Origin of the sequence: Pelotomaculum terephthalicicum JT, assembly GCF_022410535.1 — a bacterium.
In the GTDB taxonomy this organism is placed as follows: domain Bacteria; phylum Bacillota; class Desulfotomaculia; order Desulfotomaculales; family Pelotomaculaceae; genus Pelotomaculum_D; species Pelotomaculum_D terephthalicicum.
In genome coordinates, this window is sequence record NZ_JAKNBL010000006.1 from 57,672 (window position 1) to 115,342 (window position 57,671).

Annotated in this window: 64 protein-coding genes, 1 tRNA gene and 2 pseudogenes (2 of these 67 cut by a window edge); 14 read left to right on the forward strand and 53 right to left on the reverse strand. The window is 45.5% G+C overall.

Annotated features, from left to right (window positions below):
* The 4 genes in view from L9W92_RS06170 to surE are tightly spaced (at most 58 nt apart) and all read left to right on the forward strand, a layout consistent with a single transcriptional unit that may run on beyond the window.
* A protein-coding gene (locus L9W92_RS06170) for a 7-carboxy-7-deazaguanine synthase QueE (RefSeq protein ID WP_240082865.1) crosses the window boundary here: on the forward strand, positions 1-172 show its 3' end. 566 nt of this gene lie to the left of the window's left edge; 172 of the gene's 738 nt are visible here — the last part of the coding sequence; its start codon lies beyond the left edge, outside the window; the stop codon is at positions 170-172.
* Between the two features lie 31 nt (positions 173-203).
* Positions 204-764, forward strand: a complete 561-nt coding sequence (gene folE / locus L9W92_RS06175) for a GTP cyclohydrolase I FolE (protein ID WP_240082866.1) — start codon at positions 204-206, stop codon at positions 762-764.
* A 58-nt stretch (positions 765-822) separates the two neighbouring features.
* Positions 823-1,011, forward strand: a complete 189-nt coding sequence (locus L9W92_RS06180) for a YpmA family protein (protein ID WP_240082867.1) — start codon at positions 823-825, stop codon at positions 1,009-1,011.
* A 14-nt stretch (positions 1,012-1,025) separates the two neighbouring features.
* Positions 1,026-1,787: a 5'/3'-nucleotidase SurE gene (gene surE, locus L9W92_RS06185; RefSeq protein WP_240082868.1), complete on the forward strand. Its 762-nt coding sequence runs from the start codon at positions 1,026-1,028 to the stop codon at positions 1,785-1,787.
* Here surE and spoVB read toward each other — a convergent pair.
* Positions 1,784-3,349, reverse strand: a complete 1,566-nt coding sequence (gene spoVB, locus L9W92_RS06190; protein ID WP_240082869.1) for a stage V sporulation protein B — start codon at positions 3,347-3,349, stop codon at positions 1,784-1,786. The genes surE and spoVB overlap by 4 nt on opposite strands.
* A 329-nt stretch (positions 3,350-3,678) precedes the next feature.
* Here spoVB and L9W92_RS06195 point away from each other — a divergent pair, with 329 nt between their 5' ends.
* The 3 genes from L9W92_RS06195 to L9W92_RS06205 all read left to right on the forward strand — a co-directional run bounded on the left by L9W92_RS06195 (position 3,679) and on the right by L9W92_RS06205 (position 7,398).
* Positions 3,679-5,694 (forward strand): elongation factor G, encoded by a 2,016-nt coding sequence (locus L9W92_RS06195; RefSeq protein ID WP_240082870.1) that lies wholly within the window; start codon positions 3,679-3,681, stop codon positions 5,692-5,694.
* A 108-nt stretch (positions 5,695-5,802) separates the two neighbouring features.
* Positions 5,803-6,255, forward strand: a complete 453-nt coding sequence (locus tag L9W92_RS06200) for a DedA family protein (protein ID WP_240082871.1) — start codon at positions 5,803-5,805, stop codon at positions 6,253-6,255.
* Positions 6,256-7,077: 822 nt separating this feature from the next.
* On the forward strand, positions 7,078-7,398 hold the full coding sequence (locus L9W92_RS06205) for a hypothetical protein (protein ID WP_240082872.1): 321 nt from the start codon (positions 7,078-7,080) through the stop codon (positions 7,396-7,398).
* Here the strand turns inward: L9W92_RS06205 and L9W92_RS06210 are convergent.
* From L9W92_RS06210 to L9W92_RS06255, 10 genes are all read right to left on the reverse strand, one after another.
* Positions 7,377-7,453, reverse strand: a tRNA-Pro gene (locus tag L9W92_RS06210). The two genes, L9W92_RS06205 and L9W92_RS06210, sit on opposite strands and share 22 nt — an antisense overlap.
* Before the next feature lie 157 nt (positions 7,454-7,610).
* A complete protein-coding gene (locus L9W92_RS06215; RefSeq protein WP_240082873.1) occupies positions 7,611-8,012 on the reverse strand; it encodes an iron-sulfur cluster assembly scaffold protein in 402 nt (133 codons plus the stop codon).
* Between the two features lie 47 nt (positions 8,013-8,059).
* The gene (locus L9W92_RS06220; RefSeq protein WP_240082874.1) at positions 8,060-8,293 is read right to left on the reverse strand and encodes a hypothetical protein; all 234 of its coding nucleotides are present in this window, start codon (positions 8,291-8,293) and stop codon (positions 8,060-8,062) included.
* Positions 8,294-8,589: 296 nt separating this feature from the next.
* Positions 8,590-8,796, reverse strand: coding sequence for a 4Fe-4S dicluster domain-containing protein (locus tag L9W92_RS06225; RefSeq protein WP_240082875.1), 207 nt, complete (start codon positions 8,794-8,796; stop codon positions 8,590-8,592).
* A gap of 150 nt (positions 8,797-8,946) precedes the next feature.
* Complete coding sequence (locus L9W92_RS06230; protein WP_312038070.1) at positions 8,947-9,408, reverse strand: C-GCAxxG-C-C family protein; 462 nt, start codon at positions 9,406-9,408, stop codon at positions 8,947-8,949.
* Between the two features lie 425 nt (positions 9,409-9,833).
* Positions 9,834-10,061: a permease gene (locus tag L9W92_RS06235; RefSeq protein WP_240082877.1), complete on the reverse strand. Its 228-nt coding sequence runs from the start codon at positions 10,059-10,061 to the stop codon at positions 9,834-9,836.
* Positions 10,051-10,239: a hypothetical protein gene (locus L9W92_RS06240; RefSeq protein WP_240082878.1), complete on the reverse strand. Its 189-nt coding sequence runs from the start codon at positions 10,237-10,239 to the stop codon at positions 10,051-10,053. Before L9W92_RS06240 ends, L9W92_RS06235 begins: the two co-directional genes overlap by 11 nt.
* Positions 10,240-10,426: 187 nt before the next feature.
* Positions 10,427-10,705, reverse strand: a complete 279-nt coding sequence (locus L9W92_RS06245; RefSeq protein ID WP_240082879.1) for a lipoyl synthase — start codon at positions 10,703-10,705, stop codon at positions 10,427-10,429.
* A gap of 109 nt (positions 10,706-10,814) precedes the next feature.
* Positions 10,815-11,879: an ACR3 family arsenite efflux transporter gene (gene arsB, locus L9W92_RS06250; RefSeq protein WP_240082880.1), complete on the reverse strand. Its 1,065-nt coding sequence runs from the start codon at positions 11,877-11,879 to the stop codon at positions 10,815-10,817.
* 5 nt (positions 11,880-11,884) lie between these two features.
* Complete coding sequence (locus L9W92_RS06255) at positions 11,885-12,283, reverse strand: ArsR/SmtB family transcription factor (protein ID WP_240082881.1); 399 nt, start codon at positions 12,281-12,283, stop codon at positions 11,885-11,887.
* A 119-nt stretch (positions 12,284-12,402) separates the two neighbouring features.
* Here L9W92_RS06255 and arsC point away from each other — a divergent pair, with 119 nt between their 5' ends.
* The gene (gene arsC, locus L9W92_RS06260) at positions 12,403-12,834 is read left to right on the forward strand and encodes an arsenate reductase (thioredoxin) (protein WP_240082882.1); all 432 of its coding nucleotides are present in this window, start codon (positions 12,403-12,405) and stop codon (positions 12,832-12,834) included.
* A gap of 134 nt (positions 12,835-12,968) precedes the next feature.
* Here arsC and L9W92_RS06265 read toward each other — a convergent pair whose 3' ends face one another.
* The 28 genes and pseudogenes from L9W92_RS06265 to L9W92_RS06405 all read right to left on the reverse strand — a co-directional run bounded on the left by L9W92_RS06265 (position 12,969) and on the right by L9W92_RS06405 (position 36,915).
* Positions 12,969-13,484, reverse strand: coding sequence for a methylated-DNA--[protein]-cysteine S-methyltransferase (locus L9W92_RS06265; protein ID WP_240082883.1), 516 nt, complete (start codon positions 13,482-13,484; stop codon positions 12,969-12,971).
* Positions 13,485-13,611: 127 nt separating this feature from the next.
* Positions 13,612-15,261, reverse strand: a complete 1,650-nt coding sequence (groL, locus tag L9W92_RS06270; protein ID WP_240082884.1) for a chaperonin GroEL — start codon at positions 15,259-15,261, stop codon at positions 13,612-13,614.
* A 22-nt stretch (positions 15,262-15,283) separates the two neighbouring features.
* Entirely contained in the window at positions 15,284-15,571 is a 288-nt protein-coding gene (gene groES / locus L9W92_RS06275; protein ID WP_240082885.1) for a co-chaperone GroES, read from the reverse strand.
* A gap of 279 nt (positions 15,572-15,850) precedes the next feature.
* A complete protein-coding gene (locus L9W92_RS06280; protein ID WP_240082952.1) occupies positions 15,851-16,354 on the reverse strand; it encodes a MogA/MoaB family molybdenum cofactor biosynthesis protein in 504 nt (167 codons plus the stop codon).
* A gap of 21 nt (positions 16,355-16,375) precedes the next feature.
* Entirely contained in the window at positions 16,376-16,861 is a 486-nt protein-coding gene (gene moaC, locus L9W92_RS06285) for a cyclic pyranopterin monophosphate synthase MoaC (RefSeq protein WP_240082886.1), read from the reverse strand.
* 46 nt (positions 16,862-16,907) lie between these two features.
* A pseudogene (locus tag L9W92_RS06290) lies at positions 16,908-17,516 on the reverse strand (substrate-binding domain-containing protein); the annotation flags it as partial.
* Between the two features lie 255 nt (positions 17,517-17,771).
* Positions 17,772-18,158 (reverse strand): molybdopterin-binding protein, encoded by a 387-nt coding sequence (locus tag L9W92_RS19500; RefSeq protein WP_240082888.1) that lies wholly within the window; start codon positions 18,156-18,158, stop codon positions 17,772-17,774.
* A 20-nt stretch (positions 18,159-18,178) separates the two neighbouring features.
* Positions 18,179-18,352, reverse strand: a complete 174-nt coding sequence (locus L9W92_RS06305; RefSeq protein WP_240082889.1) for a hypothetical protein — start codon at positions 18,350-18,352, stop codon at positions 18,179-18,181.
* A gap of 330 nt (positions 18,353-18,682) precedes the next feature.
* A pseudogene (locus L9W92_RS06310) lies at positions 18,683-19,108 on the reverse strand (MOSC domain-containing protein); the annotation flags it as partial.
* Positions 19,109-19,138: 30 nt separating this feature from the next.
* Positions 19,139-20,116: a GTP 3',8-cyclase MoaA gene (gene moaA / locus L9W92_RS06315; RefSeq protein ID WP_240082890.1), complete on the reverse strand. Its 978-nt coding sequence runs from the start codon at positions 20,114-20,116 to the stop codon at positions 19,139-19,141.
* A 44-nt stretch (positions 20,117-20,160) separates the two neighbouring features.
* Positions 20,161-20,370: a hypothetical protein gene (locus L9W92_RS06320; RefSeq protein ID WP_240082892.1), complete on the reverse strand. Its 210-nt coding sequence runs from the start codon at positions 20,368-20,370 to the stop codon at positions 20,161-20,163.
* A gap of 1 nt (position 20,371) precedes the next feature.
* Complete coding sequence (locus L9W92_RS06325) at positions 20,372-20,563, reverse strand: hypothetical protein (protein WP_240082893.1); 192 nt, start codon at positions 20,561-20,563, stop codon at positions 20,372-20,374.
* 109 nt (positions 20,564-20,672) lie between these two features.
* Positions 20,673-21,446: a nickel pincer cofactor biosynthesis protein LarB gene (gene larB, locus L9W92_RS06330; RefSeq protein ID WP_240082953.1), complete on the reverse strand. Its 774-nt coding sequence runs from the start codon at positions 21,444-21,446 to the stop codon at positions 20,673-20,675.
* A gap of 42 nt (positions 21,447-21,488) precedes the next feature.
* Complete coding sequence (locus L9W92_RS18630; protein WP_240082894.1) at positions 21,489-22,346, reverse strand: polysaccharide deacetylase family protein; 858 nt, start codon at positions 22,344-22,346, stop codon at positions 21,489-21,491.
* Positions 22,347-22,566: 220 nt separating this feature from the next.
* Complete coding sequence (locus tag L9W92_RS06340) at positions 22,567-23,151, reverse strand: 5-formyltetrahydrofolate cyclo-ligase (RefSeq protein ID WP_240082895.1); 585 nt, start codon at positions 23,149-23,151, stop codon at positions 22,567-22,569.
* Positions 23,152-23,186: 35 nt separating this feature from the next.
* Positions 23,187-24,539, reverse strand: coding sequence for a DUF512 domain-containing protein (locus L9W92_RS06345; RefSeq protein ID WP_312038068.1), 1,353 nt, complete (start codon positions 24,537-24,539; stop codon positions 23,187-23,189).
* A 148-nt stretch (positions 24,540-24,687) separates the two neighbouring features.
* Positions 24,688-25,737 carry a tRNA (adenosine(37)-N6)-threonylcarbamoyltransferase complex transferase subunit TsaD gene (gene tsaD, locus L9W92_RS06350; RefSeq protein ID WP_240082897.1) on the reverse strand — a complete coding sequence of 350 codons (1,050 nt, stop codon included), beginning with the start codon at positions 25,735-25,737 and terminating at the stop codon, positions 24,688-24,690.
* Between the two features lie 188 nt (positions 25,738-25,925).
* Positions 25,926-26,687 carry a lipase family protein gene (locus tag L9W92_RS06355; protein ID WP_240082898.1) on the reverse strand — a complete coding sequence of 254 codons (762 nt, stop codon included), beginning with the start codon at positions 26,685-26,687 and terminating at the stop codon, positions 25,926-25,928.
* A gap of 97 nt (positions 26,688-26,784) precedes the next feature.
* Complete coding sequence (locus L9W92_RS06360; RefSeq protein WP_240082899.1) at positions 26,785-26,955, reverse strand: hypothetical protein; 171 nt, start codon at positions 26,953-26,955, stop codon at positions 26,785-26,787.
* A 192-nt stretch (positions 26,956-27,147) separates the two neighbouring features.
* Positions 27,148-27,771, reverse strand: coding sequence for a rhomboid family intramembrane serine protease (locus L9W92_RS06365; protein WP_240082900.1), 624 nt, complete (start codon positions 27,769-27,771; stop codon positions 27,148-27,150).
* Between the two features lie 275 nt (positions 27,772-28,046).
* Positions 28,047-28,184 carry a hypothetical protein gene (locus L9W92_RS06370; RefSeq protein WP_240082901.1) on the reverse strand — a complete coding sequence of 46 codons (138 nt, stop codon included), beginning with the start codon at positions 28,182-28,184 and terminating at the stop codon, positions 28,047-28,049.
* Between the two features lie 5 nt (positions 28,185-28,189).
* A complete protein-coding gene (locus tag L9W92_RS06375; RefSeq protein WP_240082902.1) occupies positions 28,190-29,548 on the reverse strand; it encodes a diguanylate cyclase in 1,359 nt (452 codons plus the stop codon).
* Positions 29,549-29,596: 48 nt separating this feature from the next.
* Positions 29,597-31,882: a hybrid sensor histidine kinase/response regulator gene (locus tag L9W92_RS06380; RefSeq protein ID WP_240082903.1), complete on the reverse strand. Its 2,286-nt coding sequence runs from the start codon at positions 31,880-31,882 to the stop codon at positions 29,597-29,599.
* Positions 31,883-31,900: 18 nt separating this feature from the next.
* A complete protein-coding gene (locus tag L9W92_RS06385) occupies positions 31,901-33,541 on the reverse strand; it encodes a methyl-accepting chemotaxis protein (protein WP_240082905.1) in 1,641 nt (546 codons plus the stop codon).
* Between the two features lie 40 nt (positions 33,542-33,581).
* Positions 33,582-34,178: a chemotaxis protein CheW gene (locus tag L9W92_RS06390; protein ID WP_240082906.1), complete on the reverse strand. Its 597-nt coding sequence runs from the start codon at positions 34,176-34,178 to the stop codon at positions 33,582-33,584.
* A gap of 55 nt (positions 34,179-34,233) precedes the next feature.
* Complete coding sequence (locus tag L9W92_RS06395) at positions 34,234-35,703, reverse strand: CheR family methyltransferase (protein WP_240082907.1); 1,470 nt, start codon at positions 35,701-35,703, stop codon at positions 34,234-34,236.
* The gene (locus tag L9W92_RS06400; RefSeq protein WP_240082909.1) at positions 35,700-36,158 is read right to left on the reverse strand and encodes a chemotaxis protein CheW; all 459 of its coding nucleotides are present in this window, start codon (positions 36,156-36,158) and stop codon (positions 35,700-35,702) included. Before L9W92_RS06400 ends, L9W92_RS06395 begins: the two co-directional genes overlap by 4 nt.
* Before the next feature lie 4 nt (positions 36,159-36,162).
* Positions 36,163-36,915, reverse strand: a complete 753-nt coding sequence (locus L9W92_RS06405; protein ID WP_240082910.1) for an SIR2 family NAD-dependent protein deacylase — start codon at positions 36,913-36,915, stop codon at positions 36,163-36,165.
* Between the two features lie 226 nt (positions 36,916-37,141).
* On the opposite strand from L9W92_RS06405, the gene L9W92_RS06410 reads away from it, so the two are divergent.
* Positions 37,142-37,993 carry a polysaccharide deacetylase family protein gene (locus L9W92_RS06410; RefSeq protein ID WP_240082911.1) on the forward strand — a complete coding sequence of 284 codons (852 nt, stop codon included), beginning with the start codon at positions 37,142-37,144 and terminating at the stop codon, positions 37,991-37,993.
* A 53-nt stretch (positions 37,994-38,046) separates the two neighbouring features.
* Here the strand turns inward: L9W92_RS06410 and L9W92_RS06415 are convergent, their stop codons facing one another.
* Positions 38,047-38,985 (reverse strand): restriction endonuclease, encoded by a 939-nt coding sequence (locus L9W92_RS06415; protein WP_240082912.1) that lies wholly within the window; start codon positions 38,983-38,985, stop codon positions 38,047-38,049.
* A gap of 148 nt (positions 38,986-39,133) precedes the next feature.
* On the opposite strand from L9W92_RS06415, the gene thrC reads away from it, so the two are divergent.
* Positions 39,134-40,633: a threonine synthase gene (gene thrC / locus L9W92_RS06420; protein ID WP_240082913.1), complete on the forward strand. Its 1,500-nt coding sequence runs from the start codon at positions 39,134-39,136 to the stop codon at positions 40,631-40,633.
* A 112-nt stretch (positions 40,634-40,745) separates the two neighbouring features.
* Here the strand turns inward: thrC and L9W92_RS06425 are convergent, their stop codons facing one another.
* From L9W92_RS06425 to L9W92_RS06465, 9 genes are all read right to left on the reverse strand, one after another.
* The gene (locus tag L9W92_RS06425) at positions 40,746-41,072 is read right to left on the reverse strand and encodes a hypothetical protein (RefSeq protein WP_240082914.1); all 327 of its coding nucleotides are present in this window, start codon (positions 41,070-41,072) and stop codon (positions 40,746-40,748) included.
* A 405-nt stretch (positions 41,073-41,477) separates the two neighbouring features.
* Positions 41,478-42,542 carry a C40 family peptidase gene (locus L9W92_RS06430; RefSeq protein WP_240082915.1) on the reverse strand — a complete coding sequence of 355 codons (1,065 nt, stop codon included), beginning with the start codon at positions 42,540-42,542 and terminating at the stop codon, positions 41,478-41,480.
* Positions 42,543-42,811: 269 nt separating this feature from the next.
* A complete protein-coding gene (locus tag L9W92_RS06435; protein WP_240082916.1) occupies positions 42,812-44,035 on the reverse strand; it encodes an aspartate kinase in 1,224 nt (407 codons plus the stop codon).
* A 70-nt stretch (positions 44,036-44,105) separates the two neighbouring features.
* Positions 44,106-45,008 carry a homoserine kinase gene (gene thrB / locus L9W92_RS06440; RefSeq protein ID WP_240082917.1) on the reverse strand — a complete coding sequence of 301 codons (903 nt, stop codon included), beginning with the start codon at positions 45,006-45,008 and terminating at the stop codon, positions 44,106-44,108.
* Positions 45,009-45,016: 8 nt separating this feature from the next.
* Positions 45,017-46,309 carry a homoserine dehydrogenase gene (locus L9W92_RS06445; RefSeq protein WP_240082918.1) on the reverse strand — a complete coding sequence of 431 codons (1,293 nt, stop codon included), beginning with the start codon at positions 46,307-46,309 and terminating at the stop codon, positions 45,017-45,019.
* Positions 46,310-46,592: 283 nt separating this feature from the next.
* Positions 46,593-46,769 (reverse strand): hypothetical protein, encoded by a 177-nt coding sequence (locus L9W92_RS06450; RefSeq protein WP_240082919.1) that lies wholly within the window; start codon positions 46,767-46,769, stop codon positions 46,593-46,595.
* The gene (locus L9W92_RS06455; protein ID WP_240082920.1) at positions 46,766-48,049 is read right to left on the reverse strand and encodes a Ger(x)C family spore germination protein; all 1,284 of its coding nucleotides are present in this window, start codon (positions 48,047-48,049) and stop codon (positions 46,766-46,768) included. Before L9W92_RS06455 ends, L9W92_RS06450 begins: the two co-directional genes overlap by 4 nt.
* Entirely contained in the window at positions 48,036-49,145 is a 1,110-nt protein-coding gene (locus tag L9W92_RS06460) for a GerAB/ArcD/ProY family transporter (protein ID WP_240082921.1), read from the reverse strand. Before L9W92_RS06460 ends, L9W92_RS06455 begins: the two co-directional genes overlap by 14 nt.
* Positions 49,129-50,955, reverse strand: a complete 1,827-nt coding sequence (locus L9W92_RS06465; RefSeq protein ID WP_240082922.1) for a spore germination protein — start codon at positions 50,953-50,955, stop codon at positions 49,129-49,131. The genes L9W92_RS06460 and L9W92_RS06465 overlap by 17 nt, the downstream gene beginning before the upstream one ends.
* A gap of 204 nt (positions 50,956-51,159) precedes the next feature.
* Here L9W92_RS06465 and L9W92_RS06470 point away from each other — a divergent pair, with 204 nt between their 5' ends.
* Together L9W92_RS06470 and L9W92_RS06475 are read left to right on the forward strand one after the other, a co-directional pair.
* Positions 51,160-51,372, forward strand: coding sequence for a hypothetical protein (locus tag L9W92_RS06470; RefSeq protein ID WP_240082923.1), 213 nt, complete (start codon positions 51,160-51,162; stop codon positions 51,370-51,372).
* Positions 51,373-51,389: 17 nt separating this feature from the next.
* The gene (locus L9W92_RS06475; RefSeq protein WP_240082924.1) at positions 51,390-51,614 is read left to right on the forward strand and encodes a ferritin family protein; all 225 of its coding nucleotides are present in this window, start codon (positions 51,390-51,392) and stop codon (positions 51,612-51,614) included.
* 60 nt (positions 51,615-51,674) lie between these two features.
* Here the strand turns inward: L9W92_RS06475 and L9W92_RS06480 are convergent, their stop codons facing one another.
* Complete coding sequence (locus L9W92_RS06480; protein WP_240082925.1) at positions 51,675-52,058, reverse strand: hypothetical protein; 384 nt, start codon at positions 52,056-52,058, stop codon at positions 51,675-51,677.
* A gap of 177 nt (positions 52,059-52,235) precedes the next feature.
* Positions 52,236-52,685 carry a hypothetical protein gene (locus tag L9W92_RS06485; RefSeq protein ID WP_240082926.1) on the reverse strand — a complete coding sequence of 150 codons (450 nt, stop codon included), beginning with the start codon at positions 52,683-52,685 and terminating at the stop codon, positions 52,236-52,238.
* A gap of 100 nt (positions 52,686-52,785) precedes the next feature.
* Here L9W92_RS06485 and L9W92_RS06490 point away from each other — a divergent pair, with 100 nt between their 5' ends.
* Positions 52,786-53,859: an NAD(P)/FAD-dependent oxidoreductase gene (locus L9W92_RS06490; protein ID WP_240082927.1), complete on the forward strand. Its 1,074-nt coding sequence runs from the start codon at positions 52,786-52,788 to the stop codon at positions 53,857-53,859.
* A 26-nt stretch (positions 53,860-53,885) separates the two neighbouring features.
* On the opposite strand, the gene spoIVA is transcribed toward L9W92_RS06490, so the two are convergent.
* Positions 53,886-55,364 (reverse strand): stage IV sporulation protein A, encoded by a 1,479-nt coding sequence (gene spoIVA / locus L9W92_RS06495; protein WP_240082928.1) that lies wholly within the window; start codon positions 55,362-55,364, stop codon positions 53,886-53,888.
* Positions 55,365-55,819: 455 nt separating this feature from the next.
* Here spoIVA and L9W92_RS06500 point away from each other — a divergent pair, with 455 nt between their 5' ends.
* The gene (locus tag L9W92_RS06500; protein ID WP_240082929.1) at positions 55,820-57,211 is read left to right on the forward strand and encodes an ArsB/NhaD family transporter; all 1,392 of its coding nucleotides are present in this window, start codon (positions 55,820-55,822) and stop codon (positions 57,209-57,211) included.
* Positions 57,212-57,288: 77 nt separating this feature from the next.
* Here L9W92_RS06500 and L9W92_RS06505 read toward each other — a convergent pair whose 3' ends face one another.
* Positions 57,289-57,671, reverse strand: partial view of an NAD(P)H-dependent glycerol-3-phosphate dehydrogenase gene (locus L9W92_RS06505; RefSeq protein ID WP_240082930.1) — the 3' end only. Its footprint extends 673 nt past the window's final position; only the last 383 of its 1,056 coding nucleotides appear in the window; its start codon lies off the right edge, out of view — the gene reads right to left on this strand; the stop codon is at positions 57,289-57,291.

The following is a 57,671-nucleotide window of genomic DNA, read 5'->3' on the forward strand; positions in this document are numbered from 1 at the left end:
CAGCGATTTTGGCACAGGTTTGACCATGATAATCCAGCCGGTCAGCCCGGCAGCTTGCGGAATAAAAAGTGTTTCACCCGGCCAGGCGCTGTATTTGCAGCAGCTTGCGCTTAAAAAACTGGCAAATGTGCTTATTATTCCTCAGACTCACAAGATAATGGGCCAGCTTTAGCTTGACTACAGGTGGCATTAGGAGGGAAATTGTGTACGATCGGCAAAAAATAGAAGCAGCGGTAAGGATGATTATTGAAGCTATCGGAGAAGATCCGGAAAGGGAAGGTTTAAGGGAAACGCCGGCAAGGGTCGCCCGTATGTATGAGGAAATATTTAGCGGACTCTGGGAGGAACCGGATGCCCATTTAGAGAAAAAATTCTCAGGAGATCATGAGGAGATGGTTATCGTAAAGGATATACCACTTTATTCGATGTGCGAGCACCACTTGCTGCCGTTTTACGGTAAAGCGCACGTAGCATATATTCCACGCAAGGGAAATGTGACCGGTTTATCAAAACTGGCCAGGCTGGTGGAAGGTTTCGCCAGGCGGCCCCAGCTCCAGGAAAGGCTCACTTCCCAAATTGCCGATTCGATCATGAAAAGGTTGAACGCCCAAGGCGCGCTTGTAGTTATCGAGGCTGAACATATGTGCATGACCTTTCGCGGTGTAAAAAAACCCGGATCAAAGACAGTCACTTCGGCGGTCAGGGGCATCTTTCAAAAGAGTGAAGCGACCAGGGCGGAAGCGTTTTCTTTAGTTAAAGATTGAAGCACGTCACAGAAATACTTTTATAATCTTTTAAGAAGTTGATATCAGGAGGAGTAAATTGGATAATAATGAAACCACCAACACTGGGAAACTGGAGCTAATCGCCGCCAAATCATTTAAAGCCAATGACGAAATGTACAAGATCATTGATTTTCTGAACAAGACATTAAAAGGCAAGAGTATTATTTTGGGCCTGACCAAGGATGTCGCCAAGGATTCCATGAAAATATCAATTTATGAGACTTGAAGACGGAGACATTTATGAGAATATTAATTAGTAATGATGACGGTATCAATGCGGAGGGAATTATACAACTCAGAAAGTCTCTGGAGGATCAAGCGGAAGTCTTCGTAGTCGCCCCGGACCGGGAGAGAAGCGCCACCGGTCATAAAATTACCATGCATAGGCCGCTAAGGGTGAAAGAACAGTCATATCCGGGTACAAATTCAAAAGGTTGGGCGGTTGACGGCACTCCTTCAGACTGTGTCAAACTCGGTTTGGAAGCGTTGCTGCCGGTCCCTCCGGACTTGGTTGTCGCGGGCATTAACCTGGGTCCGAATCTTGGTACTGATGTCTTATATTCCGGCACGGTTTCCGCTGCAATCGAGGGGATCATCAATGATGTTCCCGCTATCGCTATATCGCTGGCCAGCTATGAGTTTCAGGACTTCACGTATTCAGGCAAGTTTATAAAAAAACTTGTGACAAAGTGTGGTAAAGAACTGCACGGAGGCATCCTTTTAAATATCAACATACCACCCGGGGTGCCACGCGGTATAAGAATAACCAAGTTGGGAAACAGGCGCTATACGAATGTTTTTTATAAGAGAACCGACCCGAGGGGGGGAACTTACTTCTGGATGGCAGGGGAGCCCTTTGACGTTGACGGGAACGACCCTGACACTGACGTATGGGCGGTAAATGAAGGTTTTATATCGATTACGCCGGTTCATTACGACCTGACCAATTACACGGTATTGGATGATGTGAAAAATTTAGTTAAGGAATTCAACACGTTCTAATTTCGGTTTTTTAAATTTATTATCGATTTTAGCCTTCTCAAATCGTTGGTACTAATACCTTCATTTAATATCAATATCAGGATATAAATAACCAGGCCGCTAATTACAGCTCCAAAAGTTACCAATAATAAAGATTCTGTGTAGACATGCAGGTAACTTTGGGAGAGCAAAATCACGAAGCCCATTCCCACCCCTGCCAGCAACGGTTTAAAGAGTAATTTGCACAATTCTATTTTTAGGCCGGTAAACCTGCGCACGTCAATCAGATTAAGCAAAGACATAATTATGAAATAAATAACAAAAGCCGCAGATGTGCCTTGCACGCCTAATTGTGGCATTCCTGTAAGGTAGTATATGCCGGCAATTTTAAAAAAAGAGGCGATTACCAGGTTTCTAAACGGCCGGGAAGCTTTGCCGAGCCCTTGTAGAATACCGGTGGTAGTTTGCACGAGGTACAGGAAAGGTCCCCCCAGAGCAATTACGCTAAGACTTGCTCCCGCTTTTGGATAGCCGAAAATCAATCCGCACAATTCTTCTGAAAGCATCATATAGACAACGGTGCTAGGTATCCCGGCTATTAAGGTAATTCTAACGGCGTCTGCGCAGCGAGTTTTGACAAGTTTTATATTATTTACCGCCAGCGCGCCTGATATTGCCGGGAGCAGGGCGGTGGCAAGTGAAATAGTAATAATCGCCGGGGCAAACAGCAAGCTTTGGGATATGCCCACAAATTGACCATAATCAGCAGTAGCTTCAGATAATTCCATGCCGTTTGCTAAAAGACGCTGGGGAATTAAAACAGCATCTATCCATAAAAGAGTGGTAGACACAATACGAGTCAATGAAACTGGAAAAGCCAGATTAATAACCCTGACAGCAATTGAACGAAGCGATTCAAAATGCTCTGCCTTCAGGCCGGATGGTACATAAGGACGATTTCGCGCATAAATCAGCAGAATGGATACAAATCCGGCTAATTCTCCTGTCACTACCCCTAGTGAAGCCCCGGCCGCCGCATATTCAATACCTTTCGGCAGCAGTATGCAGGCAAATATCAGACCGGAAACGCACCTGATCAATTGTTCCAGAGATTGGGTTAAAGCTGTCGGCTTCATTTGCTGAAGTCCCTGAAAAAAACCACGGAAGGCAGAGCAAAGAGATACTATTATAATACCGGGAATGAGAAATAAAAAGCTGTAATATACTTTGGGATTGACAAAAACATATTTTAGCAGCAAGGGTGCTCCGAGGCAACACGATACGGTGACAATAGCGCTGCTTGCCATAAGGGTTAACAAGCAAAATCTAAAAATGCGGTATGCCCCGGTTAAATTGCCGCGGGCCACCTCTTCCGAAACCAATTTGGCTATAGCTACCGGAATACCTGCCGTGGCCATTACCACTACCAAAACATATGCAGGATAAATCATGTTAAACAGGCCAATACCCTCAGGCTGGACCAGGCGAATCATAAAAACTTCGTATATGAAGCCCATTATTCTGTTGAATAGACCGCTTAACAATAGGACCAACGCCCCGTTGATTAATGATTGGCCAGCCATATTTTACCTGCCCTTAAGGTAATTTATAGTAATATAATGTTAATATCTATGCATCCTTCTTTTTCCTATGAGGTAAAATTTATAGCACACATCTTTTCACCTAAAAAAAGTCCAGGTTATTTTATAAATAACAAGGAATTTGCCCACCTGCTGTAGAATAACACTTAATATTTGTGCCATTTATTTGTACCATTGGCCTGGGGTACCGTAATAATTGCTCCTGAGGGGGGGTTCTTTTTGTTTTCATCCAGAAAATCCCTGCTTGGGCTCTAAGTGGTATAGAAATAATGCTTTAAGGAAACCATTATTTACAAAAGGGGGAACACGATTTGAAGAATTATCAAACCAGTCAGATACGCAACGTGGGTGTGGTTGCGCATGGCGGAGCCGGGAAAACATCTCTCGTTGAAGCCATGCTTTATAATACTGGGATTCTTTCCCGGTTGGGCAGGGTAGAAGACGGCACCACGACTGCCGACTATCATCCGGAAGAAGTTGCCAAACAAATAACCATACATACCAGCCTTGTTCCTTGCGAGTGGAACGGCGTGAAAATTAACTTGCTGGACACACCCGGTTTTTCTGATTTTATCGGTGAAGTAAAGGGAGCGTTGAGAGTTGCCGACTGCGCCATGTTTGTCATATCCGCCGTGGACGGCGTGGAAGTGCAGCATGAAGTAATTTGGGATATTGCCGAAAAATATAACCTGCCGAAAATAATTTTTGTAAATAAAATGGACCGGGAAAATGCCAGTTTTAACAAAGTCATAGATGAGCTAAAAACTAAATTCAAGGGTAATTTTGCGCCGCTCCAGATCCCCAACGGTTCATTTGATACCTTTACCGGTGTGGTTGACATCATTGACAATAAAGCATATACCGGTGACGGCAAGGGCAAAGAAGCGCCGGTACCGGGAGAGCTTGCCGGTGAAATCGGCCAGTTTCATGAATTGCTTGTTGAAGCTGCGGCTGAGGGAGACGACGACCTGACCATGAAATATTTGGAGGGAGAGGAACTCTCTCTGGATGAAATAAAGGATGGTTTAAAGAAAAGTATCGCGCAGGCAAAGGTTGTTCCGGTAATGGCCGGTTCAGCAACAAAGAACATCGGCGTGGTTCAGTTGATGGATGTCATTGTAGACTACCTGCCGGCTCCCAAGGAAGACAACGGTCCTATGTCGGCCCTGATATTTAAGACAATAGCGGACCCCTACGTCGGCAAGATGAATTTCCTTCGCGTTTTCAGCGGTATTTTTAAGAGTGACACGGTTGTATATAACAGCAAGAAAGAAAAGACTGAAAAAATCGGCAATGTTCTTTATGTCAGAGGTAAGAATACAACCCAAACCGATGTGGTTCCCACCGGTGATTTGGCTGTTGTTGTGAAATTGCAGGATACCGCTACAGGCGACACTTTATGTGATAAGGACAAACCGGTTGTCCTGGAAGGGATTGATTTCCCGGTACCAACACTGTCTGTGGCAATCGCTCCCAAGAGTAAAAACGATGAAGACAAACTAGGTGACGCGCTTAACAAACTGCTGGAAGAAGACCCGACTATGAAGGTTGAGAAAAATACCGAAACAAAACAGACTCTTATTACAGGTATGGGCGAGTTGCACATAAATATTATGATTGAACGGCTGAAACGCAAGTTTGGCGTTGATGTAGTTACGAATGATGCCAAAGTACCATATCGTGAGACCATCAGGGCAAAAGTTGAAGTGGAAGGAAAACATAAAAAACAATCAGGTGGCCGCGGCCAGTACGGTCACGTGTGGATACGATTTGAGCCAAATCCTGAGGAGGATTTTGTTTTTGAAGAGGATGTTTTCGGTGGTTCTGTTCCCAGAAACTATTTCCCCGCCGTTGAAAAAGGTCTCCGGGAAGCAATGACGGAAGGAGTGCTGGCCGGTTATCCAACAACAGGAGTGAAGGCCACCCTTTATGATGGTTCTTACCATACGGTTGATTCTTCGGAACTGGCTTTTAAAATCGCCGCTTCACTTGCGTTTAAAAAAGGAGCCATGCAGGCTAAACCTGTTCTCCTGGAGCCGATGATGGATGTTGAAGTTTTAGTGCCCGACAACTTTATGGGTGACATAATCAGTGATTTCAATACAAAACGCGGCCGGGTATTGGGCACCGAACCCCAGGAGAAACAAACCTTGATAAAAGCACATGTTCCGCTATCTGAGATGTACCGTTACGCCATTGATCTTAAGTCAATGACCCAGGGACGCGGTTCTTTTACGATGGAATTTACCGGCTACGAAGAAGTGCCGGGACGCTTGGCGGAAGATATTATTAAAAAGGCTAAAGCAGCTCAAGAAGCTGACAAGTAATAAAGCATTATATTTGCCTGTGTTTACTACTACCGCAGGGGTGAAGATAAAGGAGAGCGCAAGCTCTCCTTCTTTATAAACAGAAAACAGTTGATACATGAGGAGGGAATGGTTCTGGACTTGAAGGAATTGGCCGCGCAGTTTATATCAAGCCATGGTTATACCGGATTATACCTGTATTTCGTATTGGACACCCTGGGGGTGCTGCTTCCTTCCAAGTCAATCCTCACCTTAATAGGTTTTTTCGTGGAAAGGGGCATATTAAGCTTTGTGCCAGTAGTGATTACGGCTGTTCTGGGAAGCCTGACCGGCGTGTCCGTGAGCTATTTTATCGGGAGGAAAATAGGAAACCCCTTTTTTGAAAAGTATGGCCGCTTTATTAGTGTAACGCCGGAGAAGCTTTTAAAGGCAGAGGCATGGGCGGGAAGATACGGGGCGCCGGCCATCGTCCTGGCCTATTTTGTGCCAGGGTTAAGGCACATAACGCCTTACCTGTCTGGAATCACCAGGTTGCCTTATTGGAAGGTAATGTTTTTTTCAGCTGCCGGAGCATTACTGTAGGTGACTGTTTTTATTAACCTGGGGCTTTTTCTCGGTGATATCTGGGATAGGAACGCCGGCAATTAACGTGATTGAACATGCCAACGGCCTTTGTCAACAGCACCTTGTATCATGCCGTGGCTGGCCTCCAGCCATGATCAATTCTGAGTAACCTGCTGCAGAGCCCGCCCGATAGGAAGGAAGAAGAGTTCCTCCTGCCTAACTTTCGGGTTAGTGTTTGAACTCAGGAGGGATGCCAACCTACCCCTTGGGTTTACCATTATTTCTTGTGGTTGTAAGTTTCAGGTAAAAGTGAAGTCCCGAATGACCGTTTGGATGTGGGTTCAGTAGGACAGGGAACAAATGTTTGACTACAGTAATTCTCTTTAAACAATGCTAATGCGTAACCTAACAAAAAAGATAAAATTAACCAGTTTTGAAGGGGTGAGTTTACATAATATCTATTATCGGAACATGAATTTATATTAAAAAGTAGTGATGCTCAATAACAAGATGCAGCAATTTTTATTCAAACTCGGTTTTTTGCGAGAGTTAAGACCTATGTCTTCCGTCAATGTTCCTCTTTAGCGGCCAATTTGTCCCATATGGACACACTGGGACACACCAAAAATTTTTATATCATATATTCCAAGCCTCCGCCCTGGATTTATTATACAAATTACCAATCTTATTATATAAGGATTGCATATAATTAGGTTAAAGGGTTATTATGGAACATAAGTTAGACACCTTTACTGTGAGGAACAAAAACGGGGTATAGAAAACGCCAAACAGATATATGCGGTTATAGGTGACGACTCTGAAATTGCCACCAACAGCGGCGTGCAATTTTTTATAACGATCAATAACAGCATTGCCGCCAATCCCCAACTCAAAGAACTGATAGAACAGGGCGACCTGAAAGCGGAGCAATATACGGGTAAAAAAATTGAATTTCTGATTTATCAGATAAACAATTTTAAAACCGATAACTATACATTCTACTGTTTTGCTTTTGACGATGATAAAATGATTGCTTATACGCCCAAACCGCATAAGCAAAAGACTTCAATGCAAAAAAAGAAAGTTGATGTTTGGACATTCCAAAAGAAGTGTTCCAAAACATCAACCGTCGTTCATTATGGTCGGGATGACACGACTTGAACGTGCGACCTCACGGTCCCGAACCGTGCGCTCTACCAAACTGAGCTACATCCCGTCAACAAACTATATTATGCAATAAGTTATAGGCAAAGTCAAGTTTGATTTAAGTCAGGATGATAAACGGCTTACAGTAGGCCAACCTCATTGTTAATCCGCTTTGCAGCCAAAGAAATGATGCGGATGAGAAATTGCTTCAGGGCATTTGAGCAAATCTATTCAGTTTGTGCTTTATAGTGAAGGATTTCCCCGTTGAGTAATTCCAACAGGAACTTGGCTTTTTCCCGCATTAATTCGTCCTCGCATCCCAGAAATTGAGAAAACGCATCCTCCTTTATAAGGGAGGCCTCGTCCAAAGTCTTCCCTTTCACCAATGTACAAAGAATCTCTATGGCTACTTTGGTTGCTGGATCACCGATACATTGATACTTGATATCAGAAATGAGGTTGTTGACCACCTGGATGTAGAGATTCATAAAATCGTCCGTGCTTGCACCACAGGCTGCGCTGACTTCTCCTAAAGCTCGCAGGAATATGGATGGATTTTCGAGTTTACCGGTATACTCGGATCCCGTTTTTAATAATCCCTGGTAATACGCTATAATATTTTCGTGCATTTCGTTCTCCTCCTTTGTTCGCTTGACTTGTTCGCTTGACTTAAATCTCAGATATAGCCGCGCTCTTTGAATATCTCATCCAGTGTTTCCAGGAATATCCGACATTCATCCATGGTATTGTAGAAGTAGCAGGAAACCCGATACACCATTCTATGCTCACTGTGCGATATGGGGCGGGTCCATTCCGGTCCGAACTTCTCGTTAAAATAGGAATGCACACAGAAAACACTGTCCCTGATCATGACGTCATTCTTTTCGCTAAGCTCAACGGCTATCCCCACCGCATTCGGCCGTTTGACCTCCCCGTATCCCCATAACGGTTCATCAGTTCCTCGGTCAGAAAACGGTTCAAGCTGGCCTCATGGTCCTTTATCCTGCCCAAATTGGGTACTGTAAAATCAACCTTGATATGCCCTGCTTTCTGCAACTTCAGCCAGGGAAGCAAATTCGAATTGTGTTCCTTGTCGGTCAGTAAAACAACATCCCTGGGCTAAAAAGGGAAACCAAGCGCCACCGTGTTATATTTATGGTATAGAAGGCTCTCTGATGATGGGCGATGACATTGTGATTCAGATGTCTACTCGGTTAATATTATTGAGTTAGTTGGGCAACTTTCTTCACAGGCGCCGCAATCAAGACAGGCATCGGGGTAGACAACTGTGGAAATTTCTTTGATTTCAAATACCCTGGGTTCTGCCGGGCACAATTCATAGCATGTTGCGCAAGCAACGCACGTCTCACCATTTACAACTGGATAAATGCTGTAACCCCAAACATGCGGCATATTAATGCCCTCCCTTTTTCTACTCTTATAAATTTGAACCTTTATTACTGTTAGCCTCGGCACAAAAACAACTTTACTTTGTCCTCCTATCGGCGGCAGGTCGACTACACGCTTGTGGCTGAAATGCTACGTAAAAAACTTTCCAAGATCTCAGTCTTCCTTAAATAACTCTTCAAATAACTCTTCCAAGATTTCAACAGAATTCCGTACGAATTTAGGGCACACGGAGGTAAAGAGGTTCTTATCTATAGCATACTTTATCCCTTCAGAAGTACTAATGTCACATTTTATTAAATCCTTGCAAATTGTAGATCCGTTCAGTATTTCAAATTGCTTAATAAATTCCCGCGCAACAGCATAAGACTTTTTCATAGCTTTATAATTTTTTGCGTCTGTATCCGCATATTTTAGCCCTATTACCATGAAAGCGCCATTAACAGCACCGCATGTGCCGCCTGTATGGCCTACTCCACCCCCAAAAGCGCCGGCTACCTTTATAGCTTTTTCTTCCTCCATACCTAGTTGTGGAGCAAATGAAGCAAGGACAGCCTGAGAACATTGAAATCCATTACTAAAAAGTGATAACGCTGTTTTTAATCTACTCGTAATAATAAACCCTCCTTAAAACATCTCGGCTAATTAATATAACGGCTGTCCCCTACAGTTTTTTCTTAGATAATTGCTTTCTTATTGTGATTATTTTTTCTCATCATCAGGAACAATTTTAAAATCACAACAGTCTTCTTTATTTTTTTCTTCTTTGTCCACCTGGACAATTTTCATGTCACATCATGACGTCTTCAGCTTTTTAAAGAAGCCAAATAACCCTTTCTTCTCATCTTTTTCTTTACTCATTTTCAAAACTCCCCCGGCATTACCTGCCTTATTATTAAGATCTGGCTATATAGTTTTTATATTCATTGTGCAGAGCTATCTTATATTCCCTTTCAGCGCTTTCTGGGATATAATTTCTTCTTATAGATCTTGGGTGCATCAGGATCACAACAGCCCATATTTTCAGCTTACCCCCTTTCGTCTTATAATATCGGCTGGAGAATTTGAAATATGAATCCGGACAGTATGGCTACGGCAAAAATAGTTACTGTAAAAATGGCTACCAGCTTAGGTTTAAATATGGATGCGAGTAATGTTAATTCAGGAATACTGGCCCCGGCACCACCGATTATCAATGCCATTATCGCTCCCAAACTCATGCCTTTCGCCAGCAACACCGTACCAATGGGAATCATGGTTTTAAAAACCACCGTGGAAGCGGGGCTCGCCGTTAATCACAGTCAAAGGAAGCTTTACTCTATCCAGGATTTTTATAATATCCGGATAATTCTCTATCTCTTTACTTTGCACATCCACGTAAGCATATTGGATGGCTTCGACAAAATTTTGCACAAGAAATTCTTTTAAATCCTCAGCTTCTTCTTGCATTGGCTTTGCAGGGCCGCAACATGCGGCCTCCGGGGATGGGCCTCAGCAACTACCGGAAGGCATAGGTGCATTAGTTCCGAATATGGCTATACTGACTTCTTTCACTTTAAATCGACCTCCAACTTTAAAATAGTCCGCAGTAGCGGAAAGTAATTTTTATATAATTTGCTGTTATTATAGCTTTGTTTTACCATCGTTCCGGCACGGGCTCTTTGCGCGGCTTCAGCCAGCAGGCCAAGAAACCCCGGCGGGAAGAAGCCCCGTGGCGATACTGGGGTAAAGGGTAAAGCCGGGGTATGGTCTCTATATTGTGTGGGGTTACGGAAGTAACCACGATATGCTTTAACCCCGAGACATTGACCGCTTCTTTTAACCGAACCGGCTCTTCCTGGTCTGCCTCACCCGCCTTGCTGTGGCTGACCGCACAGAAGGCGCAGTTCCTCGTACACACGTTGCCGAGGATCATAAAGATGGCGGTGCCTCGTGAGTAGCAACTGCCCCGGTTAGGACACCTGGCTCCCTGGCAGACGGTCGGGGTACTTCATCCATAAGATGGCAGGACTCCAGTCCAGTCGTTACTTTGCCTCCTGCAGTTCATTTGCAAAATATTTGCGTTTGAACCCAAGGGCAATGTTAACCAAACCGATCATTACAGGCACTTCAATGAGGGGACCGATAACCGCGGCAAAAGCCTGACCCGAATCAATGCCAAATACCGCTACAGCCACCGCGATGGCCAGCTCAAAGTTATTGCTGGCAGCCGTGAAAGCAAGTGTTGTGGCCTGGCTGTAATTAATTCCGGACGATTTACTGAGGAAGAAGGACAGGAAGAACATGATTACAAAGTAGACTAGCAGCGGTATGGCGATTCTAGCTACATCCATCGGTAAGGTGATGATATAGTTTCCCTTCAAAGAGAACATCACGATAATAGTAAATAAGAGGGCGATTAGCGCAAGTGGGCTGATTTTGGGGATAAATTTTTTCTCATACCATTCTTTGCCCTTGACCGGCATCAGGGTAAGTCTGGTGATCACTCCGCCAAGGAAGGGAATACCGAGGTAAATCATTACGCTTTTAGCCACTTCCGCCATGGAAATATGGATGGCCATTGACCTGATCCCCAGCCACTGGGGCAAGAGGGTAACAAAAAAGTAGGCGTAAACTGAAAAGAAAAGCACCTGAAAAATTGAGTTTAAGGCCACTAGTGCTGCCGCGTACTCTGAATCCCCTTTGGCCAAAGAGTTCCAAACAATGACCATGGCAATGCACCTAGCCAGACCGATAATAATTATACCTACCATATATTCAGGATAGTTTTGCAAAAAGATGATTGCCAAAAAGAACATCAACACCGGCCCGATAATCCAGTTCTGTAGCAAAGAGAGTCCCAGCACCCTGACGTTTTTAAAAACTCCACCGATTTCCTCGTACTTAACCTTGGCCAGAGGCGGGTACATCATCACAATTAGGCCGACGGCAATGGGAATCGAAGTGGTGCCAACCTGGAATTCTCTTAGCAGGTTCGCCACTTCCGGCATAACATAGCCCAATCCCACACCGAAAAACATGGCCAGAAATATCCATACCGTTAAATAGCGGTCGAGCAAGGAGAGTTTTGCCGCAGCTTTTTCCGACATACTGTTTACCGCCGCTTTCTCTTTATAATGATTTTTTCTTTATCAATCATTTTTTCGCAACATTCCGGGTCGAAACCCATTTCTGTGCAGAGATTAGGATTTTGTCTGAGCGGCGATGGTTTCGGCGGGGAACAGGAAAAACAAGCCAGATCGTCAAGAAAACCGTCCATCTGCTTGTAAAATTCCCTGATACCTTCTTTATTCAAAGTATAAAAGACAATTTTACCCTCCTTCTCACTATTAATCAGCCCCGCTTGTTTTAAGATTTTTAAATGGTGCGCAATGGCCGGTTGCGACAAGCCGATGGCCTGGATAATCTCACATGCCCCCATTTCCTGGCAGGTCAACAATTTTAATATATTTAGCCTGTGCGAGTCTCCTAACGCCTTGAAAATGTTGATCATCGTATACCACCTAAACTTACATATTTAAATAATTAAATGTTTATGTTATATTGTAAATATTACTGGATTTTTAGTCAAGTAAGCTTCCTAAAATATATTGAAAGGCGGTTGACCTAAACATGGAAACTAAGCCGTTAATTTATTTTCTTTGCACGGGCAATTCCTGCCGCAGTCAAATAGCGGAAGGTTTTGCGAAATATTATGGTGGTGAAAAATTTAAGGTTTTTAGCGCTGGAATAGAAAGCCACAGTGTTAACCCGACAGCCATACAGGTGATGGCGGAAGTTGGCATAGATATATCTAACCAGACTTCGGATTTAATCGATGAAAATATTTTAACAAAAAGTGACTATGTAATTACTCTGTGCGGTGATGCCAATGATAAGTGCCCGGTAACTCCCCCCGGTGTAAACAGGGAACACTGGAATTTACCCGACCCGGCAAAATCGTCCGGTAACGAAAAAGAAATTATAGAAACTTTTCGAATGGTTCGTGATGCTATAAAAGAAGAAGTAATGGATTTACTGAAGAGGAGCTCACCCACAGAGTAAAGTACCACCGCCCCATATCTAGTAATTATTTATGGGGGGAGTTAATGAGTTAGTTTACAGTTAACCAAAACTTCTCTGTTAGGGCTTTAAGAAAGTAGAATTTTTCGTGAAATGGCTAGAAGATCCTCGTTTAATCAAACCGCAGGTATCGATTCTAATTCTAATAATAATTTTTTCGCGTCAAGTCCACCACTGAAACCGCCCAAGGAACCATCGGAGGCAAGTACCCGGTGGCACGGGATCACTAGCGGTGTGCGGTTTGAACGCATAACCCCTCCCACAGCCCTTGCCGCTTTTGAAAAACCGGCTTCAATGGCAACTTGTTTATAAGAACTGACTTTACCATATGGTATTTGTTGTACTACTGCTAAAACTTGTCGTTGAAAAGAAGTGTAACCGGTCCAGTCTATTGAAGCGGTGAAGTTGACCAATTCTCCTCGAAAATATTTTTCAATTTCTTGGACAAGTTTTTTTTCAACATCTTGCGGCTGTTCAGGTAAAAGCATTGAAGAGTCAACCCGTAACTGAACAGCTAATTTCGCTATTGCTTCTTCATAACTTTTTTGAGGCAATACTAAACCTCTCAATCCTGCCTCGGACCATCCGGCAGCCAGCCAGCCATGTTGGGTGCAAATAGTAACGACCCTCATAAATTCACACTCCCAGTTAAAAAAACTAAATAACAATACCTGCATAAAATTAAGGAAAGGAAGGGTAAATTGCACCCTTCCTTAATTATAACTGATAATTAACAAATCTCATATTAATTAAATCATCTTACATCATGCCGCCCATGCCACCCATGCCACCCATGCCGCCCATAGCCGCCGCGGCCGCCATGGCGTTATCCTTATCAACTTTTTCAGCTACCAGTGTCTCGGTTGTTAAAATCATGGCCGCGATGCTCGCTGCGTTTTGGAGAGCTGACCGGGTCACTTTGGCGGGGTCTACTATACCAGAGTCAATCATATTAACAAACTCGCCAACAAGGGCGTTAAATCCCACACCTGCTTCTGAGTTCTTCACTTTTTCAACAATTACCGAACCTTCGAGACCGGCGTTGTTGGCAATCTGACGCAGAGGCTCTTCCAAAGATCTGCGGACAATATCTATGCCTGTCTTCTCGTCAAGGTTATCGGATGTAAGGTTTTCCATACCCTTTACAGCGTTGACAAAGACTACGCCGCCGCCGGGCACGATTCCTTCCTCGACTGCCGCTCTGGTAGCGTTCAGCGCGTCGTCGATACGGAGCTTTTTCTCTTTCATTTCAGTTTCCGTGGCAGCGCCCACCTGGATTACCGCTACACCGCCGGCTAGTTTAGCCAAGCGCTCCTGTAGCTTTTCTCTGTCGAAATCAGATGTGGTTTCTTCTATCTGGTTTTTAATTTGGGCAACCCGCTTGGTAATATCGTCAGTATTGCCCGCTCCGCCAACGATAATTGTTTCTTCTTTCTTGACGCGGACTTTGCTGGCCCGGCCAAGTTGTTCAATCGTAACGCTATCGAGCTTCAAGCCAAGATCTTCTGTAATCACGCCACCACCGGTGAGGATAGCGATATCCTCCAACATTGCCTTGCGCCTGTCGCCAAACCCCGGGGCTTTTACCGCAACACACTGGAATGTGCCGCGCAGTTTGTTCAGAACCAGGGTAGCCAGCGCTTCGCCTTCCACGTCTTCAGCAATAACCAGAAGCGGCTTGCCTGTCTGTACGATTTTTTCCAGAACCGGCAGGAGATCCCCAATGGCCGAGATCTTTTTATCGGTGATCAGTATGTAGGGATCACTTAAATTAGCTTCCATCTTGTCTGTATCAGTAACCATATACGCGGAAGTATAACCCCTGTCAAAGTTCATGCCTTCAACAACTTCCAGGTTGGTTGTAGTCCCTTTTGATTCTTCAACGGTAATAACGCCGTCTTTACCCACTTTTTCCATCGCGTCGGCGATCAAGCTGCCGATAACTTCATCATTGGCTGAGATGGTGGCAACCTGGGTGATTGCCGACTTGCTCTCAATAGGCTTAGCCTGTTCTTTAATTACTTCTATCGCTTTTTCAACAGCTTTTTCAATACCGCGCTTAATAATCATCGGGTTGGCGCCCGCCGCCACATTCTTTAAGCCTTCTCTTACGATGGCTTGAGCCAGCACGCAAGCGGTTGTAGTGCCGTCACCGGCGACATCGTTAGTCTTGGTGGCAACTTCCTTGACTAATTGGGCGCCCATATTTTCAAATGGGTCGGCCAGTTCTATTTCTCTGGCAATGGTAACTCCGTCGTTGGTAATCATCGGAGAACCAAATTTTTTCTCCAGTACGACGTTGCGTCCTTTGGGACCTAAAGTAACCTTGACGGCTTCCGCCAGTGCGTTAACACCTTTTTCCAGAGCACGCCTGGCATCTTCCCGGAAAATTATCTCTTTGCCTGCCATTTTTCGAACCTCCTTTTAATATCTACTTCTCGATAACACCGAGGATATCGGCTTCACGCATAATCAAGTATTCCACATCATCGATCTTAACTTCGTTTCCGGCATATTTGGAGAAAAGGATTTTGTCTCCCGGTTTTAAATCGATCGATACACGCTGACCGGTTTCAAGCAATCTTCCATTACCGACTGCTACGACCTCGCCCTCCTGTGGCTTTTCTTTCGCGGTATCCGGCAACACTATACCACTTTTTGTTTTTTCTTCACTCGGCATGGGCCTAACTACAACCCGGTCACCTAAAGGTCTGATCACATAAACCCCTCCTTACTGGTTAGTCTGTTTATTGTTAGCACTCATTGTTGGCGAGTGCTAATACCAACGTAAATATAATATTAAATAAGAAAATCAAAAGCAAACAACATCATCGCATAATTTCAATGAAAATATACAAAATAAAGAAATTAGCTTGATAAGCCTTTGATTTTCTCCCTCTGTTTCAAGATTACCTCAGTTTCTGGTATTATTTTTATCTGCCTAGAAATATTTTCCCACTGATAATATTTTTTATACATAAATTTTAAAAAATACCTTTTAATTCCCATTATTGCCGCTATTGCCGCAATCACCGGCCTTGCCGGATAGTATTTCAAGCCCATGCGGCAACACGGGCAGGATTACTCCCAGGCACTCCCGGACAGCCTTGACGCTGCCTGGAAGATTGATAATCAAGGTGCTCCGGCGCACTCCCGCTACAGCCCTGGATAGCATAGCCCGGTTGGTCTTTTTTAAGCTTTCCATTCTCATGGCTTCGGCCAGTCCGGGGACTGCCCGCTCAATTACCGCCAGGGTGGCTTCCGGCGTGTTATCGCGAGGGCTTAAACCTGTACCGCCGGTAGTCAAGATCAAGTCAACTTTTTCAATATCGGACAGGTTAATCATTAATTCTTGAATTAAGTCAAGCTCATCAGGAACCATGTGACAGCTTACCACTTCACCCAGGGATTCAATCATTTCGCAAATTGCCGGACCACTCTCGTCCTTGCGCTCTCCGCGTGAGCCCTTGTCGCTTACCGTAATAACAGCAATTTTATACAGATTCATTCACCTCTTCATAATTCAGCTTTCGTGCTCCCGCTCAAAAATACCGCTTTTGCCGCCGCTCTTATGAATCAACCTGATTGCGCGAATCGTCATTTCACGGTCGACTGCTTTGCACATGTCGTATATCGTTAAAGCAGCAATTGAAACAGCTGTAAGCGCTTCCATTTCCACACCGGTTTGCCCGGTGATTCGCACACTGGCTTCTATTTCTACTTTATTATGTTCCTGGTCGGGGCGGAATTGAACATCAATTCCGGTTATGTTCAAGGGGTGGCATAGAGGAATCAGGCTTGAGGTTTGCTTTGCAGCCATAATCCCAGCCAATCTGGCCACGCCAAAAACTTCTCCCTTGGCCACCTTGCCGGAGATGATCATTGCCAGCGTCTCCGGACGCATTACTATCTCACCACGGGCTACCGCCAGCCTGCGGGTTATTTCTTTGCCACCGACTTCGACCATCCTCGCTTGTCCCTGTTCATCCAGGTGAGTAAGATTATTCAATAATACGCCCTCCATCTATAATAAACTGTACTATATTTCCAAGTTATTAGCTTTGCCACATTACTTTGCCGCAGTCACGAAGGTCATATAAAGACACCACTTCCAGCAGCCTTTGTATATACGGTGTATCAAAATATTCTGCAGGTATACATAAATCATAACGCTCTTGGGCAATGCCAATATACTTCAGTCCAAGAGCCTGCGCTGCGGCGCGAATACCCAAACCCACGTCGGCCGCTCCTGCTTTCACGGCCGCTGCCACGGCCATATGGGTATATTCCTCATGGTCGTACCCGTGGATAATATCTGTATCAACTCCAAGTTCCGCGAGGCGGTAGTCAAGCAAGATCCTGGTGCCGGACCCGCGCTGGCGGTTGACAAAGGTGAGCCCGGGCCTGGCCAGATCTTCAAGCGAGCGAATATTTTTCGGGTTCCCTTCGCCTAGAATCAGCCCTTGCTCACGGTATACCAGGTTCACCAGCAAAACTTTACGGTCAGGCAGCTTTTAAACATGTAATATTATAAGAGCCAGTCTTCTCGTCCAGTAAATGCATGCCGGCGCAGTGCGCTTCACCGCGCTTAATAGCTGACAAGCCCCCAAGCTCCCGACATGGGCGGAGGAAAGTGATGAGGAAGGGTATTTTAAACGCAGGTAATAAATACCGAGCACGGGTTCGGCGCAAAGCCTGCCTTCCCGTAAAAAAAGCCTTACGCGGATAAAATCCTCACGTCCGGCCGCGGAACGGAGATTACGTACAATCTCCGCTTGCAAGGGGTACTCTATTAATGTATCTTTTTTTGATACTAAATATTCACCGGAACGAATCAGCGGCGCTACCAGGAGATCAAAAACCAAAAACCACCATAGCCAAAGCATGATGACCGGGCAGACCGAAAACCGGTCTGTCACCTACCATGGCTCCCAGGGCCGGCTTTCCCGGCTTGATGGAAATCCCGTGGAAGAGTACGCCCGGTTTACCCATCGAATCAATTGCTTCCATGGCAACATCGCGCGCCCACGGAACTTCCCCCGGAAAAGCAGCACGATATCATTTTCCGCAATTACACGTTCTAAAACGTTTCTTAATTCTTTATAATAGTCTCCTACAATACCATAGCAGTGTGGTTCTCCGCCGCATGCCGCCACTGCTCCGAACAAGGTATAAGAGTTTATGTCACGCACTTGTCCCGGCGCGGGAAATTTAGACGGCGCAACCAGTTCGTCACCTGTGGATATGATTCCGACACTGCGGGGAGGGATTACAGCTACATGCGTAACGCCGATAGATGACAGCATACTCCACCATCACCACCGCATCAGCGCCGGATGGCAGCATTCCGTCCGTAGATATTGCGCCAAGCCTGCCCGGCGCTCAATCTACCTTGCGGCATGCCACTTCCCATCAACACCTCGCCGCTGATATCCACGTATGCAGGCAGACTCTCCGAAGCTCCGTATGTATCCTTAGCCCGTACTGCAAAACCATCCATGGTTGATTTGAGCCGACAGGTAGCGGGTTAATGCCGCCTTTGCTTCTTCCACAGTCAAAGCTTTAAATAATTCAGCCACATCTCACCTTGTTAAAGGTTGCTCCTTCCTTAAAAACATCCCAGTTCACAAACTCTGATTTTTATTTTTAGCTTGTCGGCGGCATCACCGATAAGCTTGGGAGATACTTTTAGTTCCTCTGCCAATTTCCTTGCCTCAGTGCATGTTAAAACCTTTTCTCTAGAAGCTTTTTCAACAGCTTCTAGAATCTCTGAACTCACTTCCAATAATGACACATCCTTTACTACTTTTTTATAACATTTTTTTTCATAAACATTAATCGGGTCACCCACTTTAATTTCTCCGCCAAGCAGGATGCGCACAAAAATACCCTCTCTGGGCATAACACAATCTCCGGCCTGGTAGTATATTGCGCAATGATCATGGCATTCCTTGCCGATTTGCGTTACCTCACCTATCGCTTCGCCGCCTATTTTAAGGCGGGTGCCCAGGGGGAGACTAACCAGGTCAATACCTTCGGTGGTCAGATTTTCCGCAAAGTCGCCGGGCCCCACTTCCAGCCCCAGCGCCCGCATTTTATCGATGCTTTCGACAGCAAGCAGGCTGACCTGGCGATGCCAGTCGCCTGCGTGCGCATCGCCACACAAACCGTGTTCTTGAATTAACTGCCCCCGGCCGATATTCTTCTTGCGCATTCCTTTATCAGGGCTTGTACATATTGCCTTTATTATTCCCATAATATCGCCGTAACCCTCCTCTAATATTTGTTATCCGCCGATTTGAGACATTACCCGCTTGTCCTGCCAACCGTCAAGCATGTGGTGCCGATCCGCTTTTAAACTAACCGCTTTTCTAATCAGACCGGCTATCTCTTTGATACCCGCCCCGTCGCGCAGCGGGGTTCTCAAATCTATCTCGCATCTATCATATAGGCATGGTCTCAAACTTCCAGTTGAAGTCAGTCGCAGGCGGTTGCAATTACTGCAAAAATGATCGCTCATTGATGTGATAAAGCCAACCGTACCTTGGGCGCCTTCAAGGCGGTAGTACTTGGCCGGCCCGCTGCCTTCGGGTATTTTGGCCGGAATAAGCTGCCCAAGCTTGGCGCCGATCCGAGACATTATTTCTTCCGCGGGCACGAAACGGCCCGTAACCCAAGAGTTAGAGGAGCCTATGGGCATAATTTCAATGAAACGTACATGCAATGGTTTTTCCATGGTTAATCTGGCTATGTCTACCACCTCGTCATCGTTGAAACCACGAATGACGACTGTATTCAACTTAACTGGATGAAAACCGGCATCCAGAGCGGAAATGATCCCTTCCCAAACTCTGGACAACTTACCATAACGGGTAAATTCGTGGTATCTGTCACTATCAAGGGTATCAAGACTGATATTTACTCGCCGCAATCCGGCTTCTTTCAAAACCTCAGCATATTTTGGCAGGATCAAACCATTGGTAGTCAGAGCTATATCGTCTATTCCGGGGATGTTGGAAATGCGCCCGACCAGTCTCTCCACCCCCCTGCGCACCAAAGGTTCTCCCCCTGTCAAGCGCACCTTTTTTACACCTATATAAGCAGCCGCTCTAATAACGACCTCGATTTCTTCAAAGCTCAGGATCTCTTTATGAGGAACAAATTTTACACCTTCCGGCGGCATACAGTAGACACAGCGCAAATTGCACCGGTCAGTCACAGAAACACGCAAATAATTAATCTCCCGCTGGTACTTGTCCCGCATACTACTACTCACCTTCTCGTCTTTATGCCAATATTGTTATTTAGTCAACTGTAATAAATTGCAGGTATTACCTTCCTCGCTGCTGCGCCGCTGAATCCGGTAATTATCGGTGCCGCGATGATGACCTGGGCCGTAATCATTGCCGTGGGAGTATAAAGCAGTCCTAGCAAGCCCAGAGGACCATAGCGGCTTAAAGTCAGGCATACCCACAGGCCTACGACAACCGGAGGCAATCCCATCCCTAAGTTGATCATGCTAATCGCCAAGCGTCGTCCCGGAAAGGAAACGAGGGCTATTTAAAGTACCCAAAGGAACGCCTATCACTGTTCCGATAATTGTGGCCGTGCCGGATACATGAAGGATTCGCAGTATTACCTCCAGGACATCACGAGCCCCGCTCATTAACAAATGGATTGCTTCCACCAAGCCCTGCCAATACACACTCAATAAAATCACCTATTAGTATAAAAAGAACTAATTCAGCAGGATATTATTTATTATACCAAACTTCCTCTTAGACAGGCAATTTGAATAAATTTCTGTTTGGGTTATCTTATTAAGCTTTTTCTTTTGTTGCCCTTTCAATCATCCTCGTAATCGTATTGGCCATTGCGCCGGCGCCAAAACCATTATCAATGTTAACAACACTAACACCTGACGCGCAACTGTTCAACATCCCTAATAAAGCCGAAAGTCCGTTAAAACTGGCGCCGTAGCCCGTACTGGTCGGTACGGCGATTACCGGCTGGTCTGCCAGCCCGCCGATCACGCTGGGGAGTGCCCCTTCCATACCGGCTGCGACAATAATTACATGCGCCCAACGTATTAATTCCAGCTTATCCAACAAGCGGTGGAGTCCTGCCACCCCGATGTCATATGCTTTCCTGACATGACTCCCCATCACCTCGGCGGTTACGGCAGCTTCCTCCGCCACAGGCAAATCAGCAGTACCCGCGCTCAAAACCAAAACGTTGCCTGTTTTATTTGGATTCTCACCATGACTAACCACTATCGTCCTGGCTAACTCGTTGTATACAGCCGCAGGATATATTTCCCGCACAGATAAATATACTTCCCTTGAAGCCCTGGTTCCCAGGATGTTTTTATTTCCAGCGCCAAGCCTGGAAAATATCTGGACAATATGCTCAATTGTCTTTCCCTGACAGAAAATCACTTCCGGAAAACCCTTGCGCAGGGTTCGATGGTGGTCAATTACCGCGAAGCCGAGATCTTCAAAAGGCAAGTCTTTCATTTTGGTTAATGCGGCATCCACACCAACGGTGCCGTTTTTTACGTCTTCCAGGAGCTGGCGCAATGTATTCCGTTCGATTACCATCATCCCCGCTTAATTAGCGAATGTTAAACAATATTTTTAATTATTGCCCTGCGCGAAGTATTTTTCCAAAATAGCTATAGTTTCTTTGGCGCAGCGACCGGCGCCGATTCGACGAATGCATGAAGGATCCTCGCCCGGTCCGTTCAGACCTTGATTATTTGTAAAAAGGTAGGTATAGCCGGCCTCATTGAGCAATTTAACCAGGTCTTCGTTATAGGCGCCGTAAGGAAAGGCGAAATCCTTCGGCTCGCTCACGCCGGCCAGTTTTAAGGCCATGGTGTTTAGATTAATATCCTGCCAAACCCTGGCCCGGTATTCCGCTTCAGATTCCAAACGAAAATCTCTTTCCATCAAGCTGCGGGTTGTTAAATAAGCGCCTTCTTGATTATGTGCCCCCCGAATCAAACGGTGTCCGTCATAGCTGTGGCCGCCAATCTGCCACAGGCCTGAGCTTAACAACTCCTTCGCTTCTTCTACACTCAGGTGTTCGCGGCTTTTCTCCGGTCTCGGGTACCGGTCGAACCACTTTGTGACGGCAAACGACACAGCGGGGTAGTTGTAACGCTTTGTCAGCGGGAAAATCATACTGTAGACATCGCTGTACCCGTCATCGAATGTAAGTAAAACCGCCCGTTGGGGCACTTCAGCCTGTCCGTCGATAAATGCATGAAATTGTTCCAAGCTGATCGGATGGTAATCACTATCCTGCAGCGCCTGAAATGTTTCCTCCAGATCTTTCAGAGGCATCGTGTTCGGATTAGACGGTTCTTCACCAACCGCGTGAAAAAATAATACCGCCACCCGCTGGTCTGCAGGCACGGACTGCTTTGCCTGCGCGCTGGCTTCGTGTGAAACGTCTGAGCCCGGCCAAGCGAAATAGCATATAACCGTCACTAAGCAAAAAATAAATAATCTGGCTGCTGTAAAGATTGTCTGATTTTTTAATAATTTAATTGTTATCATTAAGTATACCCCTATCTCATGTATAATACCAGGCTCATAGACCTGGTATACTCGTTCATAACCTTAAATAATTCATATTTCGCCAAATAATTAAATAACCCTTTTCAAATTGTCATTTTTTTTAGGCCAACCATTAATTGGTGCGATAAGCTCATTTCTCCCGCGGCAAAATTTTGATTAGCCTTTTTTCTGTAACCAGGTAGTGCATCGCTATATCATGAACGGCAGGATATACATATCGCCGCACTTGGATCTCGAAGGCCAGGGCGATAAAAACCGAGCGGGAACTAAGTTTGGCTAAAAAGCGGTCATAATAACCGCCGCCGTAGCCTAAACGGTTGCCCCGGAGATCAAAAGCGACTCCAGGCACAAATACTAAATCAATATCGCCCGGTTCAACCGGCCGCAGGCAATGCGGTTTAGGCTCCAGAATACCCCAGTTGCCGGGCTGGAGGTCGCCGGGGTAGTCCACAATTAAAGAAGGTATCAACACGCTGTCTTTTTTTTCGGTAGCAGGAACAACAACCCGCTTACCGTCATCCATAGACCGCGACACTAGGGTTCCTGTGCGCACTTCGTTGCGAAAATCCAAGTACATCATTACAGTTTTTGCCTGACAGTACTCTTTCATCGCCATTACTTTATTTATAATAAGCTTGCTGTTCTCTGTCACTTCAGCAGAGCTTAAAGCCATCCTCTCCTGGAGCACTGCTTTCCTTAACGCGCTTTTGGACACTCCCCCACCCCGTCATGTTTTCTTTGCTAAAAGACTTATAATATATCGATGACCGTGCCGTACTTTTCTCCTAAATCCATATATGAAAGATCTGTAAGGTCCCTGCCCTGGTGGTCGAATGCCAATCCCGGCAAAAGAACCAGCTCCGGCTGCCATCCCGGATGCTCATTGAAGAAATCCGCCAGGGCGATTTGAAAATCTTTTATAGTTAGCAGACCGGCTGCTTTAATTGAGCCTCCAAAAAACATGTTGCGCACTACTACTACCCGGATTTCCGCGGCTCCTTGATAAAATTGCTTCAGCGCCATATTAATCACCGGTCCGGCAAGTTCAGAAGTGAGGACAAGCGCCTTCGACACCCGCCGGCGTCGGATCACCCGGTTGATATCCTTTATTAGATCCGGGTCTATATCATAATCCATCACCAGACCGGAACGTTCACGCGAATTTTTATCTAACCGGACATATTTCTGTTCATCTCCTCTTTTTATTTTTAGCACCGGTGAAGCTGTTTTATAAATTTCATTAAATGCCTGCACGCGGGTTAAAGGTCTAACTTTGTTTACAGAAACAATTAAATCGCCCGGTCTAATATCTGCCCGCCCGGCGGGTGTACCGTCGATTACTCCGGCGATACGCGGCTCCAGATCTTGGATTGCCGGGGGTTCGCAGATTAAGGGAGTGGATAATTCTTTCCTCAGCCGTGTTACCAATAAACGCAATTCAGGCAAAACAGAAGGCCCAAACTGTAAAGCAGCAGGCGCCAGCCTGGAATAACCGGGCAGCAATATTCTAATGGTTTGAGCGCCGCATTCGGATAGATATTTTATTGTTTTGCAGACATCCTGCCACCCGACCAAATGAGGCATGGCCACAACACTGCCATGAAAAGGAACTTTGTGTTCTTGCAACAAAATCGGGCATTTTATTGAGCTGAGAGCATTTTTATCACCCATTAATAACGCACGGCCTGCTTCAGTGGCGCTGTTCAAAGAAAGGTTGATCACAACTTTGCCCAGTGTTTTCAACATCTTTACCATACTCTCATCCAGCAGACTGCCGTTGGTAGTGATCTGTATTGTCGTACCGGTAAACCTGTCACGGACCAGTTGCAGAATATCTTCTATGCCTGGATGGGTAAATGGTTCTCCTTCAATAATCCTGGTAACCGATTCGCCGATTACCACCGGATAGGCCCGATCCATAAATGATAGTGTTCTTGCGACCTCCGCCGCGCTGCGGGGCGCGATCCGGTAGACTCTCACACATGATGGGTTTTGGCTGTGTGAGCAAAATATACAGCGCATATTGCACATTGATGTTAGAGGTAAAATATTGCCGTTTACAGCTCCATGCAATATATAATTTTCAACTTGGTTTTCATTCATATCTCAAACTGATTTCCCACAGGGCAACCCCTTTATTTATAAGTTATTAACAGACTTATGCACATTATCCACAGCATTATTAATTAACATAACTATTTTCCTGGCAAAATATATAACAAAAATACATAATAGCAAAATTATTAATCTATTACATGATTTTACCTCTGAAATTACCTTCGTACCTTTCCTCGCCAAGTTTTAAATCAGGAACTGCGTTTAAAGTCAAAGGGGCGAAAGCACTTCTTAGATATTTATAATAGGCCGCCGCGGCAATCATTGCCGCGTTGTCGGTACACAGCACCGGCGGCGGACAGATTACCCGGCGGTTTATTTTAGCGGCCTTACCGGTCAAATCCGTCCGCAGCAGGGTATTCGCGGCCACTCCTCCGGCCAGAAGAACAGTGGACACTCCTGCTTTTTGGGCTGCATCCAATGTTTTATCAATTAATACATCTGTCACCGCCTTTTGAAAACCGGCAGCCAGATCCGCTCTATTCACCTCTTCACCGTTTTGCTCCTCCCGGTGTATATAGTTAATTACCGCTGACTTCAAACCGCTAAAGCTGAAATCAAAACTACCTTCTTCCAAATAGGCTTTGGGGAAAGCAATCGCGTCGGGCTTACCTCCCCTGGCCAGGCGGTCAATTAAAGGTCCCCCCGGATAACCGAGTCCCAAAGCTCGCGCTACCTTGTCGAATGCCTCACCCGCCGCGTCATCCCGTGTCCTTCCTGCAACTTGATAATAACCATGTTTCTTAATCATTACCAAGTCGGTATGACCTCCTGAAACAACCAAGCAGATCAGGGGAAAAGCAATATTGGGCTCGGACAGAAAGTTTGCATAAATATGTCCTTCGATATGATTAATGCCAATCAAAGGCAGATCCAGCCCGTAAGCGATGGCTTTTGCGGCCGACACTCCTACAAGAAGCGCGCCAACCAGACCTGGTCCATATGTTACCGCAACTGCATCCAGTTCCTTGAAGCCAAGTCCGGCCACTGACAACGCTTCAGAGATCACGTGGTTAATCAGTTCCAGGTGTTTACGGGAAGCCTCTTCAGGTACCACTCCGCCAAACTTACCGTGCACATCCACCTGAGATGAAATTATATTCGACAGTATCTTTGTACCGTCAACTACCACCGCCGCCGATGTATCATCGCAAGATGTTTCTAAAGCAAGGATCACAACACTCAAAAGAACACCCTCTTTACGACATAACTTACTTGCTGGAACGGCTAAGCTTTTATTAACCTTAACTGCTTGCCGGAAAATCATGCATTTTTTTAATAATTATATCATAAAAAAAGCGGAGCATTTTTCCAGACAATAAAGAAAACCGCCTGTTTTTACTAGGCGGCGTATCTCATCCGTGTCGCATATAATTAGCTCCATCCCTTTACTACTTCAGACGCAATCGCCTGCAAGCCTTCCTCCCTGTGGAAATACTCCTGGTGGCCTTTTATCGGATTAAAGGGATTTATTATAAAATCAATATTTCTGTCAAGACCCGGAAGTATTTTCGGCACCATTTGCGGCCAAGCTATATCCATAACTCCGGCGATATTGGTAAAGCGTCCAACTGCCGGTCTTGATTCTAGATCAACGTGTCTTGCCACTCCCTGTTTAAACCAGAAAAGCGGGCTGCCAAGCAGCAGCAGATGGCTTACCTGCCGCGCGGTAGCCGGATTCTCCACGAGGGCGCAAAAACTGACAATCGAACCCAAGCTGTAGCCGACTAAGTGCACAGGCTCATTACTTTGGTCAATTGCCTCGTATAGACGTTTATTAACTTCCTGATAAGTTTTATCCCAGTACAAATAAGCGAAAATATCTCCGAAATTGTCTACGATTGAGTCTGAAAGCTTACGGATTGCGCCTGTCTCTTTGGCGTAAGGCGAGCGAAGTGAACCTAGTTCTTCTTCCGCTCGCTTTTTTAAACCCATTATTTGAATTTGCAGCACGCCTTCGGTTTGCCCCTTACCATATTTGGGGCCGGGAACAAGATCATAGTAATAAACTCCGCCAAACTGCTCATCCTTTAATGCCAGGCTCTGTTTCGCCAGTTCATTCTGAAGAGGAACCGCCCAATCCTTCCAATAATCTCTATCGCTGCTGAAGCCCATGCCGTGTACAAATAATATCATCCCAATATCCTTACCCCCGTATATAAATTTAATACATTATATTCCGGGGATTACCATACAGCTACGTTCAACAGGCGATAAATACGTTTACCCAATATCAATCAAATAAAGTTATTGTATCTCTGTTGCTCGCCACAAATTCCACTTTCGTACAGCCGCACTGTCTGCATATGACAGTAAGCACATCACACAAGTCAATTTGTGACACGTAGACATCGAAGCCTCCCTGGTCGTCATCATTTCCGCAATCACATTGGAACCGGATCATGAATAATCACCGTCCCTTAATATGCAGCTTATATAAAACCATTGATTTTAATCAATATATTTCTAGACGCTGATCAGCAATTCCTTTTAACAATAAATAGCACGTAATAAACAAGCAGGAAACCCTCCAAAAATCAGAGTAGTTTTCTTGCTTGTTTATTGCTGAAGCATAACACCGCTGGGTTATTTGTTCCTAATAATTAACATAATCCCTATCTTTACTCCGGGAAAAAAGCTTTACAAGCAGTATTCCGGCAATAAACCCGCCGATATGCGCCCAGAAAGCGACACCCTGGGCGGTCTGATCCGTTAAGCCGGCAACGCCGCTGAGGATTTGCAGGACGAACCAAAGTCCCAGAAATATTACCGCCGGGATAGGTATGATTTGAATAAATATAAACAGAAAGACTAAGGTAAGCACTTTAGCCCGCGGATATAGAATCAAATAAGCCCCAAGAATTCCCGCGATCGCCCCGCTGGCGCCAATCAATGGCGAATTCGAAAACGGGTAGTAAAAAATGTGGGCTATGGTGGCAATATAACCTGTCAAAAGGTAAAACACCAGGTAACGGAAATGTCCCATGCGATCTTCAACATTATCCCCGAAAATCCATAAATAGAGCATGTTGCTCAATACATGAAACCAACCTCCATGTAAAAACATGGCCGTAGTAAGCCTCACCAATTGATCTGCGGTCATACCTACAGATGAAAGCTGGATCGGGATTACCGCATGAGAAAAAATAAACTCGTCCAAATACCTTCCCAAATATACTTCATACCCGAATACTGCCAGATTAATAATAATCAATAGCATATTTACTATCGGGAAACCCCGGGAGGGTATATTATCTTTTAAAGGAATCGTGGCCAGTTTCCTCCTTATATTCAGGTACTAGGAATTCAGCAGTCGTAAATACAGAATATTTCCAGATGATAAATCTTTTCTCATTCTGTCTCCTGACTCCTTTTATTTATTGTATGACTATTTACCAATTTTCGTTTTAGCAATTTTTTTTTATTTTTTCCGTATTAAACGCAGATTAAAGTAGGTGAATATTGGTTAATAATTTTTTTAAGAGAAAAGCAGGATTAGGAAATGTGCTTATCTTCGATAAGGTGGACTTTGTCCGGGCTGAAACGAATCCATACATCACTGCCGATGGTTAGTTTGCCATGCAAGGCCTGGTCATGGCTTATGGCAGCGGTTAATGGCATCCCGCAATCCACTACTGCTAATGCCTCTTATCACGTTTCTGCTCATACATCGATTTATCAGCCTCGACTAACATTTGCTCAATAGTGTAGTTTGATTCCGGATCATAATGCGTTATCCCAACACTGATTGACAGCTTGTAGTAATTTTTATGAGCGTTGCGGACATCCAGCTTCTCACGCAGACGTGCTATCAGCGCTTCAGCGCTGGACACAGGTACTTCGAGCATAAGAATAGCAAACTCATCTCCACCTATGCGACCAATGATGTCAGAATCCCGGAAAGTGTTTTTTAAAATATTGGCGGTCTCGATTAACGCGCGGTCACCTTCGTGATGGCCTAAATTATCATTGATCCACTTCAGGTTATCCAAATCTCCATATAGCAGCAATACTTCCCTTTTTGTGCGGCTGGCTAATGCCAACTGCTGTTGGGCAAGGGTTAAAAATCCACGCCTGTTGCATAGGCCGGTAAGTTCATCGGTAAGGGACATACTGATCAATTTTTCTCTTAACTGCACATTATCAGTAACATCCCGCAGTGTTGCAATGAGGGCGCTGTTGCCTTCCCAATTCGTATCAGCCACACGCACCTCAGCGATAAGCTCAACTCCATCCTTGCGGGTGATGTTAACCTCTTTTGTTTCACCAGCCATAACAGGAAAATCAAACAATTCACCCAGCAGTTCTTCCTTATTGCGGCCCAGAAGAATTTCCGCAGCCGGATTGAGATAACGAATCACTCCTTCAGTATCCACGACAACCATGGCGTCGGCATTCCTCTCGAGGAGCGCGCGGTAATCAGCTTCCAGAATCTTTATGGTTTCAAGCGCCTTTGTCAATTCTTTGTTTGATTGCTCAAGTTCAATGTTTTTTTGAACGGCATTTTCAAATGTGGAAAGAAGCAAGTCCAAAATCTGGATACGTTCTGAGTTAAGATAATGCTTTTGGCCAGCGAAAAAAACCTCGATGCCCATTTCCGCCGCAATCCCGTTTTTTCTCAGTTCCATGTTTGCCAGGATGTGGCGGATGCGGGAGAGAAGAAATTGCTCGTTGTAAGGCTTAATAATAAAGTTGCTTGTGCCGCACTTTAGCCCGTTGATAACATCAACAGGTTCCGACAATGATGTCAAAAGTATAACTGGAATGTCCTTAAATCTTTCATCAGACTTGATCTGCCGGCAGAGTTCATAACCATCCATTTCCGGCATGACCACATCACTGATCACTATTGTCGGTTTTCTTTTCTTAATATTTTCAATAGCTTCTAAACCATTATACGATACTGTTACATGATAGTCGTACTGTTCAAGGGTATATCTCAGTTGCTCTGCCTGGGTCAGACTGTCTTCCACAATCAGAATATCGATGTCGTTCATACCATTCCCTCCCAGATGACAAAACAAAAAGGATAGTATCTCAACTAGTTAGATAAGTTTATCAATGACCTCTAATAAATTGCCATGGTCGAAACTACTTTTCACAATATAAGCGTCAGCTCCCGCATCTATGCCGCGCTCCCGGTCTTCCCGGGAATCAAGACCAGTCACCAATACAACAGGCAGCCGCGCATATTTCTTATCCGCACGCATCCTGGATGTGAGCTCAAACCCATTCATCCTCGGCATTTCAACATCTGACACAACCAAATCAAAATCCTCAGTTTTCAGCGCAGTTAACGCCTCAATACCATCAACGGCGGTTTTGACACTGTACCCGGATGCCTCCAAAATATTTTTTAATAACATTCTTGAAGTAATTGAATCTTCCACAACTAAAACTAATTTTTTATTTGCGCTCAATGTTTCGGCTGCCGAGACAGTTCCAGCGGAGGTATTAATCTTTAGCGTTGATTTCAGTAAATCTGGAATATTTAGAATAGGAACTACCCTTCCGGAGCCAAGGACAGTGGCGCCGCTGACATTCCTCACCCGGGGAAGCTGCTTGCCGAGACTTTTGACCAGCACCTCCTGCTCACACACAATTTCGTCAACAGCGAAGGCAATCCGCTTTTCAGCAGTGCCAAGAAGCAGCACCAGGATATATCCTGAACTCTTATCTTTATTATCTTGCCGGGCAAGCTCCAATACATCAGCAAGCCTGACGAAGGAAACGGCGCAACCCTTCAGGGATACGAGCTCCTTGTCTTCGGCTGTTTTTATCTCCTCTTGTCTGATTCTCGTAACTCTTTCCACGTTAGTTGAAGGTATTACAAACAACTGCTCAGCCGCTCTAACGAGAATCCCCCTGAAAGTAGCCAGGGTCACCGGAATAATGATGCGGAAAGATGACCCGGTTTGAGGCCCGGTTTCCACTGAGATTATTCCGCCAAGCTTTTCCACCTTCTCTCGTACAATGGCAAGTCCGAGTCCTCTGCCTGAGATATCGGTAATTATCGGACTTGTAGATACTTCCGACTGAAATATCAGCTCCAGCGCTTCTTGCTTGCTGAGTTTATTATAATCCTTTTCAGACAATATCCCCTTCTTTACAGCAGATTCTTTAACTTTATCCAAATTAATTCCAGTTCCGTCATCAGAAACAAGGATCTCAACCTTGTGGCCGGTTATCTGTGAAATAGTCACGGTAACTTTCCCGCACCGCGGTTTTTTGTTTTTTTCCCGCTCTGCCGGTGTCTCTATTCCGTGATCAACACAATTCCGCAATAAATGGATAAAGGGATCCTTCATATCTTCGAGGATGCGTTTGTCGATTTCTTTCTCACTTCCCTGCAAAATCAACTCCACTTCCTTGTTTTGAACCCTGGACAGGTCGCGAATCATTTTGGGGAAAGTTGCCAGAAGTGAGGAAAAGGGAAGCATCAGTGCTTTTCTTATATTTTTTTGGAAATTATCCACGTTTCCGCCAATCGAACGGCGATCGTTTTCCGTTAATTTTATCAGCGTATTTACTTTGCTTTCCATTAATTTAACACAATTATGATTCCAATCAAGAAACTCCAAAAGTTTGGCAAACTGCAAGTTGTCTTTACCAGTTCGTATAGCTTGATGATTTTTCGCACATTCCTTATCCCAGCGGCCAAGCATATCCTGAAGATCCTGCAAGTCGGTGACATACCGGTCCAGTGCCAGTTTTATGGACAACATTTCCTCGGCTTGCCGCAAAAGGGAGTCCAACTTTTCCGTGGAAATCCTCACCGTTTCTGATACGGCCGGCCTTTCTCCAATATCTGGAGCATCTTGACCGGCGGTGCCGATCCCGGTGTCGTGACCCGGCGGATCCGCCGGGAAGCTTATTTGCAATTGTGGTATTGGTTCCTCAGTTGTTGTGCCGCTTGTCTGCTTGCCGGTCTCCAGGTCGGCTAACTGTTGAATGAGTTTTGTTATTGGGACTTGTCCTCCTGCGGCAGTGTAAAGCAGCTTGTTTATCGTGTCGACTGCATTATGGAGCTTGTCAAAAAGTTCAGGCGACGGGTTAATCTCCTTGCGCTTCAAAATAGCCAGAACACTCTCCAGTGACTGGCAAATCGTTTCAATATCCGTCATGTTGACAGCCCGCGCCGCGCCTTTTAAGCTGTGCGCCTCCCGGAAAACAGCTTCAACAAACGCCGTTTGCTTTTCAATAGACGTTGTTTTCTCTAATTCAAGCAATCCGGCGGACATTGCTTTAAGACGCTCTTCTGCTTCAATTTTAAACAGTGACCGAAGTCTTTTAAGCAAGTCGGTTTCTTTTTTATTTTCTTGCATGGGCATGTTGGCTCCCCCGATTCTTTATACCTGGTACTGCTCAACCAACTCCTTCAACCTCCGTCCCAGTTCGTCCAATTTGAGCGCTGCTGTTTCCAGCTGTCTCGCGCTGTCAACGTTCTGATTGCTTGCTTGCTCGATATTATTCATCGCCAAAGCCACCTGATCAATTCCGGTTAACTGCTGCTGGGCGGTTACCGCAATTTGTGTTACCGCATGCGTTGCTTCAGAAATTGTATTTGCCATAGTCTTGATCGACTCGCTCGCTTCAGTGGATTGTTTTACACCGGCATCCACCGCTTTGCTTCCTTGTTCCGTAGCCATTACTGCCGCGCTGGTGGCTTTTTGGATGTCGTTCAAAATTCTCCGCACCTGGGCTGTCGCTTGCTTCGATTGTTCCGCCAGGCTCTTGATTTCATGGGCCACCACGGCAAACCCCTGCCCGTGTTCCTCTGCCTTGGCCGCCTCAATCGAGGCGTTGACCGCCAAAAGGTTTGACTGTTCCGCCACGTCGTCAACTATGGAAATTAGTTCCCCTATAGCCTGGCTCTGTTCACTGAATTGCACAATACTCTCAGCGATAGAGGCCATCTGTTCTTGAATCAGATCCATTCTCTTGATCGTCTCATTGACCGACTCCTGACCATTTTGTGAAACCTGCATTGCTTTTTGGGCAATCTCCGAAATATATTTGGCTTTTTGACTGGAAACCTGAACTATCTGTCTAACTTCTTCCATAGTTGCAGTTGTCTCACTAACCGAAGCCGCGGATTCCGCCGCGCCGGAAGCAAACTGAACGGTTGAGACTGATATCTCGGTGGCGGAGGAAGCCAGAACGCTTACCCCTTCCATAATCTGCCTGATTTCCTCCCTTAAATTCTCCACCATCTTGTGGAATGATTGAATCAGAAAACCTATTTCGCTCCGGCTCTCATTTGCAGGCACATTGACTCTCAAATTCCGCGCCGCGATCTGTTCGGCGACGCCCACTGCTGTTTTTAAGGGATTTGTGATGCTGCGCGTGATGAAGAAAGTGATCAACCAGGAAATAAGTATCCCCAATAATATCGCTGTGCCGCCGGTAATTAACATAAACAAACGAGTCCTGGTGTATTCATTCGCCGCCTCATTAAAACGTGTTTTGCTGCGCTCCTCCTGGTAATTGACAACTTTTTTCAATGAATCCTCTATCTTAGCCATCCCAGGCATAGCATCTCTGTTAATTTCAGAAACTGCTTCGGCGCTTTTACCGGCCAGGCCTAAACTAACCACTTTATCGTTGGATATCTTGCCTGAGTCGATAGCGTTCTCCACATTTGCCAATAGAGCCTTACCTTCAACAGTGTTGTCCAGCTCCTTAAGACTGGCAAAGTCCTTATTGTATCTCGCCCGGGCTTCTTCGATCTTGCTGCTGGATTCTTGTTTGGCGTTAAAATCCTCCAACAGCAGAATAGTTCGGGTTTCACGCGAGATGATGGCCATCGAATCCAACATATCATAAGCTAATTCCATACTGACAACGTTAACGTTATAGATCTGATTCATTTCATCTTGAATCTTCCCCATACTTCTATTCCCTACCAGCGTGGAAATAACGAGCAGGACCAGGACCAGCCCGAAGCCTAGACCAAGCCGCGTACCTATTTTCATGTCTCTAAAATTCATTTTGTCACCCCTGTGTATTTGTTTTTCCTCCGTTTCACACTTATGCTTCTTCGCTAACGACAATCCGCTTGTCGGATAGAATTCTTGCCATATCAAGAACAATGAACTGTTCTCCGGTCATACCTCTCAGATATTCCGCGCGTATGTTGGTCAAGGTTGGCGGCAATGGTGGAATTTCATCGCGTGCAATATACCCTACGCCGGTGATGGTTTCCGCCGGTATGGCAAACTCCATTTCAGATGTGTGCACAATAATGGTTTTATTGAGGACGTTAGCTCCTTTTCCCGGAATGCCAAAAAATTTATTTATATCAACGACCGATAATATTTGTCCCCGGACATTGATTATTCCAAGAACAAACGGCGGTGTACAGGGCAGCGGTGTTATTTCCTTTAGTGAGCAGACCTCACGGATAAATGCCGAGTCAACCGCATATTTCTCACCGTTCAAAAGAAACTTGACGATTTTCAGATGCGTTTCAGTAGATTCTTTATTTTTTGGTGCTTGAGCAAGTATTTTCGCTCTGGCTCTGAGGATCATTTTTTTTTCTTCATGAGAAGGTGTTAATCCCCTCTCGGCAGCCGTCCTGGCATTTTCCAGACGGTTATAAATTTCATTCCAGACAATCTTCTTCATTCTCGCACCGTCGCCTGCTCATTAATTGGATAGCACATACTCAGGCCTGTCTTCCTTATTTCAAAATCTTTCTTCCAATTATATTAGTGATAACCTCCGAGAGCCTGCCGGCGGTAATACCTTCGGATTCCGGCAAAATATCTTCTTGAGCATAGTTGTTTAAAACTATAAGAGCATTCTCATAGTGTTTCTCCGATTCATGATAATTTCCCTGCCGCATGGTGATATTTCCAAGCGTAAAATGTGCAAGAACAAATTTGGGGTCAAGATAAAGCGCGCGTTTTAATGATATTATCGCTTCTTCGACTCGCTCTTGTTCTTGCAGAATTGTAGCAAGGAGATAATACAAAACTGAATTGAGTTTATCGGCGCAAATAGCCTTTTCACACCATTCCCGCGCTTCAGCCAGTCTTCCCTGATTAGCGCATGCCCGTGCTGACTGAATCAATGTTATGTCGTTGCGGCACTCTTCGTTGAAAGCCTGCGCGTCATGTAATAAACCGTTACCAACTGGTTGGTCGGCTGTTTTTTCCGACAGCTCAGTTCGAATGATATCTGCGCGCTCAGGCAGATATTCAAGACCGGAAATAAAATCCGGTTTATTGTCGGATATTGAAAACATTGTTTCTGCATTATTTATCATATAATTCTGTTTGTTATCTTTTTTAAACAAAATTGTTCCACCAAAATTTATCTTAGTAAATTGCGGAAAAAAAACGGGCGAGGTTTCGGAAGGACTGGTGATCAGCCAACCACCAGGCTTAAGAGAGTGGAAAAGACGTTTAATGACTTTTTTCTTTTGTTCAGGCGAAAGGTATATGAGCACATTACGGCAAAAAATCACATCCATCTCATTAGTACTATTTACCATCGACGGATAAATATCATCTGCCAAATTAAGATGAAAAAACCGAACCATTTTTTTAATATGGGGCAGAACCTCAAAGCGGTCATCCTCTGACCGCTTAAAAAATCTTTCTTTGATCCATGGCGGTGTGCCGCGAAACGACCATTCACTGTAAATACCCGCTAGCGCTTTTCGAATAAAGTAAGAATTAATGTCCGTGCCAAGAATAGTAATATGCCAATCCTTTAAATAATAAGCCATTTTATCAAGCAGGATCGCGATAGAATATGGCTCCTCGCCGGTGCTGCAACCGGCGCTCCATATTCTCAATCTTTGCTCTTTTCCACTATAGGTACGTGAATCAATTAATTCGGGGAGAATGAGTTTCTCAAGCGCCTCAAAAATTTTCATATTACGAAAAAAATAGGTTTCACCGACAGTCAGACGGCCAGCCAAAATTTCGATCTGTTTTTTTGATAATTGTGATGACATTAACCAGCGGATGCACGATTCGGTATCTCCAAAACCGAAGTCTAGAGCGGCGGCGCTAATCCCTCGCTCGAGCTCATGACGGCGCTTTTCCGGAAAGTCCAGACCCATTTGAGCGGCAAGAAATTCATTGAGTTGTGAAAGGACGATATCCGGTATACCGGCGGTCATTTTTCTTCCTTCTTTCATATCTCCTTTATTACTTCGTTCAAGGCTTGTTCTTCTTCGTGGAACAGCAGCCTGCCAAGATCAAGGATCATGATCATACCGTCTTCAAGTTTTATTACGCTTTCAACGTACTCAATACCGGGCATGATCTCTCCGGCTGCAATGACCTCTTGTTCCGGCCGTTCAACAACACCGCCTACCGCGTCTGCCACCAGGGCTATAGTTCGCCTTGACGTATTGGCAATGATGAAATGGTCGCTCAAAGATATTTCCCGGCAGGGCAACCCGAATCGGTTCCTTATATTAACAACTGGAATAATCCTGCCCTGCATGTTGATCACACCAAGTACAACTTCCGGCGCTTGCGGCAATGGGGTTACTTCTACCGCTCGAATGATTCTTTCTACGTGGGAAAGATATAATCCAAACAATCGTTCTTCTAATTTAAAGGTAACGTATCTATTCAAACTGTTCATTAAATTACTGTCCCTTTATCCCCAGCGCCGCCAGGGTGTCAATAAATACTTGCCCGGATTTCTCGTTAATGACCAGATCTGCCTGGCTGTCCCAGGGAGTCTCATCCTGATTGATGATTACCAGTTGTCTGGCGTAGTCCGGCAGCGAAGCGACCGGGTAGACCTGCAGGCTGCTTCCGACAACAATCAGAAGCTGGCAGCCGGAAATAACCTTTGTTGCTTGCAAATAGTCATCACCCATTGAATCCTCGAACAGTACGATGTCAGGGCGCAACACACCGTTGCATTTTTCGCAGCGTGGCGGGTTTTTCCCGCTTTCAAACTGATTAATCAAAATTTCAAAAGGATAACTGTTTTTACAATCAAAACAATGACAGGTCCGCAAATGACCATGCACCTCCCATACCCTTTTGGAACCGGCCTTCCGGTGCAGTCCGTCAATGTTCTGGGTGATTACCCCAATTAATAAGCCTTCCCGTTCCAGTTGGGCCAGGGCATAGTGCGCCGGGTTAGGTTCAGCCCCGGAGTAGGTTGTCCAGCGTTTTAAATTATTCTGGTAAAATGCCGCCGGATCACGGCGCAACGCCGAAACGCAGGCAACTTTCATTGGGTCGAACTTATTCCAAAGACCTGTACCGGGACTGCGGTAATCCGGTATGCCGCTCTCTGTGCTGATCCCTGCGCCAGTCAGGGCGAAGGTGCGGGAAGAATCTTTTAAAAGATTTACAAAAGCATCAATTTTTTCTTCGTATTTCATTTTCTCACCCCACGTTAAATATTTTATAAAATATTTGCGTTGTCAAAATAATATTACATCTTTTGCCGTCATGTTTATATTATAATAATCAAGTCTTTTCATCAAGACAAGTCCCACTGGACCGGTGTTATTTTTACCTTCATGCTGGAAATATTTTATTGCATGATTCGACAACAGGTAGTATATTCAATATATTACTAGATGACTAGCTCACAAGAGGCACTAAATGTTTTATAAATGTTCCATACCATTATTCATCGTCTTAATACTCCTGGCTAATTGCACAAAAAGCCCGCTGGTTGCCATGGATAGCCGGACAGGTAATTCAGCCCAAGTAGAAGTGTCAAACCAACTCATGGTCCTTGAGCAAGCTGCCGCCGACCGGCAACCTGTTGATAATTCATCAACTGAGCCGGCTAAATACGTTTATCTTACTTTCGACGACGGACCTAATTCACATTATACGGGCATAATTTTAGATATTTTAAAGAAATACGATGTAAAAGCAAGCTTTGTAGTTATCGGCAGTAACATAGAAAAAAACCCCGAGGTATTAAAAAGAATTGTTAATGAAGGACATGGCTTGGTTAACCACACTTTCAGCCATGATTATAATAAAATCTACGCCAGTCCAAGAGCCTTCTTGGAAGATCTGCAAAAGTGCGCTCAAGCTATTACCGCGTTAACAGAAAAAAACGTGAAAGTATTTCGCGCCCCCGGAGGTCCTGCTAAACTAAACAAAAACATTGATGAACTGCTTAGCAAAAATGGTTATCTATCGTTGGGATGGAATGTATCCGCCGCCGATACCGATCCCAACGGCGCCACGCCGGAGCAGGTTTACGGCAATGTCGCAAACGGGGTTGTAAATATGGAAAGAATGAAGCGGGTGCCAATCATTCTCATGCATGACGGTACAGAAATCAACCTCAGTCAGAGTTCGCCCGGAACAGCAACGCTGAATTATATTAAGAACCGCGAAAGCGATGTTGCCGCCCTGCCTAAAATAATTGAGTTTTTACAGGCGAGGGGCTACTCATTTGCCATAGTCGACGAAAAAACACCTTCAGTATGGTAACACATGGTAACACGAAAAATTAACCCCGGAGCTCTGCGACTGACAAATGCGGCTTATGTTTTATCCGGCCCGAATCCTTTTAGAGGGTCGGTATTCACGATACTCCTGCCCAAGTAAAGGCATATAGTGCCCATGAAGATGTTTAACAATGCAAAAGACAGGTAAAAATAGCTTAAAAAAGTTGTGCCGCGCATCAAAATATATCCTCCATACAACATCAGACCGAACAAATAATAACTCTTAGCCTTTTCGAAACGAAAAACAGAGTCCCAAACAACTGGAAATGTCGTCCGGCTCTCATCCGCTGCCGACAGGGAAATCCCCTGCTGAGCATCTTTTTCCCGCAATGATTCTAAACCGGCGCGCAACGCTATGTTCACCAGCCCATACCGGTCAATCGGTTTTATATTGATCCCTCTGCGGAAAATTTGCTTGACTACCCGTGTCACGCCTGGACTGTGTTCCCCAGTTGTAACCAATAAGCCGTTTTTATAACCCCCAAGGCTAAGCGCGCCGGCAAATGACTGGATGTCAGAACGCTTTATTTTTCTATTTCCTTCCGGGCACGCACACAGTATTGCCACTGGTGCCCCCTGATAAACGCCTATTAAATCGATTTCCTGTTTTTCGCTGCTGTTTAAGCTTATAGTCTGGAAACCAGGTATCCTTCTAAATAATTCCAAAACGATGAGTTTTAATTCATGCCGGGAATTCACCTTCGTTATATCATCAAAAATCTTTTTACCAGCCAGCCGGAACTTCCGCCGCAGTTGCCGCTTTCGCTCTATGATGAAAAAAAGCTTTCGCAGCAATACGGCTTCCAGAACAAGCAGCGGGACGGAAAATATGAAAGCCGTTTGCAATCTTTCCATTAAGCTTGCCAAAAGCAGAAAACTTGCCAGCCAGATAAGGAACAGCCCGCACAATTGATCAAACCGGCGGCCTAAAGCACTTCTTGCATCTTTTTTTGACTTGCCCGTAGCATAGACCATTAATAGCACCTCAGCGTTTTTTACTATTTATTTTTCCCAGAATATTGGAAATAATAACATGTCAACTTTGCTAAACTTGTCAGGTCAGGCCATTTGGGTTACAATTCGTTATATGACGGTGTAACCAGTTATTATGGGAGGGCTAACCATGTTGTACGAAAGCACCAGGGGCCAGTTCAAAAAAATTTTATCAGCGGAAGCAATCAAACTGGGCATTTCACCTGATGGAGGTTTATTTGTTCCTTTTGAAATACCACAGATTACCATAAACTGTTTAAAGGAAATGGCTGGTCAAGGTTATCAAGCCCAGGCCGCTGTCGTTTTAAAAAAATACTTTACAGATTATAGCGGAGAAGAAATAGATGAGTGCGTTTCTTTGTCTTATAACCGGGAAAAATTCGATTCACCCCTAATTGCGCCGGTCCGCCAATTAAACGATTCACTATATGTTTTAGAGTTGTGGCATGGACCGACTTGCGCTTTTAAAGACATGGCCCTGCAAATTCTACCTCATTTATTAACCAAGGCGGCGATAAAAACAGGTGATGATTCAATCATTGTGATTCTTGTGGCTACCTCCGGCGACACGGGCAAAGCCGCCCTGGCAGGTTTTAAAGACGTACCGCGCACAAGGATTATTGTTTTTTACCCGGAACAAGGGGTAAGCGCGATGCAGCAACTGCAAATGATCACTCAGGAAGGAGATAATGTAGATGTAGTCGCCGTCCGGGGCAATTTTGACGACGCTCAGAACGGGGTTAAAGATATTTTCGGCGACATTGGGTTTAACCATGACCTGCAAAATAAAAACTATCGTCTTTCTTCAGCCAACTCAATTAACTGGGGACGCTTGGTGCCACAAATCGCGTATTATTTTTCCGCTTACTTGGACCTGGTAGCCAAGGGAAATGTGACCTTGGGAGAAAGAATTAACTTTGTAGTGCCAACAGGCAATTTCGGCAATATTTTAGCTGCCTATTACGCTTTAGAGATGGGCCTGCCGGTAAACAGGTTGATTTGCGCTTCCAATGCCAACAATGTACTCACCGATTTTATCCGTACCGGTGTGTATAACCGTAACCGGCGGTTCTGGAAGACTGTTTCTCCATCGATGGATATCCTTATCTCCAGCAACCTGGAACGTCTGCTATATCATCTGAACGGCAGCGACCATATAAAAACCAGAGAATGGATGGCTAATTTAAAAGATTCGGGAATATTCCAGGTGGACGAAATGACTTTAGCGCGCATTGATAGACTTTTTTGGTCTGGATTTGCGGATGATAACGAAACAATTAAGACAATTCGCTCAATATTTCAAGAATATAGCTATGTAGTTGATACTCATACCGGTGTGGGCATAAATGTATATAATAAATATATCAACTCCACAGGCGACCATACCAAGACAATTATCGCCTCAACAGCCAGTCCTTTTAAGTTTAACGCCAGCGTGGCCCGGGCCATCCTGGGGGACGACGCGGTGCGGGGCAAAGACGAGTTCGAACTGTTAGAACTGCTCTCTGTTTTAAGCGGCATGGAGATCCCCCCGGGTCTCAAAGACCTTGATAAAAAAACCATACTGCACCGGAGAACGGCATCTAAGAATACTATGCGTGAAGAAGTCAAAAAAATCTTGACCGTATAATTAACCGGGTTAATTTCCTCAAATATATTACAATTTCTTTATAATAATGCATTAATTAATAATTATATGATGAATTATGACAATATATACAAGTTACAATTAAGGACCCTCATTATTGAGGGTCCTTAATTGTCTTATTAATATTGACATACAAAGCCCTTTCTTTTTCGTCATATTCAGCATGGAATTTACCTTTCGCTGCAATTCCAAAGTGGTTAAAAAATCCTCTGCCAAACACTTTAGTCTTTTTTATATTTTGGCCTTCACTGCTGGCTTTTATCCTAATAACACTAGAATCAGGATCAAAGGCCAGTTCAACTTTACTGACATTCAATTTCCCCCGGGCATATTTGTTCAACACTATTGAATTCTTTGAAATTGTTACCAATGGTAACTTAGGTACTCGTTCGCCACGTGGTTTATAAACTTCAAATGCCATATTTCACACTCCTATTTTTGACATCAACTAAATTATAAATTGAAAACTTGTAATTGTCAATCATTATGTCAAATAAAGGAATTAATTATTTTAAAGCTTAAGTATCAAAATATTTGCCAGCGCTTAAATAGTTCTTTTTCAATGCAACATATATTATGATCGTCAAAGTTTATCCGGTCATGTATTAATTTACAGTTTTCATTATTAGCAGAAACTTGACAAAAACAAAGACTATTTTAGATATTAGCAGGGATTTAGACCTTTTCGGGGAAACGTTATTTAACAGAGGTGTAATTCATGCATAGGGTTGCGAGTAACGCGCTCCTGCCTGGAATGGGAATAGGTCATACGATATATAACAGCAATGGCGAAATATAATTAACAGTAACATTGTTCATTTAAAGCTTACGGACAATAACGTTTTGCCCCCCAGTATTCTCCACCGTAAGCTCTACTGTCAATTGCGCTGATCTGTATGGACGAACCGCTGTTGGGTGAATGAATCATCATACCGTCGCCGATATACATAGCCACATGGTGGATTTGGCCCTGTCCCCCTTTAGCCGCGAAAAACAACAGATCACCCGCTAAAAGAGCGTTTTTATCCACCATCTGACCTTCTCTTGCTTGTTCGTCTGCATCTCTCGGAATGGATATGCCTTGTGACTGGTAGAGCCGCATGGTATACCCGGAACAGTCGAAACCATAGGAAGACGTACCGGCCCATATGTACCGCAGGCCCAAGAAGCTCATTGCTTCATTTACAATTTCCGCCCGGGAAAAAGCTAACTCATTTGTAAGCTTAACATCCTGCCGCGGCAGGTAACCGGTACCGCCGTCGGGCAGCCGAACCGCAACGGCGGTTGTTTCTTCCTCCAGCGCCGGAAGTCTGGTTTGGTAACAAAGCTCGGTAATTGTCTCAGTTAATTCTTGATTTGCATAAAGTTTCGTGAACGGTTTTACAACAACAATATTAGGCTGGGTTTCCAACTCGCTTAAAAAAACCTGTCCGTTAACTATATGGGCCGCCGGCACCCAACCAGGATAGCCTGCATTATTAAGGTTGCTTTTTTGTTTAACAGCCGCCACTTTTAACCATTCACCGCGTCGTTCCAAGACTGTTACCGGCTCTCCATAAAGAGCCTGGGTCTCAGTCTTGCCAACCAGCCACAACCTCATCTCAGTGTCCATGCCGGCAGCCCAGGCGGCCGGATTACTCGGTTTTTCCAAGAGAAGGTGGTCATAGTCGCGGAGTGGACCGGGTTCCGACCAAAACATCGTTACCGGCTCAGTTACCACTCCTTGGGAAAGCACCGCCGGCGCGCCGGTTCCCGTCGATTCAGCCGGCGCTGCCGGTTTGGCCGGTGTAGCTTCGGGGCCGGACTCCAGCCCTGAAGTTAACCGGCATGACATCAACATCAATAATGTCATGGTGGACAATAAAAGAACGCAGCTGCGGGAATAGTTCATTTAATTCAGCTCCTACGTTTCTTCAGGTAGTCAGTACGATTCCTTTATTCTGACTCCTGACTTCTGAGAGTTAATAATATTATATCCCTTAAAATGTGTTTCAGACCTAAACCTCATCTGCGTTTTATAAATCCATTCCGGCTAAACGCCGCAGCTTAATTGCTGCGGCGCTGTCCCTTACGTTTATTTTCATTGGCAATCTATTACTACTCAGGAGTTAGAATGAGAGGATTGTTTATTGTCTCGAAACTCGTGAATACCTAAATACTTTAGAGACTTTTTTCATTTGCCAGGTTAAATTTATTATGCAAGGTATGTACGGCCTTTTCCGCCTCCGCTGCTTCGATGACACAGGACGTTTTAATCTCGGAAGTGCTAATCATTTCCAGGTTAATTCCTTCTTCCGCAAGCGCTTCAAACATCATGGCGGCTACCCCGGGGTTGCTGACCATGCCGGCACCTACAATGGAAACCTTGGCCACACTGTCTTTACTGGTGACTCCGCTGGCGCCAATTTCCGGCAGGAGGTCTTGCACGACAGACAACGCTTTTTTCAAATCGCTCCGTGAGCATGTGAAGGATATATCATTCCTTTCGTCACGTGTCGCGCTTTGAATGATCATATCGACGTTTATTTTTTCATCGGCTAGCGATTTAAATAATTTATAAGCAATGCCGGGCTTATCAAAAACATCGTACAATCCTATCTTGGCAACATTTAAATCGTATGCCACACCGGTAACCACAAGCGACCTTTCCATACTGTCTACCTCCCTTACTATCGTTCCCAAATTAAGATTAAAGCTTGAGCGCACGTGCAGGGGCATCCCGTATTGCATGGCCAATTCCACCGAGCGGGGGTGCAGCACAACGGCGCCGAGATTGGCCAGTTCCAACATTTCATCATATGAGACCACATCAAGCTTGCGGGCTTCGGAGACAATCCTTGGATCCGTTGTGTAAACCCCGTCAACGTCTGTATATATTTCGCACAGATCAGCTTTCAACGCGGCGGCAAGAGCTACGGCGGTAGTGTCTGAACCACCGCGGCCCAGAGTGGTAATGTCGTTTCGTTCATTTATTCCTTGAAAGCCGGCCACAATAACGATGTTGCCCTCGTCCAATTCTTTTTGCAGGCGGGCGGTATTAACATTTAATATCCTTGCTTTTGTATGGGCATTATCAGTTAAAATACCTACCTGCGCCCCGGTAAGAGAAATAACCGGCGCTTTTAGTTCCTTGATGGCCATAGCCAGCAGCGCTATTGAAACTTGCTCCCCGGTTGACAAAATAACATCCATTTCCCTTTCCGGCGGGCTGTCGGTTATTCCTTCAACCAGATTAATTAAATCATCAGTCGTGTCACCCATCGCTGACACCACTACTACCACCCTGTGACCTTCAGCCCGCACATCATTAACCCGGCGGGCAACCCGCCGGATCCGTTCAGCGTCAGCCACGGAACTGCCGCCGTACTTCTGCACAACTAACAATAATATCGCCTGCCCTTTCACTCCCGACGGTTTCGCCGGACGTTAAATGATTTATATCCATAATAAAATTTTATTTTACTTCAAGTGCTCTCGCACCAATCGGACTTGGTTTAAGAACCAAGGTTCTGCACTTTACGCCATTTTGACGGAATGTATCGCCCATCACCCGGGCAATTAAATCAAAGTTGCTGTCAGCAAGAGCAATCACTGACGGTCCCGCGCCGCTCAGAGTAACACCTCTGGCTCCGGCCAATTTTGCCGCGGCCAGCACCTTTTTCATACCCGGAACCAGAACTGAACGGAAGGGCTGGTGAAGGTGATCCTCCATCGCTGTCCCCAACAAGGTAAAATCACCCTTTTGCAAGGCGGCAACCAAAAGAGCAACCCTGCCTAAATTAAAAATAACGTCTTGAAAAGGCACCTGAGACGGCAGAACGTCCCTTGACGCTTTCGTAGCGAGAATGAAATCCGGAATAGCCACAACGCATTTAATGCCTTGAGGCGGTTGTATTTTCATGTTCTTTAATTCACCGTCGGCCTGAACCGAGATCACTATACCGCCCAGGACCGCAGGTGCTACATTATCCGGATGGCCTTCCAGCAAACTGGCAAGGCCAATTATTTCTTTTAAGGAAAGCCTCCCCCCAACAAGTAAATTAGCAGCTATTACCCCGCCAATAATGGCGGCGGTACTGCTTCCCAAACCACGGGCGACTGGTATCTGGTTAATCAGTCGAATTTTCAAGCCCGTGGGTTCGAAACCCACTTGCTTGAAAACTTGCTGCGCGGCCCGAAAAACAAGGTTGTCCACGTCCCTGGAAATATCGGCCGCACCTTCGCCTGTCACTTCGATGGTCAAGCCATGAGGAACTTGGATAATCTCCACTATATTGTATAATTCCAAGGCCATCCCCAGGCAGTCAAAACCGGGGCCGAGGTTGGCGGTGGTAGCGGGTACCTGCACACGAATCATTTGAGGTATTAATCCCCCTCGGTGCGAATCACACTTGTTATATCATAGACAGCGGGCAGTTCTTTTATTGATTTCAATGCCTCCTGGAAATTTCCTTCCAGTACTTCATGCGTTACCAGGACAATTTCCGCTGAATGACCGGAAGTGTGCCTTTGGATGACAGAAGCCAGACTCACTTCATTATTTCCAAAGACTAAGGCAATCCCGGCCAACACTCCGGGCTTGTCGGCAACATGCAAACGCACGTAATATTTGGTCGCGGTTAATCCCATAGGTTTAACCGGCTTTTCCTCAAAACAAGTACAGCTGATTATGCCCGGCACATTTCGCAGCAAATTACGGGCCGCGCTCATCACATCAGCCGTCACGGCGCTGGCGGTAGGCATTTCACCAGCGCCCCGCCCGTAAAACATTACGTCTCCGACTGCGTCGCCCCGGATAAAAATCGCATTGTAAACGTCATTCACCGAAGCCAGCGGGTGGTGTTTCGGAAGCAAGGCCGGGTGCACGCGCACTTCAATGCCTTCATCAGTTTCTTTAGCGATCCCAAGCAGCTTGATTACATAATTCAGTTCGTTGGCGTAAGTTATATCTTCAGCGGTAATCCTGGTAATACCTTCAACAAATACTTGATTTAAAGGCACTCTGGTATTGAAAGCAATTGAGCTCAGGATTGACAGCTTGCGCGCCGCGTCGTAGCCTTCCACGTCGGCGGACGGGTCGGCTTCGGCATAACCGAGTGCCTGCGCCTCCCTGAGCACCTGTTCAAAGTCCATGCTTTCATTGGTCATCCTGGTCAACATGTAGTTTGTTGTCCCATTGATAATACCGATAACCTGCTGGATCCGGTTAGCCGCCAAACATTCTTTCAACGGCCTGATTATGGGTATGCCCCCGGCGACACTTCCTTCAAAAAGGACATCCGCATTACTTGCCTCCGCGGCTTCGAAAAGCTCTTTGCCATGTAAAGCGATCATGTCTTTATTCGCGGTAACCAGGCTTTTGCCCTTTTTTAGCGCCGTCATTGAATATTCCAGGGCCGGGTTAATCCCGCCCATGACCTCTACCACCAGGTCAATCTCAGGGTTTTCAACAATCTCACTGACGTTGGCAGTAAGCAGACCATCACTCAGATCGACGCCCCGGTTTTTCGCCGGGTCCCGCACCAATATTTTTTTTATCTCAACCTTTGCGCCTACTTTTTGCTCTATTCCCTTACTATTATCTTTCAGAATGCGGTACACGCCCCGGCCTACGGTGCCAAGGCCCATCATGCCAACACGAATAACTTTATCAGACACTCTCACTCCCTCTTTCCTTAGACTAATTAACTGTATTGTCACAAACTAATTCGCCTGAAATAGTCCGGTTACCTGCTCTTAGTTAAACATATTCCCAAATTTCATCTTTATATAAACGTATCAAGGGTTAAATTCCTTAATATGCGCGTTCACAACAGTTTATGAGAATTCACCCCTGGTGACATTATACCGTCTCTTTTTTCCAGGTGTCAAACAATGCTTCAGCAAATTTCAGGACTGGCGATGCAAGAAGTTATCGCCAATCCGCACCGCACCCTGCCGGCTAAAATTCCTGCCTGACAAACAGGGCGTAGACGGCCAGGGCCAGGACAAAGGCGGCCAGCACCAAGACCCCGATCCCGCCGCGCTTGTATCCGTTCTTTAGCGCCCATCGGCCGTAGGTATATGTATAATAAGTAATTGCCAGAGGGAAAAGCAGCAATAGCCACTTCATGTTCACTCACCAGATTTTACTTGAGTGGTTTTCAACTGGAGGCCGGTCCGCCTGATCCTGGTGTGCACCGTGACGTTAACCTGCGCCTCCGGGTACTTCTGCAGCCAATCAAAATTACGCCATGACTGCACAGTCCAAAAATGGCCCTTCACTTGTTCACCGAAACCGAAAATATCTGATTTGAACTCTTCCTGTGTGCGTTCGATTAGTTTCTGACACCCTTCCCGGATATTTTCTGAAAAAGCTTCTTCCAGGATTGGCTTGTTGTCCGGGCTTTCGTAATTGATGCCGCTTAACATCGCCGCCAGGTCAGCCTCCAAATAAATATCCACGTCAACCGTCACGCTGCCGTCTTCATTAAAGCGGGTAGCGTATTTGGGACTGCGCGCCTGGTGAACACTCAGGCCAATCCCCGAAGGCTCGGCAACAAGCGGGTCAAGGATAATTAAGAAACCATTTTCGAATTGACCACGCAGCATCAGGTAATACCTGGTTTCCTCACCGTTCAAAGTTCCTACCATCTTGTCTCCCCGGAAAACAGCGGTACCGTCAAACTGGGCCTTATTTTCCCCGGTAATCGGCACTTCCCCGGCAACATACCTGCCCAGAGTCTGTTCCCCCCCTTTGACCACACCCGGTTTGGCTGTCTCCAGTCCGCCCTCATGGATAGCCGCCAGCGGCAGGCTGGGTTCTATCGACCAACTCTTGTAATCCTGATAAAACTCTTTAAACATGCTGTTTTGGTATAGCCCGTGGGCTGCCGACAAACTCCCGATCAGTTCGTATTGTTTAGTAGGGCTCAACTCCAGGGGCGGCTGGTTTTTTTCCAGGAAATCTTTCGCTTTGCCGCGGCAGACGAAAACATAAGAGGTGGCCCGCAGTTCATGGTACCGGCTTAAGGTGCTGAACCAGCTTCCCAGACCTTCTCTAGCCATATCCTCTGAAAAAATGTACGCCTTGGTATGAAGCAACGATAAATGCCTGCTGGTTGACGTGCCTAACTGCTCGATCCCGGCAAGCGGGCCGTAGGTCTCCACGCTTTGCACGACAACGTTTTTCCCTTCCCCTTTAGCGCTCCCTCCCCCTCCCCCTCCCCCGCCCATTCCGGCAATAGCTTTGGGGTTGGCTATGCTGACGGTCACTACCATGTTGTCCTTCTCTCCTTTATCGAAGCCCATGGCCAGGACGTAAAACGTCTCGTCGGTCTCCCTGCTGCCAAAACAGCCGGTTAGGAAGAGCAAAGTGAGCGCTGCCAGAAAGAAAAAAAATATCTTAGCTGCCCGCACGCGCACCCCTCCCTTTAAACCAAAGCACCGCGAGAATAAGCAAGGGCAAAAGGTAGTCGGGTAAAAGCATGGCCGACCTTATATAAACCGCGTCCACCTCAATGACGCTGGGCATGTCCAGCGGCAGGAGACTCAAGATAAACATGGCCAGGCCAAGAGGCCAAATCAAGGGACGGTATTCGGGCAGTTTCAGCGACCTGGCCAGGGAAACCGCCGCGGCGTAAAGGAGCAGGGCGATCTTTATAGCCCCGACAATGCCCCAGATCAGGATAAAGATGGCTTCCGGCCGCTGAAAAAAACGGCCGAGATAAATAGTCCTGGCCAGTCTTAAAAAAGGAAGCGTAAATTCTTCGCTGACCGGCCAGCTATAGGTTAAAACAAGGGTTGTTAAAGATAAAAAGAGAATTCCAAAACCCATCAGCATGGCCCGGTATCCGATCCCGGCGAAAATTTTGGCTCCTCCCATAGCCTGGACAATCACTCCCGCTATGATTATCTCAGCTATTCCGGCAGTACTGTAGGTGCCCATTAGAAATACTTCTTTGGGCCCCTTACCGAAAAACGGCAACATATTGTGGAAATTCCAAAAAGGTATTAAAGAAAAAATTAGAATGGACAATCCACCCAGCACATACAGGTAAGTCAGCCGGGCTGTCCGCGCCAGCGCTTCCACGCCGAGATACGCCCCTAATAAACCCATTGCCAAAAACGCAGCATCTATTAGACTGATTGGCGCATAGCGCAAGGTGGTGGTCAGCATCGCCTCACTGAACTCCCTGATAAAAACAGCGCCTGTTACCACTAATATCTGGAACGTGACAAGAATGTTCACGGCCATTCCAATAAACGGACCGAAGGCCTGCTCGGTAATTTCGATAATCGTGCTGCCGGGGCTTTTTTTCAGGACCAGTGACATGAAATAAATCCCGGCTAGGGCAACGGCCAGACCGCCGAGCGGCATCATCCAAACGGCCGGACCGCCGGTATCGACGAGCAACCTGGGATACGACAAGAATATCCTTGCCATACTGGATATTCCCAGAAGAACAACCGCCTCACCCGGGCCAAATCTGCCTTCTTTAATTATCTTTACCACCGTCCTTTTGCTCGAGCCACCCTCTTGAAACGTCAGGCTGCCGGGCAATTTCCAGCGGGTTCAGGTAGTCCGGCCGCTTTTCGTGAAAGAACACCGGCAGCCGGGTCACCACGTCCGCGCCGGTGACCGTCCTGGGCCCGATTGGAGCAAGGTACGGCACACCGAAAGACTTCAGGTTGGCGGTTAAGATGATTTGAGCGAACAGGCCGATAGAGATCCCGAAAAAACCCAGCATCGCTCCCACGGCAATGTAAAAGAAGCGGTAGATCCGCAGAGAAAAAGCCAGGGAGTAATAAGGAATGGCAAAGGAGGACAGTCCGGTCACGGCTACCAGGATCACCAGGATCGGGCTGACAATATTGGCTTGGACGGCGGCCTGGCCTAAAATCAGCGCGCCGACTATGCCGATGGTCGTGCCCATAACGCCGGGTATGCGCAACCCCGCCTCCCGGATCAGTTCAAACGATATTTCCATTAACAGCACCTCGACCAGCGATGGAAACGGTACTCTTTCGCGGTTCCCGGCGATGGCGAGGAGCAGTTCCGTGGGGATCATTTCCTGGTGGAACAGCACAACAGACAGATATAACCCCGGCAGCAAGAAAGACAAGTAAAAGGCCAGGGCGCGCAGGTAGCGGATAAAGGTGCCGAATTGCCAGCGGGTGTATAGCTCCTCACCGGTATGCAGCATCTCGTACATGGTGGTGGGCACGATCAGGGCGAAGGGGCTGCCGTCGACGATAATGCCCACCCTTCCTTCAATAATGCTTGCGGCCACGCGGTCCGGCCGTTCCGTGGCCATCACCGTCGGGTTTAAATTATAAGGGTTGTCCTCGATTAATTCTTCGAGCGTCCCGCTGTCTATAATTAAATCCGTCTTAACGCTGTCAATCCGCCTTTTCACCTCCGCTACCAGGGCGGGGTTGGCCAAGTCGCGCAAATACATAACCGCTACGTTAACTTGGTTACGGGTGCCGACTTTTATAAACTCCGTGGTCAGGTTTTCATTTTTAATTAACTTCCTGATTAAGGCTGTGTTTGTACGCAAAGTTTCCCCGAAAGCTTCCTGCGGCCCGCGGACAACTTGCTCAATCGTTGGCCTATCTATTCCCCGGTGCTCCCAACCCTTGGTTTCGACTAGCAGCGCATCAGCGCATCCTTCTAAGAATAAGGCCGTATCGCCGTAGTTCACCGCGTCTAGAATATCACGAAACCGGGACTGCAGAGTAATCTGGTTGCCCGGCAGCAATCTTTCTTTCACGAATAAAGCCAGTTTGCCTTTCTCCGGCGGGGCGGTCCGGGCGGCAAAAAGCATTAAAGCTTGAAACAGCAAATCCTGGACAGACTTATCCACGAGACCGTCGATGAAAATGACAAAACCATTGATAACCGGTTCTGTTCCGATGACTATATCTCTCATAATGATATCCTTGTTTTCCGGCAGCCCGTATAATATTCCGACAGTATCCCGGTTTTCAGCAAGTGAGGCGCTAACCGACAACTTATCTACCACTGGTTTTTCATTCACTCGCCCGGCAGTTTGCCCTGTTTGAACAGCTCCCGCCTCACCGCTGTCTTTTATCTTTCGGGGTTTTTCCGTAACTTTACCGGCGGGACGAACAGGCTTTTTAAAAGAACCGCGACCGGCCTGTGCTTTTTTTTGTTCGTCCGGACTATTTTTGCCTATAGAGGGAGCTTCGTTCTTACCGGTAGCTTTTTGATCAGCGGAAGTTTCTTTCAGAACAAACCCTTCACGGTCGGGGTTTTCCTCATAGGTGATCAACTTGAGTAAATTTGCTAGAATACTCATACCACACCAGCCATTTTCGGTCATTTAGTGAATATATTGCCCTTAATGGAATGTACTATGCTGTTAAATATTACAAGCGATAAAGACCGCTCTGTTCTTCTTTTTGTGATGATTTTGCAGTTCCGGTTTTTTTATTTTATTAAGGGCAAAATATTTGTAAATCCCACCCGCTGCAAAATAACAGGAAGGGTTTGAGGTGATTCCATGCCAAAACTGACCCAGAGTGAATTTCTGAATTACGCTTTCAAAGAGGCCGTACACCGGGAGGAACTCCAGGGAGTATACTATACTCACTTAGCAAAAACGATCGCGGACACCAGGCTTAAAATAATTTTTCAAGACTTTGCCAGGACCAACTGCGAACATCTGGAACAACTAAAACTTGAAATGAATAATTTGAACATTAAAAATAGTTGATCGGAGTAGAATATTACTTGGATACGCTAGATTTTCTTTATCATGCTCTTGAAGAAAAAATTAACAGTCAGCTATTTTACAACGAACTGTCCGTTAAAGTAGTCAACCCGGTTGCCAGGGAAATTTTTAAACGGCTGCGCGATGAGGAAATGGCTAATGTTATGTTGCTTCAGAGGGAAATAACAACAATCGAAGCCAAGCAATTACCTGTCCATAAAATTATTCCAAGGCTTAAAGTGTGACCCGTGAAGACACATTCCCGGTCTAGCCGGGGGTAACCGGTAATCACCGATTTGACCGCGTTACTTAGAAGGACGGGGCACCATACTATAGAAAAAAGCGAGCAGAGTTAAGCCGCCAATTAATAGAAAATAACTGTACCCCAGTCTCCAGTTTGGGTAAGCAATGCCGCCAAAGCTATAAACCACGGCCTCTATAGTAAGATAAAATACGGAAATATATGCTGTATATGGAAATATATCGCGCCAACGGCCGGGCAACCAGTATAGATAAATTATTGACATCGCATATGTGCCGAAAAATTGAAATAAAGGTATCTCTCCGATATAAATAACGCCCCTGGGGTAGCTGTACAGGTTTAATTTAATCCCAACGTAATCAACTAAAGACATTATGGCAACGCCGATAATACCGGCCAGCCAAAGTTCTTGAACACGTTTTTTCACAAATATTAAACATATCGCCCAGGCGAACAATGCAAAAAGTATATGGGACATAACCTTACCTTTCTGTGTGACTAGCGCAATCCGTTTAAATACTTAAACCAGATAAAAACCAACAACCCGATTAATATTGAGTACAAAGTAAAATTTAGCAGGCTCAAAGTTTATTCTCGCCTCTCTTTACATGCAGCGGTTTAATTGAAGCGTATTCACAAGCCAAGTAAAGCTGGTGAATACAAGCAAATTAATAAAAATACTGGCCGAATGGCTCCAGTGGGTATACTCCAACACGCCAATTTTCAAATAAAGAAGTTCTTCAATGGAAAAAAGGGCTACTACAATCAAGATGTTCACGGTTTGCATCCAACGTGACACCGGCAAAGACTGGGCAAACAAAACACCAACGGTAAAAACTACCCCGAAGGTAAAAAAAACAGACGAACCCAGGATATGAACCAAATTTTTTACATGATACAAATCCAGCTTCATTGCCGCGGTGTCAACCAGTATTTGCAGGATTGAAGCGATAACTCCGCCCCATACCGAGTATTTTAACCGGGACCAGTCCACCAGCAGAAAAAAAATAATCCATGCTATGGCTGCGGTGATCGGCCAGGCGTATTCAGGCAAATTCACGACCTTCTTTCACGTAGAAACTATAAAATAAATCCCTTGCATGATTAATGTATCCCTCATGGGTAAAAAATATAAATTACAAATTATATTTAAGGTGATTTTATTGCGGGTGGCCATCATCGGCGCAGGCCCCAGCGGCCTGGCCTGCGCCCTGGAATTGGAGCGGCGGGGCATTAATCCGGATATTTTTGAGCGCAGCGGTAAAGTGGGCTACGCTGTTCCCAGGGTGGAAATTTTGCTGCAACTATTTCAACGCCCGCAGCGGGACCTGCTGCATTACCTCTTTAACAACTTTGGGATTAAACTTAAACCCCTTTCCAGAGTTCAGAGTTATATCATGTACTCTTCGCGTCATACCGTTCCAATCAAAGGGAAGCTTGGCTATCTGATAGAACGCGGTCAAAGCCGGAACGCGGTTGAAGTGCAGCTTGCCAAAAGTTTACGCTCGAAGATCAAATTCCACACCCATGCCGGTTACCGGGCGCTGGCCAGTGAGTATGACTACGTGGTGGTGGCTGAAGGAAACCATGCCGCTGCTAATGAATTGAAAACGTGGGAAACTACCGTCACCGCCTGGGCCAAAGGGGCAATAGTGTTAGGTAGGTTCGATCCCGGGACCGCCTTTGTTTATTTTAACACTGATTTTGCCAGGCACGGCTTTGGCAGTTTTAAGCCGTTCAATAGTGAGCGGGCATTACTGTCACTTCAAGTACCTTATATAGATCATAGTGAGTTGAACTATTACTGGAACAACTTTATGGAAATAGAAAAATTTCATCCGGAAATCATTGAAACTTATGAATTATTCTATACCGGCGGCGTCACCAGCCGGCAGCAGGTGGATAATATCCTGCTGACCGGCAATAGCGGCGGATTTACAGATAGCTTCCTCGGGCTGGGTCTTTTACCAGGAATGATTAGCGGAGCCATGGCGGGTAAAGCGATTGCCGAGGGGCTGAACTACGAGCGGCTGGTCAGCCCTCTAATCAGTCAAGTCAAGCGTCTGTCCGCATTCAGAAAGGCCTTTAACACTATGAATAATGATTCCCTCGACCATTTAATCGGCACAATCGGTCTGCCTGGGATCAAGCATATTATTTACAACACCAACGTAGATGTGCTCAATCTTTTATATCCCTTTATTGTCAAGTACTTCAGGAAAAATTAAACCGGCCTGGTGACCGGTTAACTTTCTTAGATTATTATACAAATCAGTCCGCCCGAGCCGTCGTTGACAATGCGCTGCAGAGTCTCTTGCAGTTTTAGCTGGGCGTTTTCCGGCATGCGCTGAATCTTGTTCTGAATTCCTTCCCTTACCAGATCATGCACGGATTTGCCGAAGATTTCCGACTTCCAAATTTTTTGCGGATTTTCCTCAAACTCATTCAACATATATCTGACCAGTTCTTCGCATTGTCTCTCCGTACCGATGATTGGCGTAATTTCAGTGGTAATGTCAGCCTTGATCATATGCAAAGATGGGGCGCTTGCCTTTAATCTCACCCCGAAGCGGTTGCCCTGGCGGATGAGTTCCGGTTCGTCCAGGATCAACTCATCCAAGGTTGGTGTTACCACACCGTATCCGGCGCCCCTGACTTCGCTCAAAGCGCTTGCCACCTTGTCATACTCCCGCTTCGCCACACTCAGGTCTGTAACCAGGCGGAACAGGTCTTTCTCCCCTTCCACATTAAATCCGGACTGCTCGCTCAGCACCTGGTAGAACAATTCCGCAGCGGACGTAACGTTTATTGAAGCAGAGCCGGTACCCATGTCCAAATTCCGCAGGGTGGCCTGATCGATGAAATCATAGTCCGCCAAAAACTCCACCGCCCCGTTGATATCCCTCAACCTGCGGATATTTTTGACAGTCTCCCGGATCGATTCCTCAAACTTCTGGCGAAGCCAGTGTTTGAAATCCAATACTTCAACCCAGGGGGGCAGGCTGATATTTACTTCGTTAACCGGAAATTCATACAGGAGCTTCTCCAGCACATATAATACATCAGCCTGGGACATTTGCGAACAGTCAATGGGAATTACCGGCACGTCGTACTTTTCGCTTAATTCCGCGGCCATTTTTCTGGTTTCATCCTCATCCGGCGCGGTTGAATTAAATAGAACAAGGAAAGGACGGTTGATATCCTTCATTTCTTCAATGACCTTTTCTTCAGCTTCGACATAGCTTTCCCTTGGAATATCTGTAATTGACCCGTCCGTAGTGACGACCAGCCCCATAGTCGAATGTTCGGAAATTACTTTTCTGGTCCCAACTTCAGCGGCTTCCTGAAAGGGAATCGGCTCTTCAAACCAAGGTGTCGACACCATCCGCGGCTCGTTTTCTTCTTCATACCCGAGTGCGCCCTCGACACGGTAGCCAACGCAATCAACCATTCTCATCTTAATATTCAAATTAGGGGTAATCTGGATTTCCACAGCCTCGTTTGGAATAAACTTCGGCTCGGTGGTCATCACTGTCCGTCCGGCCCCGCTTTGCGGTAATTCATCCTTGGCCCGCTCACGGTCATAAATATTTTTCATGTTGGGTAAAACCATTAATTCCATAAATCGCTTAATAAATGTGGATTTGCCGGTGCGGACGCCTCCAACCACACCGAGATACATATCCCCCCCGGTGCGTTCCGCAATATCGCGGAAAATATCGGTTTTTTCCATTTTTCACACTCCCTCCCGTAAAAGATTTAATAAGGATTTTCTCAAAAGGTGAATCCGTATGAAGCGCACGCATCCCTCCTCCACAAGAGAAAAAGTCATAATATTAAACTCATTCGTGAAACCTAGTCCACGGTTATTTTTTTCCAGTGGCATACAATAACAATATATATATATGGACTGTTTTAAGTGAATATAACCTGGGAAATGAAAAATCCAAAAAATATTTTCCATAATTAACCTGGCACAAATCAGGGCGCTCATAGCTGGTATCAATGTTTATTTCAACGGATATTATAATATTAAGAAACGGCTAGCTTAAGCTTGATAATTTCAGACTAAAAATGGATTTCAAAAATACCACCTTGATAACTAAATATTCTTAATGGAAAAATGAGTTTTTATATTAGGTAGATGAAAACAATGTCTACCTAACTTTTATGAGAGGAGAAATTTTCTTGTCGGAAAGCGCTCAAGTCATTTTTGCCACTGCGGTATTCTTAATTACATACGCAGTGATAGTATCAGAAATAGTTCATCGCACTGTGGTTGCATTGGTAGGAGCTAGTTTGATGGTCTCAACGAAAATATTAGGTCTGGACCAAGCTGTCGCAGCTATAGATTTCAATACCGTTGGCTTACTGGTGGGTATGATGATAATCGTTGGCATCACCAGGCGAACAGGCATTTTTGAATACCTGGCAATTAAGGCTGTAAAAAGTTCGAAAGGGGAGCCACTTAAAATTATCGCTGCTTTGTCTTTGATTACAGCTGTCTTGTCTGCGTTATTAGATAACGTTACGTCTGTGCTTTTAATTGTGCCGGTAACCTTTGCTATAGCCAAGCAACTAGAACTCAACCCGGTGCCGTTCCTGATAGCAGAAATTATATCCTCCAATATTGGCGGTGCAGCTACTTTAATAGGTGACCCGCCCAATATTATGATTGGTAGTGCCACTGAACTAGGCTTTATGGATTTCCTCATTAACCTGTTGCCTGTAATAATTATCATATATATTTTGACCATATTTTATATGCAAATTATATTTCGAAAACAACTAGTATCTAGACCGAAACTTCAAGATATTATTATGAAAATTGATGAAAAGGATCAGATAAAAGATGCCAAGTTATTAAATAAATGTCTGGTAGTTCTTTTTATTACCGTCCTGGGTTTTGTTTTACACCAATATATACACCTCGAATCATCAGTTATAGCCCTGTCGGGGGCCAGCTTGTTGCTTCTGGCTACCGGGGATGACACGGAACATTCCTTGCAAGCAGTTGAATGGCCCGTTATATTCTTCTTTATCGGCCTATTCGTGGTAGTGGGAGCTTTAGAAAAGGTAGGTGTGATTGAATTAATGGCTAAGTGGTCTCTGGCGGTGACTGGCGGCAGCATGGTTCCAACAGCCATGCTGATTCTTTGGTTATCTGCCATAGCTTCGGCCTTTGTTGACAATATTCCCTTTGTCGCCGCAATGATTCCATTAATCCAAGAGATGGGCCGTTTGGGAGGTATTGCGGACTTAAATTTTTTCTGGTGGTCGCTGTCGTTAGGTGCTTGTCTAGGTGGCAACGGGACTGTTATAGGTTCATCGGCTAATGTGGTCGTTATAGGTATGGCCGAAAAGCAGGAGTTAAATATCAGCTTTATAAATTATATGAAGGTGGCTTTCCCACTGATGTTATTGTCTATATCGGCATCCACTGTTTATCTTCTTTTCTGGTATTTGTTCAATACCATGACAAATATTGCGGTAACTTTGGGTATAGCAGTAATTCTTGCTTTAATTATAAAACCACTCACCAAGATGCTAATAAAACAAAAACGTGTTACAGATAAGTAAGCCGTTACCATCTAACGGCTGGTTTAAGTATAAAAATGCTCTAAATTTCAGGATTATATACTTATATTTGATAAAGGCTAATATGAGCAGTTATTATTCAGCAATTTTACGGTCATCCTGGCCACTTCTTCCATTTCCCGGGTGCGCCCCCTGCTCATTAGGTTGTTTACAGCAGTCCCCGGGGAAAGCTCCTCGAAGAGTACCTTGTAGATCTGAGCAGTTATAGGCATTTCCACGGCATAACGCGCGGAAAGCTGGTGGGCGGCGCGAGTGGTGCGGACACCTTCAACTACCATGCCAACCAGTTCCAAAGCTTCACTAACTGAACTTCCTTTGCCAATGGCGATACCTGCCCGCCGGTTGCGGCTGTGTCTACTGGTACAGGTTACGATTAAGTCGCCCACGCCGGCCAAACCGGCAAAAGTCAGCGGATTGGCGCCCATGATTACGCCCAGACGGG

What these genes read in the sequence shown, in the direction of transcription:
- surE (WP_240082868.1), top strand. Translation starts at nt 1,026, where the DNA reads ATGAGAATATTAATTAGTAATGATGACGGTATCAATGCGGAGGGAATT.
- spoVB (WP_240082869.1), bottom strand. Translation starts at nt 3,349, where the DNA reads ATGGCTGGCCAATCATTAATCAACGGGGCGTTGGTCCTATTGTTAAGC.
- L9W92_RS06200 (WP_240082871.1), top strand. Translation starts at nt 5,803, where the DNA reads ATGGTTCTGGACTTGAAGGAATTGGCCGCGCAGTTTATATCAAGCCAT.
- L9W92_RS06215 (WP_240082873.1), bottom strand. Translation starts at nt 8,012, where the DNA reads ATGCACGAAAATATTATAGCGTATTACCAGGGATTATTAAAAACGGGA.
- L9W92_RS06225 (WP_240082875.1), bottom strand. Translation starts at nt 8,796, where the DNA reads ATGCCGCATGTTTGGGGTTACAGCATTTATCCAGTTGTAAATGGTGAG.
- L9W92_RS06240 (WP_240082878.1), bottom strand. Translation starts at nt 10,239, where the DNA reads ATGCAAGAAGAAGCTGAGGATTTAAAAGAATTTCTTGTGCAAAATTTT.
- L9W92_RS06245 (WP_240082879.1), bottom strand. Translation starts at nt 10,705, where the DNA reads ATGATCCTCGGCAACGTGTGTACGAGGAACTGCGCCTTCTGTGCGGTC.
- arsB (WP_240082880.1), bottom strand. Translation starts at nt 11,879, where the DNA reads ATGTCGGAAAAAGCTGCGGCAAAACTCTCCTTGCTCGACCGCTATTTA.
- L9W92_RS06255 (WP_240082881.1), bottom strand. Translation starts at nt 12,283, where the DNA reads ATGATCAACATTTTCAAGGCGTTAGGAGACTCGCACAGGCTAAATATA.
- arsC (WP_240082882.1), top strand. Translation starts at nt 12,403, where the DNA reads ATGGAAACTAAGCCGTTAATTTATTTTCTTTGCACGGGCAATTCCTGC.
- L9W92_RS06265 (WP_240082883.1), bottom strand. Translation starts at nt 13,484, where the DNA reads ATGAGGGTCGTTACTATTTGCACCCAACATGGCTGGCTGGCTGCCGGA.
- groL (WP_240082884.1), bottom strand. Translation starts at nt 15,261, where the DNA reads ATGGCAGGCAAAGAGATAATTTTCCGGGAAGATGCCAGGCGTGCTCTG.
- L9W92_RS19500 (WP_240082888.1), bottom strand. Translation starts at nt 18,158, where the DNA reads ATGCTGTCATCTATCGGCGTTACGCATGTAGCTGTAATCCCTCCCCGC.
- L9W92_RS06305 (WP_240082889.1), bottom strand. Translation starts at nt 18,352, where the DNA reads ATGGATGGTTTTGCAGTACGGGCTAAGGATACATACGGAGCTTCGGAG.
- moaA (WP_240082890.1), bottom strand. Translation starts at nt 20,116, where the DNA reads ATGCGGGACAAGTACCAGCGGGAGATTAATTATTTGCGTGTTTCTGTG.
- L9W92_RS06320 (WP_240082892.1), bottom strand. Translation starts at nt 20,370, where the DNA reads ATGATCAACTTAGGGATGGGATTGCCTCCGGTTGTCGTAGGCCTGTGG.
- L9W92_RS06345 (WP_312038068.1), bottom strand. Translation starts at nt 24,539, where the DNA reads ATGAATGAAAACCAAGTTGAAAATTATATATTGCATGGAGCTGTAAAC.
- L9W92_RS06355 (WP_240082898.1), bottom strand. Translation starts at nt 26,687, where the DNA reads ATGATATTATTTGTACACGGCATGGGCTTCAGCAGCGATAGAGATTAT.
- L9W92_RS06360 (WP_240082899.1), bottom strand. Translation starts at nt 26,955, where the DNA reads ATGATCCGGTTCCAATGTGATTGCGGAAATGATGACGACCAGGGAGGC.
- L9W92_RS06365 (WP_240082900.1), bottom strand. Translation starts at nt 27,771, where the DNA reads ATGCTATTGATTATTATTAATCTGGCAGTATTCGGGTATGAAGTATAT.
- L9W92_RS06375 (WP_240082902.1), bottom strand. Translation starts at nt 29,548, where the DNA reads ATGAACGACATCGATATTCTGATTGTGGAAGACAGTCTGACCCAGGCA.
- L9W92_RS06380 (WP_240082903.1), bottom strand. Translation starts at nt 31,882, where the DNA reads ATGCCCATGCAAGAAAATAAAAAAGAAACCGACTTGCTTAAAAGACTT.
- L9W92_RS06385 (WP_240082905.1), bottom strand. Translation starts at nt 33,541, where the DNA reads ATGAATTTTAGAGACATGAAAATAGGTACGCGGCTTGGTCTAGGCTTC.
- L9W92_RS06390 (WP_240082906.1), bottom strand. Translation starts at nt 34,178, where the DNA reads ATGAAGAAGATTGTCTGGAATGAAATTTATAACCGTCTGGAAAATGCC.
- L9W92_RS06395 (WP_240082907.1), bottom strand. Translation starts at nt 35,703, where the DNA reads ATGAAAGAAGGAAGAAAAATGACCGCCGGTATACCGGATATCGTCCTT.
- L9W92_RS06400 (WP_240082909.1), bottom strand. Translation starts at nt 36,158, where the DNA reads ATGAACAGTTTGAATAGATACGTTACCTTTAAATTAGAAGAACGATTG.
- L9W92_RS06405 (WP_240082910.1), bottom strand. Translation starts at nt 36,915, where the DNA reads ATGAAATACGAAGAAAAAATTGATGCTTTTGTAAATCTTTTAAAAGAT.
- L9W92_RS06410 (WP_240082911.1), top strand. Translation starts at nt 37,142, where the DNA reads ATGTTTTATAAATGTTCCATACCATTATTCATCGTCTTAATACTCCTG.
- L9W92_RS06415 (WP_240082912.1), bottom strand. Translation starts at nt 38,985, where the DNA reads ATGGTCTATGCTACGGGCAAGTCAAAAAAAGATGCAAGAAGTGCTTTA.
- thrC (WP_240082913.1), top strand. Translation starts at nt 39,134, where the DNA reads ATGTTGTACGAAAGCACCAGGGGCCAGTTCAAAAAAATTTTATCAGCG.
- L9W92_RS06425 (WP_240082914.1), bottom strand. Translation starts at nt 41,072, where the DNA reads ATGGCATTTGAAGTTTATAAACCACGTGGCGAACGAGTACCTAAGTTA.
- L9W92_RS06430 (WP_240082915.1), bottom strand. Translation starts at nt 42,542, where the DNA reads ATGAACTATTCCCGCAGCTGCGTTCTTTTATTGTCCACCATGACATTA.
- thrB (WP_240082917.1), bottom strand. Translation starts at nt 45,008, where the DNA reads ATGATTCGTGTGCAGGTACCCGCTACCACCGCCAACCTCGGCCCCGGT.
- L9W92_RS06465 (WP_240082922.1), bottom strand. Translation starts at nt 50,955, where the DNA reads ATGAGTATTCTAGCAAATTTACTCAAGTTGATCACCTATGAGGAAAAC.
- L9W92_RS06470 (WP_240082923.1), top strand. Translation starts at nt 51,160, where the DNA reads ATGCCAAAACTGACCCAGAGTGAATTTCTGAATTACGCTTTCAAAGAG.
- spoIVA (WP_240082928.1), bottom strand. Translation starts at nt 55,364, where the DNA reads ATGGAAAAAACCGATATTTTCCGCGATATTGCGGAACGCACCGGGGGG.